A 57,671-nucleotide genomic window follows, 5' to 3' on the forward strand; every position below is an offset into this window, starting at 1 on the left:
GGCCGGGGTCTGACCCCGGCCCGGGCCTCCGGGGTCCGCCCTACGGCATGGCGTGCAGGTGCGAGCCGATGGTGCTCGCGACCGGGTTGCCCGCCTTGGCGTCCCAGTTGGTCGACCAGGTCATCGCGCCGCCGATGCCCGGCCAGGTGGTGTCCGGCTTGTAGCTTCCGCAGTTGGTGCCGGAGGCCAGGCAGTCCAGCGCGTTGTTGACGGTGCCGGCGGCGAGGTACCCGCCGCCCGCGGCGCTGGTGGAGGCCGGCACCCCGAGGCCGACCTGGTCGGGCCGCAGCCCGCCCTTGAGCTGGATGCAGGCCAGACCGGTGAGGAAGTTCTCGGTGCCCTGGGAGTAGACGTTCCCGTCGCAGCCGTTCATCGCACCGGAGTTGTAGTACTGCATGTTGACGATGGTGAGGATGTCCTTCACGTTCAGCGCCAGCTTGAAGTACTCCATGCCGGTCGACTGCATGTCGATCGTCTGCGGCGCCATGGTGAGGATGAATCCGCTCCCCGCCTTCGCGGCCAGGGCGTGCAGCGCCTGGCCCATGTAGGTGGAGCTGATGCCGTTCTCCAGGTCGATGTCGATCCCGTCGAAGCCGTAACTCTGCATCAGCGCCCAGGCGGTGCTGGTGAACGTCGCGGCGGAGGCGGAATCGCCCACCCAGACGGTGCCGTTCTGGCCGCCGATCGAGAGCACCACCCGTTTTCCGGCCGCCCGCTTGGCCGCGATGTCGGCCTTGAACTGGGCGTCGGTGTAGCCGCCGAGGCGGGTGGAGAGGGCGGGGTCGAGGGTGAAGCTCAGGCCGCCGCGGGTGGCCGTGGCGTCCGCGAAGGAGACCGCGATGATGTCGTAGGCGGCCGGGACGTCGCTGATCCGCTGGACGGTGGCGCCGTTGTCGAAGTTCTGCCAGTAGCCGGTGAGGATGTGCTTGGGCAGGTTCGGCGGCTTGCCGGTGGAGGTGGGGGTCGGGCTCCCGGTGCCGGGGTCGGTGGGGGAGGGGCTGCCGGGGTCCGTCGGGCTCGGTGAGGCGGTGACGGTGGCGGTCGGGCTCGGGGAGGGCTGCGGGCCGCCGGGTCCGAGCAGCGAGACGTCGTCGGCGAGGAAGGCCGGCTGTCCGTACCAGCCGTGCAGGTAGACGGTGACGCTGGTGGTGTTCGGGCCGGTGGTGAAGCTGGTGCTCAGCTGGCTCCAGCTGTTGCCGCCGGGGGTCCAGGTGCTCGGATCGGTGCCGCCGGTGCCGCGGGCGCCCAGGTAGACGTACGAGCCCTGCACCCAGGAGCTCAGGGTGTACGAGGAGGAGGGCTTCACCGAGACGGTCTGGGCGCACTCGCCGGTGTCGCTCCCGGCCGGGGTGGACTGCAGCGCGTACGAGCCGGAGTGCGCGGTGGTCTGGACGGTGCCGTTCGAACAGGTCCAGCCGGACAGGTTGCCGGTCTCGAAGCCGCCGTTGGTGATCAGGTCGGAATCCGCGGCGTGGGCGCCGGTGCCGTCGGCGAGTGCGAGCCCGCTCAGGCCCAGGGCGATGGCACTGGCGCCGGCGAGCAGCGGACGGAGGGCGCGTGGGCGCCGGTGTCGGGCAGGTGGCATGACTCCATCTCCAGTGGGGGAGGCCCGGCGGCGCCTCGTGGGGGAGGAACGCCGTCCGGGGTGTCGATGTGCGCGTGCGGGAGCTACCGACAACTCAAGTCCCGGTCGGGAACGGAGACTTGCCTCACAAGGTGGAGTAGACCAATCCGACTGTCAAGAGCGCCTAGGCGGCCTTTGGCACGTCTCGCGCTTCGGCGGGCTCGGCGGGCTCGGCGAGCGCGGCGGTCAGCGCGGCGATCCGGGCCGAGGCCAGGCCGTCGCCGTACGGGCTGGGGGTGGCCGCCAGCCGGGTGAGCCGTTCGGGGGTGTCGGAGAGCCATTCGCGGGCCAGGACGCCCAGGTCCCCGCCCGGCGGCACCAGCGCGGCGAAGCCGGCCGCCACGGCCTCCGGGCGTTCGGTGGAGCGGCGCACCACCAGCAGCGGGCGGCCGAGCACGGTGCACTCCTCCTGCACGCCGCCGGAGTCGGAGACCAGCAGGGCGGCGTGGCCGGCCAGGCCCAGGAAGTCGCCGTAGCCGACCGGACCGGTGACGGCGAGGCGCTCCAGCAGGCCGTCCAGGCCGAACCGCTCGACGGCGGCCCGGGTGCGCGGGTGCATCGGGAACAGCACCGGGGTGCCGGTCCGGGCGATCCGGTCCAGTTCGGCGAGCACCGCGCCGAGCGCCTCGGCGGTGTCGGTGTTCTCCGGGCGGTGCACGGTGGCCAGCACGTACCCGTCCGGGCGCAGCCCGTGGGCGGCGAGCAGCGCGGCGCGGGCGGCGCCGTCCGGCAGCTGACGGCGGACCACCTCGACGACGGTGTTGCCGGTGAGCGCGATCCGCTCCTCGGCCAGCGACTCGGCGCGCAGGTTGGCGACGTTCTCCCCGGTGGCGGCGCAGAGCAGGTCGGAGACGTGGTCGACCATCACCCGGTTGTGCTCCTCGGGCATCGCCCGGTCGAAGCTGCGCAGCCCGGCCTCGACGTGGACCAGCGGGATCCGCCGGGCGTTGGCGGCCAGCGCTCCGGCCAGGGTGGCGTTGGTGTCGCCCTGGACGACCACGGCGGCGGGGCGGTCCTCGGCGAAGGCGGCGTCCAACTGGCCCAGCGACCGGGCGATCTGGCCGGCCCGGGGGCGGCCGCCGACCCCGGTGAGCAGCTCGGGCCGGGGCAGGTCGAGGTCCCGCAGGAAGCGGCCGGACATCGCCTCGTCCCAGTGCTGGCCGGTGTGCACCAGCCGGGTGGCGGCGCCGAGTTCGTGGATCAGCGGGGCGAGCTTGACCAGTTCGGGGCGGGTGCCGAGGACGACGGCGACGCTGGACGGGGGCAGGCACATGCTCAAGCGGGGCTCCGGTGGGACGTTGTGCGGGGGGAGTCGGGGTGGGCTCAGGACTCGAGCGCGGTGGGGGCGCCGAGCGCGACCTTCTCGGCGTTGCGGCGGGTCTTGGCCCAGCCGTTGCGGCCGAGCAGCATCCGGACGGCGGCCCGGGCGGCGACCACGAACAGGTGGTAGGCGTAGAGCCAGACCAGGACGCCCCAGAGCAGCCCGGTGAGCCGGGAGCGGTCGGGGTGGACGAGCCGGCGGTAGGCGGAGCCCCAGAGCACCATCGGCAGCGTGGCGAGCGCGAGGACCAGCAGCATCCACGGGCCGAACCTGAGGTGGAACTCGGTGGTCTCCTCGGGGAAGAGCACCAGCCCGGCGCCGGTGATCCCGAGCGAGAGCGGGAGGAGCAGCACCAGCAGCACGCAGACCACGGGCTGGAGGAAGGTGTACAGCACCTCGGCCTTGCCGGCCGGGGTGTAGTGCGGCGAGCGCAGCACCCGGCCGGTGTAGCGCAGGCACTGCATGTTGCCCTGGGCCCAGCGGGTGCGCTGGGTGAGGAAGCGGCGCGGCGAGATCAGGGCCTCCTGGGAGACCTGGGCCTCGGTGACGTGGGTGAGCCGCCAGCCGGCCAGCCGCAGGTCGAGGCCGGACTCGTAGTCCTCCAGCAGGGCGCGCTCCGGCCAGGGGCGGCCGGCCCGGCCCTCCTCGGCGGTCAGCGAGTCGAGGGCGGTGAGCCGGACGAACTGGCCGTTGCCGCCGAGGCCGACGCTGCCGGTGCGCCGGCGCAGCAACTGCATGCCGGCGTTGTTGGCCTGGAACTCGATGTCCTGCATCCGCACCAGTGCGCGGGCCAGGGCGTTCGAGACCCGGCCTCGGCCGGGCAGCGGGAGCCCGTCGTCGGCGTCGCGCATCCGGACGCCGATCTGGACGGCGCCGGTGTCGGGGCGGCCGAGTGCCTTGGCGTTGCAGACCTGGGCGAGGGTGCCCGGGTCGAGCTGCCCGTCCGCGTCGACCACGCCGATCACCACCCGGGAGCGGTCGGTGCCCTCGGGCAGCCAGGCGGAGATCTCCCGGTAGGCGGCGTTGAGGGCGGCGCCCTTGCCGATCCGGGCGTGCGGGCGGCGGCGCTGGACCAGGTGGATCCGCGGGTCGCGGGCCGCGGCGGCGAGCACCAGCTCGCGGGTGGCGTCCTCGCTGTCGTCGTCGATCACCCACAGGTGGGCCTCGGGCGCGCTGGTCCGCAGGCCGTCCAGGGTCTGGGTGACCACGGCCTCCTCGTCGCGGCAGGGGATCACCAGGTGCCACCGGAGGGCGGAGGGGTCGCCGGGCTCGGCGGGGCGGTTGTGCCGGAAGGCGTGCCGGGAGCCCGCCCAGTACACGAGGAAGCGTCCGAAGACGACGGCCATGTAGCCGACGAGGGCCAGCGAGATCAGTCCGGCGACCCAGACGACGGCGTCCTCGCGAAGCACGATCCATTCGTGCAGGGCGTCGGGCATGGCGCAGTGCTCCTCGTGATCAAAGGCTAGCGGCTCCTATTGGTTGCGAATCGATGCTCCATTGCAGTGCAAATCGCCAAATCGATAGTAAGTGGAGGAAATTGGATGATCATGGGAAAGAACGGGCAAAGTGGTCGTTCTCACCCCGTGAGGACGACCCGCCGGCGCTCCGTAGACTGTGGTCGTGAGCGACAAGGCCGACCCGAACCCGTACACCCTCCGCCCCGCCGACGGCGACACCGGCGACGCCCTGCGCGACGTCGAGGTGGAGCTCTCCAAGCGCTGGCCGGAGAACAAGCTGGAGCCCTCGCTCGACCGGATCGAGGCGCTGATGGACATCCTGGGCCAGCCCCAGCGGTCCTTCCCCTCCATCCACATCACCGGCACCAACGGCAAGACCTCCACCGCCCGGATGATCGAGCAGCTGCTCAACACCTTCGAGCTGCGCACCGGCCGCTACACCAGCCCGCACGTGGAGTCCGTCACCGAGCGGATCAGCCTGGACGGCGCCCCGATCACCCCCGAGCGCTTCGTCGAGGTCTACCGCGACATCGAGCCCTACGTGCGGATGGTCGACGCGGGGCAGCCGGTGGCGATGTCCTTCTTCGAGGTGCTGACCGGCATGGCCTACGCGGCCTTCGCCGACGCCCCGGTGGACGTCGCCGTGGTCGAGGTCGGCATGGGCGGCTCCTGGGACGCCACCAACGTCATCGACGCCGCCGTCGCGGTGATCACCCCGATCGGACTGGACCACACCGACAAGCTCGGCGAGACCACCGGTGAGATCGCCGTCGAGAAGTCCGGGATCATCAAGTCCGGCTCCGTCGCGGTCGTCGCCCAGCAGCAGCTGGACGCCGCCCAGCAGATCCTGCGCCGCGCCGTCGAGGTGGACGCCACGGTCGCCCGCGAGGGCATGGAGTTCGGCGTGATCCGCCGTGAACTCGCCGTCGGCGGCCAGCTGGTGACACTGCGCGGACTCGGCGGCGAGGAGTACGAGGACGTCTTCATCCCGCTGCACGGCGAGTACCAGGCGCACAACGCCGCCCTCGCCCTGGCCGCGGTCGAGGCGTTCTTCGGCGTCGGCGGCGCGCGCGGCGGGCAGCTCGACGTGGACAAGATCCGCCAGGCCTTCTCCGGCGTCTCCTCGCCGGGCCGCCTGGAGATCGTCCGCCGCAGCCCCACGATCATCCTGGACGCCGCCCACAACCCGCACGGCGCCCGCGCCACGGTCGCCGCGATCACCGAGTCCTTCGGCTTCACCCGGCTCGTCGGCGTGATCGGCACCTCCGGGGACAAGGACGTGGCCGGCGTGCTGGAGGCCTTCGAGCCGGTCCTGGCCGAGGTCGTCATCACCCAGAACTCCACCCACCGCGCGATGGACGTCGACGCGCTCGCGGCCCTCGCAGTCGAGGTCTTCGGCGAGGACCGCGTCCAGGTCGAGCCCCGGCTCGACGACGCCATCTCCGCCGCCGTCGCCCTCGCCGAGGAGGAGGGCGACCTCGGCGGCGCCGGGGTGCTGGTCACCGGTTCGGTCATCACGGTGGGCGAGGCCCGCCTGCTGCTCGGGAGGAAGTGACATGAGGACGCTCTGCTCCTCGACGTTGATCGGCGAAGCGCTGCTGATCATGTTCGCGGCACTGGTCGCGATGCGGCTCTCCGACGTCTCCAACGGGGAGATCTGGGCGGTCAGCGGCATCGCGATGGCGCTGTGCGTCCTGCTCTGCGGCATGATCAGCCGCCCCGGCGCCGTGCAGATCGGCTGGGCGCTGCAGATCGGCCTGATCGCCAGCGGCTTCATCCTGCCGACCATGTTCGGCCTCGGCGTGGTCTTCGCCGGCCTGTGGTGGTGCTCGGTGCACTACGGCCGCAAGGTGGACGACTTCAAGGCCGCCCGGGCCGCCGCCGAGGCCGCCGCGGTACAGGCCTGAGGCCCGGACCGGCGAGCCGACACGCCGCTCACGCAAGGTAATCTCTGCCTTGTCGGCGCTCGTCGACCCGACTGTCTGTCTAACCGAATCCCCAGGAGACGCACCGTGTCCCAGCGCACTCTCGTCCTGCTCAAGCCCGACGCCGTCCGCCGCGGTCTGGCCGGCGAGATCATCAGCCGCATCGAGCGCAAGGCCGGCTGGCGCTTCGCCGCCATCGAGCTGCGCACCTTCGACCGGGCCACGCTGGAGGAGCACTACGCGGAGCACGTCGGCCGCCCGTTCTACGAGCCGCTGCTGGAGTTCATGACCTCCGGCCCCTCGATCGCGCTGATCGTCGAGGGCGAGGAGGTCGTGAAGGGCGTCCGGATGCTGGCCGGCGCCACCAACCCGCTGGAGGCCGGGGCCGGCACCATCCGCGGCGACTACGCGACGATCACCCGCGAGAACCTGATCCACGCCTCCGACTCCGTGGAGTCGGCCGAGCGCGAGATCAAGATCTTCTTCCCCGCGCACGTCTGATCCGGACCGGGCGACACGCCCGGCGGGACGGGGCGCGACACGCCCGGGGGACCTTCGTACCGCCCCGGTCGGGACCATTGGCCCGGCCGGGGCATTCTTATCGTGAAATAGGGAACTGGCGGCGCCGACACGGCGTCCCAATCCTCGGAGATGCGATCACGCCCCGGACAATGGACGGCATGCCCCACGTCGACGTCCGTACCGCGCCGCGTGACTACGATGGACGCGACTCAAGGGCCCGGTAAGGCAGCTCAGCTGGTCTCCGCCCAAGCGTGGGCGCGCGCATCCGTCCACCCCCCCCATGAACTCCGAGCCCGGGAAGGCACCCACACCCCATGGCGAGCAACCTGTCGTTCATCGGCCGCGACTTGGCGATCGACCTCGGAACAGCCAACACGCTGGTGTACGTCAGGGGCAAGGGCATCGTCCTGAACGAGCCGTCCGTCGTCGCGGTGAACACCAACACCGGCGGCATCCTCGCCGTCGGCGCCGAGGCCAAGAAGATGATCGGCCGCACCCCGGGCAACATCGTCGCCATCCGCCCGCTCAAGGACGGCGTGATCGCCGACTTCGAGATCACCGAGCGGATGCTGCGGTACTTCATCCTCAAGATCCACCGCCGCCGCTACCTCGCCCGCCCGCGCGTCGTCGTCTGCGTGCCCTCCGGCATCACCGGCGTCGAGCGCCGCGCCGTCATCGAGGCCTCCTCGCAGGCCGGCGCCCGCCAGGTGCACATCATCGAGGAACCGATGGCCGCCGCCATCGGCGCCGGCCTGCCCGTCCACGAGGCCACCGGCAACATGGTCGTCGACATCGGCGGCGGCACCACCGAGGTCGCCGTGATCTCCCTCGGCGGCATCGTCACCGCCCAGTCCATCCGGGTCGCCGGCGACGAGCTGGACAACGCGATCGTCCAGCACATCAAGAAGGAGTACTCGCTGCTCCTCGGCGAGCGCAGCGCCGAGCAGATCAAGATGAGCATCGGCAGCGCCTTCGGCCTGGAGGGCGAGAAGGACGAGCACGCCGAGATCCGCGGCCGCGACCTCGTCAGCGGCCTGCCCAAGACCGTCGTCATCTCCGCCGCCGAGGTCCGCGAGGCCATCGACGAGCCGGTCAACGCGATCATCGACGCGGTCAAGACCACCCTCGACCAGTGCCCGCCCGAGCTGGCCGGCGACGTCATGGACCGGGGCATCGTGCTCACCGGCGGCGGCGCCCTGCTGCGCGGCCTGGACGAGCGGCTGCGCCGCGAGACCGGCATGCCGATCCACATCGCGGAGAACCCGCTGGACTCCGTCGCACTCGGCTCCGGCAAGTGCGTCGAGGAGTTCGAGGCACTCCAGCAGGTGCTCGACGCGTCGCCGCGTCGTTGACAGGACGCCACACCACCGGCACCCCGCACCACATCCGACACTCGACTCAACAGGCCGCCGCCCGGGCACCACAGCCCCGGGCGGCGGCCAGGTACGAAGGGGCAGTACCAGCACCGTGAGGGACACCCGAGAGAGCCGGCTCCTGCTCATCCTGCTGGTGGCCGTCGCCTTCGCGCTGATCACCGTGGACATCAAGGGCGGTGAGGACTCCCCGCTCGGCCCGGCCCGACACGCGGCCGCCAGCGTCCTCGGCCCGGTCGAGCGCGGCGCCGCCACCGTCGTCGACCCGGTCGCCGACACCGTCCGCGCCTTCCGCGACGCCGCCACCGACAGCGGCCGCACCGACCAGCTCGCCCGCGAGAACACCGAACTGCGGCAGAAGCTCGCCTCCTCCGACATGGCCACCGGCCGCACCAAGCAGCTCGACGACCTGCTGCGCACCGCCGGCACCGGCGGCTACACCGTCAAGGCCGCCCAGGTCATCGCGATCGGCCCGGCCCAGGGCTTCTCCTGGACCATCACCATCGACGCCGGCAGCGACGACGGCCTCACCCGCGACATGACGGTGATCAACGGCCAGGGCCTGGTCGGCCGGATCACCACCGTCGCCCCGACCACCGCCACCGTGCTGCTCGCCTCCGACCCCGGCTTCTCGGCCGGCACCCGGCTGGAGGGCACCGGCGAGATCGGCTTCGCCTCCGGCGGCGGCGACAGCCCGATGAAGGTCTCCCTGCTCAACGGCAAGGCCCAGGTCAAGGCCGGCGACCGGCTGGTCACCTTCGGCTCGCAGAGCGGCCGGCCGTTCGTGCCCGGCGTCCCGGTCGGCAAGGTCACCGAGGTCCAGGCCAACGCCGGCCAGCTGACCAAGACCGTCCTGGTCGAGCCCTTCGTCCAGTTCACCCGGCTGGACCTGGTCGGCGTCGTGGTGGTGCCGCCCCGCACCGACCCGCGCGACGCCGTCCTGCCGCCGGCCCCCGCGCCGGGACAGCCCGCCGCCCCGGCCTCCGCGCCCGCCGCCCCGCCCGCCACGCCCACTGGGGGGAACTGAGCCATGCGCCTCGCCCGCATCCCCGTCTCCGCCGGCCTCATCCTGCTCGGCCTGATCCTCCAGGTCAGCGTGTTCGGCCGGCTCCAGCTCCCGGGAGCCACCCCGGACATACTGCTGCTCGTCGTGGTCGGCCTCGCCATGGTCTACGGGCCCACCGGCGGCTGCCTGGTCGGCTTCGCGGGCGGCCTGCTGGCCGACCTCGCACCGCCCTCCGACCACGCGATCGGCCGCTACGCGCTGGTGCTCTGCCTGATGGGCTACGCCGCCGGACTGCTGCGCCCCGACCACGGCCGCCAGCGCTCGGTCGCCGGCTCGCTGCTGGTCGTCGGCGCCGCGTCGGTCGCCTCCACCCTGCTGTACGCGATGGTCGGCGCCCTGGTCGGTGACACCGCGGCCCGGCACGTCGGCCTCGGCGGCCTGGTGATCAGCGCCCTGCTCTACGACCTGCTGCTGGCGCCCTTCGTGGTGCCGCTGGTGATGTACCTCGGCCGCCGCTTCGGACGCGACCCGGTGGCCGCCGCCGACGACGACCAGGGCGGCTCGGGCCTCGGCACGCTGGCCCGCTACCGCACCACCCGCGAGTCCTCGACCGGCCCGGGGTACAAGAAGCGGCGCGTGCCCGGCTTCGCCCGCCGCCCGTAACCGGCCCGGCCCCGACCTCCCGACTTCCCCGCATCCTGGAGCGCACGAGACGTGAGCAACATCCCCGAGACCGGCCGCACCCGGCGGGTGACGATCCGGCTGGTGGTGTTGCAGATCCTGGTGCTGTCGCTGCTCGCCACCCTCGGCGGGCGGCTGTGGTACCTGCAGATCCGCAACGCCAAGGAGTACACCGCGAAGGCGACCGGCAACCACATCCGCGAGGTGGTCGAGCCGGCCGTCCGCGGCGAGATCCTCGACGCCTCCGGGCGGGTGCTGGCCGGCAACGAGACCCGCCTGGTGGTCTCGGTCAGCCGCACCTCGCTGCTCCAGCAGAAGGACGGCGGCAAGGCGGTCCTGGCCCGGCTGGCCGAGGTGCTGGGCATGCCCGCCAAGGACGTGCAGGAGAAGGTCCGGCTCTGTGACGCCAAGACCCCCCAGCCCTGCTGGAACGGCTCGCCCTACCAGCCGATCCCGGTCACCAAGGAAGCCACCACCCAGCAGGCGATGCAGATAATGGAGCGCCGCGAGGACTTCCCCGGAGTCACCGCGCAGCCCACCGCGGTGCGCCGCTACACCGGCGTCGAGGGCGCCAACATGGCCCAGGTGCTCGGCTACCTCTCGCCGGTCACCGACGAGGAGGTCAGCAAGACCGCCGCCAAGACCGGCCTGGACCGCTACCTGCCGGCCGACCAGATCGGCCGGGCCGGCCTGGAATCGGTGTACGACCGCGACCTGCGCGGCACCGCGGGCATCACCAAGCTGGAGGTGGACAACCTCGGCCGGGTGATCGGCACCGCCGGCACCGTCGCCCCGCAGACCGGCGACAACCTGGTCACCAGCATCGACGCCCGGGTGCAGAAGGTCGTCGAGGACAACCTCGGGCAGGCCATGGCCGACGCCCGGAACACCTTCGACAAGGTCACCAACCGCAACTACGAGGCCGACTCCGGCGCCGCCGTCGTGATGGACGTGCACACCGGGCGGATCGTCGCGATGGCGAGCGCCCCGACCTACGACCCGAACCTCTGGGTGGGTGGCATCACCGGCAAGGACTACCAGTCGCTGACCAGCAAGGAGTCCAACTTCCCGCTGCTGAACCGGGCGATACAGGGTCAGTCCGCCCCCGGCTCCACCTTCAAGGTCATCTCCACCACCGCCGCGGTGCAGGCCGGCTACTCGCTGGACGGCCACTACGACTGCCCGAAGAGCATGACCATCGGCGGCCGCGAGTTCAAGAACTTCGAGAGCGAGAACTTCGGCCAGATCTCCCTGGAGAAGGCGCTGGAGGTCTCCTGCGACACCGTCTTCTACGGTCTGGCGTACGACCAGTGGATGAAGGACGGCGGCATCAAGCCGAAGAAGGACCCGGGCGACTGGTTCTTCAAGACCGCCCACGAGTTCGGCCTCGGCGCCAAGACCGGCATCGACCTGCCGGCCGAGGTCACCGGCCGGGTCCCGGACCGGCAGTGGAAGCAGTCCTTCTACGACAACAACAAGGACGCCTGGTGCGCCCAGGGGCAGAAGGGCGGCAACAGCTACTCCGACCAGATCGCCCGCGAGAACTGCGTCGACGGCTACCAGATGCGCGCCGGTGACGCCGTCAACTTCGCCATCGGCCAGGGCGACACCCTCGTCACCCCGGTCCAGATGGCCCGGATCTACTCGGCGCTGGCCAACGGCGGCACCTTCTACCGGCCGACCATCGCCAAGGCCGTGATGAGCCCCGGCGGGAACGTCGTCCGCGAGATCGCCCCGCAGGCCGACGCCAAGTTCCCCGGCGACGAGAAGCTGCTCGGCTACATCAACCAGGCCACCGAGAGCGTCATCAAGAGCGGTACCGCGGCCTGGAAGTTCAACGGCTGGCCGCAGGACAAGATCGCGCTGCACGCCAAGACCGGCACCGCCGAGGTCGAGGGCAAGCAGACCACCTCCTGGCTGACCACGTACAGCAAGGACTACGCCGTCGTCATGACGATCAGCCAGGGCGGCACCGGCTCCGGCGGTTCCGGCGACGCCATCCGCCGGATCTACCAGGCGCTGTACGGCGTCGACGACAAGGGCAACATCGACAACGGCAAGGCGCTGCTGCCCGCCCCGCAGGCCGAGCTGCCCAAGTTCAACCCGGACGGCACCGCGATCATCAAGCCGGTCTCCTACGGCACCGACCCGGCGGCCGGCACCCGGGCCCCGGCCCTCGTCCCGGCGCCGCTCGACCCGGCCGCGGCACAGGCGGCCCCGGCGGCGGCCTTCCTCGACCAGGCGCCGCCGGCCGACCGTCCGGCGTCGTACACCGCGGCCGACGCCGCGCTCGAACCCGTGCGCGGACCGGGAAGGGGACGGGCATGACCTCCTACGGCTCGTACCGTCAGCTGCGGCTCGCCCCGCAGCGCAGCGGGGTCTCCAAGGCCCTGGCCAAGGACTCCCCGCTCTGGCGGCTGGACTGGATACTGCTGCTGGCCGCGCTGGCCCTCTCGGCCGGCAGCTCGCTGCTGGTCTGGTCGGCCACCCGCGGGCGCGACTCGCTGACCCACGGCGACCCGCAGTACTTCCTGTACCGGCACCTGACCAACTTCGTGGTCGGGCTGGTGCTGTGCGCCGTGGTGATAGGGATAGGGAGCCGACGCTTCCGCACCATAGTGCCGTTCCTGTACGTCGGCGTGATCCTGCTGCTGCTGGCCACGCTCAGCCCGCTGGGCTCGACCATCAACGGCGCGCACTCGTGGATCCAGCTCGGCGGCGGCTTCTCCGTCCAGCCCGCCGAGTTCGCCAAGCTGGCGATCGTGCTGGCGATGGCGGTCGTGCTGTCGGACCAGGTCGACGCGGGGGAGCGGGAGTTCCCCTCGCACCGGGCGGTGTTCCGGGCCCTGCTCTGGGCCGGGCTGCCGGCGGGCATAGTGCTGCTGATGCCGGACGCCGGCTCGGTGATGGTGATGGCCGCGATCGTGCTGGGCATCCTGCTCGGCTCCGGCGCGGCCAACCGCTGGGTGCTCGGCCTGCTGGTCGCGGGCACCGCCGGATGCGTGGCGATCTGGAAGTTCGGGCTGCTGAGCCAGTACCAGATCGACCGCTTCGCCGCCTTCGCCAACCCGCAGCTGGACCCGAACGGCGTCGGCTACAACACCGCGCAGGCCCGGATCGCGATCGGCTCGGGCGGCCTGACGGGCAAGGGGCTGTTCCACGGCACCCAGACCGTCGGGCAGTTCGTGCCGGAGCAGCAGACCGACTTCGTGTTCACGGTGGCCGGCGAGGAACTCGGCTTCGTCGGGGCGCTGGCGATCATCGCGCTGGTCGGCGTGGTCCTCTGGCGGGCCTGCCGGATCGCCCGGCAGGCGACCGACCTGTACGGCACGATCGTGGCGGCCGGGGTCATCGCCTGGCTGTCCTTCCAGGCCTTCGAGAACATAGGGATGTGCCTGGGCATCATGCCCGTCGCGGGCATCCCGCTGCCGTTCGTCTCCTACGGCGGCTCCTCGATGTTCGCCAACTGGATCGCCATCGGACTGCTCCAGGCGGTGCGCAGCCAGCGGCCGATAGCGGCCTGAGCGCGCGGCGGTACACGGCGGCACGCGGCGGGGCCGGTCCGGGAACTCCCGGGCCGGCCCCGTCCTCCTTCTCCGGAGGTGGTCACAGCAGGCAGTCGGCGGTGGTCAGCACGGCGCGGGTCTGGTGCGCCAGCTGCTCCTGCACCGGGACCCAGCGGGCGCCGAAGCGGTGGCGCAGCCGCTCCAGGCTGTCGGTGACGACGGCCCGGGCGCGGTCGCGGGCGGCCTCCGCGCCGGGGCCGCGGGCGTCGGCGAGCAGCCGCAGCAGGATCGACGCCACCCGCAGCGGCACCCGCGCCGCGACCAGCCCGGCGGTGGTCACCCGGGACGCGGTGAGCGGCTGGGCGCCCCAGCGCTCCAGCCACTCCTCGGCCACCCGCGGGGCCACCGCCAGGCTGGACTCGACGGTGCGCAGCAGCGGGCCGTACGCCTCGTGGCCGCGCCCGGGGACGCTCGGGAGCAGGGCGGTGAGCTGCTCGGCGCGCCTGGTGAGGTCGCCGGCGGCGGCCGCGAGGGCCTGCGCCCCGGCCGGGTGCGGGCGGGCGTCGCCGACCGCGTCGACCGCCCACATCGGGACCTCCAGCACGGCGGTGACCGCGCCGTACCGGGCCGCGTAGGACCAGGTGGACAGCTCCGGCTCGTCCGGCAGCGCCCGGGGGCCCCCGTCGCCCGGAGCCGGCATCAGATAGGTGCCGGGGTCCGGGCTGGCCCAGCCGACCGCGTCGTAGGAGTCCACGTCGAGCGGCACGCCGGCCCGCTCCGCGGAGCGGGCGAAGCGCCCCGCCAGGCCCCGGACCGGACGGGTCAGCTGGACGAACGCGCCACCGAAGTCCACCCCGTGCAGCGAGCACTGGAGGAAGGGACGCAGCTCGTCGATCAGACCGGTCAGCGCCACGCTCTCCGGCATCGGCGGGCGGCCCGAACCGGGGGAGGGCAGCAGTTCGGGCTGCTCCTCGAAGGAGGGGCGGAAGAAGTGCTCGTAGTGGCGCCGCATGGTGAGCGGGCCGTCCAGCCAGCCGGTGTTGAGCGCGGCGCCGTCCGGGTCGAGGCAGAGCAGCAGGTGCCAGGAGAGCCCGGGGCGGGCGGGGCGGTCCAGCAGTACCTCGGCGAGCCGGACCGTCCCGGCGGTGCCGATCGGCTCGTTGGGATGCGGGCCGCCGACCACCAGCGCCGCGCGCGGCCCGCGGTCCACCGAGAGCAGCAGCAGGGGGCGCCCGGCCCGGGAGCGGCCCACCTCGCGCAGCCGGCAGCGGTCCGGGTGCCGCAGCGCGAGCCGCCGCGCGGCGGACTCGGCCTGGGCCGGCGTGGGGTAGCGGGCCGGCCGGGTGTCGAGGGGCCGGAGGGGGCGGATCCGCCGACCGGTGTCGGTCATGGTTCTCCTTGCGCCGGTCGTACGGCCGCCGGGGCGCGGGCGTGCGGGTGCGCCGCCGGGCACGGCGTGCGGGCGGTGGGACGGGGGCGGGCGCCGCGGGCCGGGGGCGGCGGCCGTACGGCGACGGGACAGGGCCCGGCGAGGGCGGACGGGCCGGGACGGAGCGGGAGGGTCACGCCGGCGGGAAATCCGACGAGGGCCGAGCGTACGACTCAACTCCCGTGTCCGGAAGGGGTGCAGGTTCCTTTGGCGGAGCCCTGTCAGTACCGCACGGCCCGTCCGGGCGTGTCAACGGCGGACGGCACCGGCCGGCGGGCGCGCGCCGCGCGTGCCGGGGCGGGCACCGGCCGGTGCGAGCGGCGCCGGAGCACGGACGTCCCGCGAACCGGGGCAGACGGCCCGTTCCCCGGATTGGGCTACCCTTGAGGGTCACCCCTCCCGTGCCGAATCGCGGCACCGAATCACGTCGTAAGGGTTCCTAGTACATGACTGTCGAATCGGTCTTCCCACGCCTGGAGGCCCTCCTCCCGCACGTCCAGAAGCCGATCCAGTACGTCGGCGGCGAGCTCAACTCGACCGTCAAGGACTGGGACGCGAGCGACGTCCGGTGGGCGCTGATGTACCCCGACGCCTACGAGGTCGGCCTGCCCAACCAGGGCGTCATGATCCTCTACGAGGTGCTCAACGAGCGCGAGGGCGTGCTCGCCGAGCGCACCTACAGCGTCTGGCCGGACCTCGAAGCGCTGATGCGCGAGCACGGCGTCCCGCAGTTCACGGTGGACGCCCACCGGCCGGTGAAGGCCTTCGACGTCTTCGGCCTGTCGTTCTCCACCGAGCTCGGCTACACCAACATGCTGACCGCGCTCGACCTGGCCGGCATCCCGCTGGAGGCCAAGGACCGCACCGACGAGGACCCGATCGTCCTGGCCGGCGGCCACGCGGCCTTCAACCCGGAGCCGATCGCGGACTTCCTGGACGCGGCGGTGGTCGGCGACGGCGAGCAGGCCGTGCTCGACATCACCGACATCGTCCGCGCCTGGAAGGCCGAGGGCCGCCCGGGCGGCCGCGACGAGCTGCTGCTGCGCCTGGCCCGCACCGGCGGGGTGTACGTCCCGAAGTTCTACGACGTGGAGTACCTGGCCGACGGCCGGATCGGCCGCGTCGTCCCGAACGCGCCGGGCGTGCCGTGGCGGGTGTCCAAGCACACCGTGATGGACCTGGACGAGTGGCCGTACCCCAAGCAGCCGCTGGTCCCGCTCGCGGAGACGGTGCACGAGCGGATGTCCGTGGAGATCTTCCGCGGCTGCACCCGCGGCTGCCGCTTCTGCCAGGCCGGCATGATCACGCGCCCCGTGCGGGAGCGAAGCATCACCGGCATCGGCGAGATGGTGGAGCGCGGGCTGAAGGCGACCGGCTTCGAGGAGGTCGGCCTGCTGTCGCTGTCCAGCGCCGACCACACCGAGATCGGCGACATCGCCAAGGGCCTGGCGGACCGCTACACCGAGGACAAGATCGGTCTGTCGCTGCCGTCCACCCGCGTCGACGCCTTCAACATCGACCTCGCCAACGAGCTGTCCCGCAACGGGCGCCGCTCGGGCCTCACCTTCGCCCCCGAGGGCGGCAGCGAGCGCATGCGCAAGGTGATCAACAAGATGGTGTCGGAGGAGGACCTGATCCGCACCGTCGCCACCGCGTACGGCAACGGCTGGCGCCAGGTGAAGCTGTACTTCATGTGCGGCCTGCCCACCGAGACCGACGAGGACGTGCTCCAGATCGGCGAGATGGCGAAGAACGTCATCCAGAAGGGCCGCGAGGTCACCGGGCAGAACGACATCCGCTGCACCGTCTCCATCGGCGGGTTCGTGCCCAAGCCGCACACCCCGTTCCAGTGGGCCCCGCAGCTGTCCGCCGAGGCCACCGACGCCCGCCTGGCCAAGCTGCGCGACTCGATCCGCGGCGACCGCAAGTACGGCAAGAACATCGGCTACCGCTACCACGACGGCAAGCCGGGCATCGTCGAGGGCCTGCTCTCTCGCGGTGACCGCCGGGTCGGCGCGGTCATCCGCGCGGTCTACGAGGACGGCGGCCGCTTCGACGGCTGGCGCGAGTACTTCTCGTACGACCGCTGGATGCTCTGCGCCGAGAAGGGCCTGGCCGGCACCGGCGTCGACGTCGACTGGTACACCACCCGCGAGCGCTCCTACGAGGAGGTGCTGCCCTGGGACCACCTGGACAGCGGCCTCGACAAGGACTGGCTCTGGGAGGACTGGCAGGACGCCCTGGAGGAGGTCGAGGTCGACGACTGCCGCTGGACGCCGTGCTTCGACTGCGGCGTGTGTCCGCAGCTCGGCCTCGACATCCAGATCGGCCCCACCGGCAAGAAGATGCTGCCGCTGACGGTCGTCAACAAGTAGCGCGTCGCACATCCGCGACCCCGGCCGGAATGATCCGGCCGGGGTCGCGGCGTGCCGTGGAGCGGTGTCTGACCAGGGGCGGAGCGAGGGGGGTGGCGGGGCGCGTACCCTTTGAGGTGACAGAGTCCGGACAGTGGCGGGAAGACGCCGCGCCGGACGGGGACAACTGACTAAGGACTGAGCGACCCTGGCACGCCGTACGCCCGACGGTCCGCCGCCCGCGCCGACGGTGCAGCGGATTCGTCTCCGCTACACCAAGCGCGGCCGGCTCCGCTTCACCAGCCACCGCGACTTCCAGCGCGCCTTCGAGCGCGCTCTGCGCCGGTCCGCCGTTCCGATGGCCTACTCGGCCGGCTTCACCCCGCACCCGAAGGTCTCCTACGCGAACGCGGCCCCGACCGGGGTGGCGAGCGAGGCGGAGTACCTGGAGATCGGCCTGGCCGCCGTCCGCGACCCCGAGCAGCTGCGGGCGCAGCTGGACGAGTCGCTGCCGGCGGGCCTGGACGTGATCGACGCGGTCGAGGTGCGGACGCCGAACTTCGTGGAGCGCCTGGAGGCCTCCGAGTGGCTGGTCCGGCTGGACGGCGTCGAGCCGGACGCCGCCGCCGAGGCGGCCGCGCGTTTCCTCGCCGCCGAGCGGGTCGAGGTCGAGCGCCGCACCAAGAACGGCCTGCGGGTCTTCGACGCGCGGGGTGCGGTGGCGGCGCTGGAAGCCGTCCCGGCGCAGGTCGAGGCCGGTGCGGACGCCGGGGCCGGAACGGACCGCGATGTTCGGACCGGCCGTCCCTGTGCGATACTGCGCCTGGTAGTACGACACGCCACACCCGCCGTACGACCCGACGACGTATTGTCCGGTCTCCGTGCGACGGCCGACCTGGCGCCGCCGGTCCCCGCAGAGGTGACCAGGCTGGCGCAGGGGCCGCTCGACGAGGAGACCGGCACGGTGACCGACCCGCTGGCGCTCGACCGCGCGGCGGCTCCGGTCGGCTCGGAGCCGATCGCGGAGCCGCACGCTACCGCGTCCGCCTAGCGGAGGGAGGCCGGGCCCAGTGCCTCACTGGGCCCGACGGTCCTCCGAGGTTCCCGCGGCTCCCCAGGGGAGCGAGCGTCGTCGCAGTACAGGCCTGCCACCCGGGGCCTGCCGACCTGGAAGGTCGGCCGGTCCGGGACCCCGTCCGGGAGCCACCCGGGGTTGGGGGACGGCGCAGCTTGGGAAAACCTCAGAAGACTGGTCAGACCAGAAGACTTTCGACACCCCGCCGAACGCGGGGCGCCGAGCGAGACTACGAGCCCCTGTGCGGCCTCGCGTCCGCGCGGCGGCACCGTCCAAAGGTGCGGTCCGGGCATCGTCGCGATGCCGGCCGCCATCGGTGCCGCGCCGTGCCCGGATGCGGAGCCCGGGGGCCTGACGGGAGATCCACCCGCATGCTCGATAACACCGATCCGCAGCAGACTGCGGCCACGGAACAGAACGAAACCGCCGTGACCGGTGGCGAGGGCGCGTCCGCCGCGCCTCCGCGTCGCCGTCGCCGCGCGGTGTCCCGCCCGGCCGGTGCCCCGCAGGGCGTCGCCGCCGAGGCGGCCGAGACGGTCCTGCCGGCCGAGGCGCCGACGGCTGCCGCCACCCCGGCTCCGGCCGCGGAGCCGGCGGCCGAGCCGGTCGCCGAGAAGCCCGTCCGGGCCCGCCGGACCCGCAAGCGCGCCGAGGCCCCCGCCGGGGCTCCGGAGGCCGCTCCGATCGTGGTCACCGCGCCGGAGGCCGAGCAGGCCCCGGTGGCCGAGAAGGCCGAGACCACCGCGAAGGCCGAGAAGGCCGAGACGTCGGACAAGGCGGAGAAGGCCGAGAAGCCCGCCCGGGCCCGCCGGACCCGCAAGCGCGCCGAGGCGCCCGCCGGTGCCCCCGCCGTCGAGGCCGAGGCCCCCGCCGCCGAGGTGCCGGCCGTCGAGGCCCCTGCCGTGGCGGCTCCCGCCGCCGAGCCGGCGGCCGAGGAGGCCCCCGCTGCTCCGGCCCGCCGTCCCCGCCGCCGTCGCGTGGTCGAGGCCGCGCCGGTCGTCGAGGCCCCGGTCGAGGAGCCGCAGGCCGAGGAGCCCGCCGTCGAGGAGCCCGAGGAGGAGGCCGTCGAGGCGGTCACCGAGGCCCCCGCCGCCCAGCCGGTGGCCGAGCCCGCCGCTGCCGCTCCGGCCGCCGAGGCCGAGCCGCACCACCGGGTGCGCCGCCGCGCCGTCCGTCCGGCCACCGCGGTCTTCCAGGCCCCGGTGTTCCAGGAGCCGGCCCCCTTCGTCGCGCCGTCCACGCCGGCCGCGCCGCAGCAGCCCGTCGCCGCCCCGGCGCCCACCGAGGCCCCGGCCGCGGTCGAGCGCGAGCAGGAGGACGAGTACGAGTACAGCGGCGTCGGCCGCCGTCGCCGGGTCCGCGCCCGGGTGGAGCCGACCCGCCGCAAGCCGGCCGCCAAGGCCAAGGCCCAGCCCCAGGTGCAGGCCCAGCCCCAGGTGCAGGCCCCGGTCGCGGCGCCCGCGCCCGTCGTCGCGGCGCCCGCGCCCGCCGTCGAGACGCCCGTCGTGGAGGCCCCCGCCGCCGGTCCGGAGACCGAGGGCGAGTGGGAGGAGGACGGCCGTCCGTCGCGCCGTCGCCGCCGGGGCGGCCGCCGCCGTCGCCGTGGTGAGGCCGAGGAGTTCGAGGCCGCCGAGGCCGAGCAGCCCACCGCCGAGGAGTCGGCCGAGGCCGTCGCCGACGAGGAGGGCGAGGACGACGACGACCTGGCCGCCGGCCTGTCCTCGTCGCGCCGCCGTCGCCGCCGTCGCCGCCGCAGCGGTGAGGCCGGCGCCGTCGAGACCGCCGAGACCACCGAGGACGGCGTCCGCACGGTCGTGAAGGTGCGCGAGCCGCGCCGCCGTTCCACCGAGCCGTCGTTCGACCCGGACGAGGTGCAGTCCATCAAGGGCTCCACCCGCCTGGAGGCCAAGAAGCAGCGCCGCCGCGAGGGCCGCGAGCTGGGCCGCCGCCGGGTGCCGATCATCACCGAGGCCGAGTTCCTGGCCCGCCGCGAGTCGGTCGAGCGCGTCATGGTGGTGCGCCAGAACGGCCAGCGCACCCAGATCGGCGTCCTCGAGGACGGCGTGCTGGTCGAGCACTACGTCAACAAGGAGCAGGCCACCTCGTACGTCGGCAACGTCTACCTGGGCAAGGTCCAGAACGTGCTGCCGTCGATGGAGGCCGCCTTCGTCGACATCGGCAAGGGCCGCAACGCGGTGCTGTACGCCGGTGAGGTCAACTTCGGCGCGCTGGGCGGCCACGGCGGCCCGCGCCGGATCGAGTCGGTGCTGAAGTCCGGCCAGTCCGTGCTGGTGCAGGTCTCCAAGGACCCGATCGGTCACAAGGGCGCCCGCCTGACCAGCCAGATCTCGCTGCCCGGCCGCTACCTGGTCTACGTGCCCGAGGGCTCGATGACCGGCATCTCGCGCAAGCTGCCCGAGAACGAGCGCGCCCGCCTGAAGCAGATCCTGAAGAAGATCGTTCCGGACGACGCGGGCGTCATCGTGCGCACCGCCGCCGAGGGCGCCTCCGAGGAGGAGCTGACCCGGGACGTCCAGCGCCTCCAGCAGCAGTGGGAGGACATCCAGAAGAAGGCCGCGACCGGCAACGCCCCGGCGCTGCTGTACGGCGAGCCGGACATGACCGTCCGGGTCGTCCGCGACATCTTCAACGAGGACTTCACCAAGGTCATCGTCTCCGGCGACGAGGCGTGGAAGACCATCCACGAGTACGTCTCCAACGTGGCCCCGGACCTCGCCGAGCGACTCCAGCGGTGGACCTCCGAGGTGGACGTGTTCGCCACCTACCGGATCGACGAGCAGCTGATGAAGGCGCTGGACCGCAAGGTCTGGCTGCCCAGCGGCGGTTCGCTGGTGATCGACCGCACCGAGGCGATGGTCGTCATCGACGTCAACACCGGGAAGTTCGTCGGCCAGGGCGGCAACCTGGAGGAGACGGTCACCCGGAACAACATCGAGGCGGCCGAGGAGATCGTGCGCCAGCTGCGGCTGCGCGACCTCGGCGGCATCATCGTGATCGACTTCATCGACATGGTGCTGGAGTCCAACCGCGATCTGGTGCTGCGCCGCCTGCTGGAGTGCCTGGGCCGGGACCGGACCAAGCACCAGGTGGCCGAGGTCACCTCGCTGGGCCTGGTCCAGATGACCCGCAAGCGGGTCGGCCAGGGCCTGCTGGAGTCCTTCTCCGAGCCGTGCGTGCACTGCAACGGCCGCGGTGTGATCGTCCACATGGAGCAGCCGAGCGCCCACGTCCACGCCCCCGTGGCGGCGGGCGAGGCCGGCTCGGGCGGCGGCAAGCGCCGCCGCCGGGGCAAGGGCGGCGTGGGCCACGAGGAGCCGCAGGCAGTCGAGGCCGCGGTGGCCGCCGTGGCGGAGCCGGTCGAGGCCTTCGTCGAGCCGGCCGAGCCGGTGCGCGAGGAGATCGAGGGCCAGCTGGCCCTGGAGGTCCCGGGCGTCGAGGCTCCGGCCGTGGAGGCCGTCGTCGTCGAGGCGCCGGCGGTCGAGGCGCCGGTGGCCGCTCCGGCGGGCCGTCCGCGCCGCCGGGCGGTGCGCAAGGCGACGGCTCCGGCCGGTTCGCCGAACAACGCCGAGATCGTGGTGCTCCAGGCCAAGGCCGAGGCGGCGCTGGAGGCGGCCCTGGAGGCCGCCGCCGTTCCGGCCGCCGCCGAAGCCGTCGCCGAGACGCCGGCCGAGCCGGTCGTGGTCGCGGAGGCCGAGGTCGTCGAGGCCCCGGCCACCGCCGAGACCGCCGCGGAAGCCCCGGAGGCCCCCGCGGCCGACGAGGCGCCGGTCGAGGAGGCTCCCGCCGAGGAGGCTCCGGCGCCGAAGAAGCGGGCCGCCCGCAAGACCGCCGCGAAGAAGACCGCCGCCAAGAAGGCCACCGCGGCGGCCAAGAAGACCACCGCCCGCAAGACCGCGACCAAGCGGACGAGCGCGGCGGCCAAGAAGGCCGCGGCCGCCGAGGGTGATACGGCAGCCGAGTAGTGCCCACGCCCCGGGGCGGGAGCGATCCCGCCCCGGGCCGTACGGTCCGGTTTGCCCCACGGGCGGCCGATCCGTATTCTTGACCATCGGCGTGTCTACGCCACACGCTCCCGAGCACATCACCTTCCCGAGGTCGCCGCGTTCGCGCGGAGGGCCGGGGAGAGGCTCCTGTGTCCGTACCCAGGTGGCTGGCGTCGGGGGTTCCGACCGAGCAAGGAAAGCAGGTACCGCATGTACGCGATCGTTCGCGCAGGCGGCCGCCAGCACAAGGTCGCCGTCGGCGACGTGCTGGAGATCGACCGTATCGAGGCCAAGCCGGGTGACTCGGTCGAGCTCTCGACCATCCTCGTCGTCGATGGTGACGCTGTCACCTCCGACCCGTGGGTCCTGGCCGGCGTGAAGGCTCACGCCGAGGTGGTCGACCAGACCAAGGGTGACAAGATCGTCATCCTGCGCTACAAGAACAAGACCGGCTACCGCCGCCGTCAGGGTCACCGTCAGCAGCACACCGCGGTGCGCATCACCAGCATCGACTCGGTCAGCAAGTAAGGGGATAGCGAAAGATGGCACACAAGAAGGGCGCAAGCTCTACTCGTAACGGCCGTGACTCGAACGCCCAGCGCCTCGGCGTCAAGCGCTTCGGCGGCCAGGTCGTCTCGGCCGGCGAGATCCTCGTCCGCCAGCGCGGCACCCACTTCCACCCGGGTGCCGGTGTCGGCCGCGGTGGCGACGACACCCTGTTCGCGCTGACCGCCGGTGCGGTGCAGTTCGGCAACCGTCGTGGCCGCAAGGTCGTCAACATCGTGGCCGTCGAGGCCTGAGTCCCCGCGGACTCCCGGGTCTGAGAGGACCCATCGGGTCTGAGAAGACTCACAGTGAAGGGTGGGCCGGAATTCTCCGGTCCACCCTTCACGCTTTACGCAGGTAGCAAGCAGACTCTCGCGCACTGGAGGCACACCCATGACCACCTTCGTGGACCGCGTCGAACTTCACGTCGCCGCGGGTAACGGGGGCCACGGCTGCGCCTCCGTGCACCGCGAGAAGTTCAAGCCGCTCGGCGGCCCGGACGGCGGCAACGGCGGTGAGGGCGGCAGCGTCATCCTCACCGTGGACTCCCAGGTCACCACCCTTCTCGAGTACCACCACTCGCCCAAGCGCAAGGCCACCAACGGCAAGCCGGGCGCGGGCGGCCACCGCACCGGCGCGGACGGCGAGAACCTCCTCCTGCTGGTGCCGGACGGCACCGTGGTGCTGGACCGCAAGGGCAACGTGCTGGCCGACCTGGTCGGGCACGGCACCAGCTTCGTCGCCGCCCAGGGCGGTCGCGGCGGCCTCGGCAACGCCGCGCTGGCCTCGGCCCGCCGCAAGGCGCCCGGCTTCGCGCTGCTCGGCGAGCCCGGCGAGGCCCGTGACATCGTCATGGAGCTCAAGTCCGTCGCCGACGTGGCCCTGGTGGGCTACCCGAGCGCCGGCAAGTCCTCGCTGATCTCGGTGCTCTCCGCCGCCAAGCCGAAGATCGCGGACTACCCGTTCACCACCCTGATCCCCAACCTCGGCGTGGTCACCGCGGGCGAGACCGTCTACACCATCGCCGACGTGCCCGGTCTGATCCCGGGCGCCAGCCAGGGCCGCGGCCTCGGCCTGGAGTTCCTGCGGCACGTCGAGCGCTGCTCGGTGCTGGTGCACGTGCTGGACTGCGCCACCCTGGAGCCCGGCCGCGACCCGCTGACGGACCTGGAGACCATCGAGGCCGAGCTCGCCGAGTACGGCGGCCTGGACGACCGCCCGCGCCTGGTCGCGCTCAACAAGGTGGACGTCCCGGACGGCCAGGACATCGCCGACCTGACCCGCGCCTCCCTGGAGGAGCGCGGCTTCCGGGTGTTCGAGGTCTCCGCCGCCTCCCGCAAGGGCCTGCGCGAGCTGAGCTTCGCGATGGCCGGGATCGTCTCCGAGGCCCGCGCCGCCACGCCGGCCGCGGAGTCCACCCGGATCGTGCTGCGGCCCAAGGCCGTCGACGACACCGGCTTCACCATCACCGAGGAGGACGGCGCGTACCGCATCCGCGGCGTCAAGCCGGAGCGCTGGGTCCGCCAGACCGACTTCAGCAACGACGAGGCCGTCGGCTACCTCGCCGACCGGCTGGCCCGCCTCGGCATCGAGCAGGAGCTGTGGAAGATCGGGGCGCACGAGGGCGACACCGTCATCATCGGCCCCGAGGAGAACGCCGTCGTCTTCGACTGGGAGCCGACCATGGCCGCCGGCGCGGAGATGCTCGGCCGCCGCGGTGAGGACCACCGCATGGAGACCCAGCGCCCGGCGGTCGACCGCCGCCGCGAGAAGCAGAAGGGCCGGGACGCGGCCGAGGCCGAGTTCCTCGCCTTCGAGGCGCTCTCCAGCGGCCGCCCGGCCGCCATCGAGGGCGACGACGACGAGGACCACTGAGCCCTCCGGGTCCTTCGAGCGCTGAACGGCCCCCGCCACCTGTCGAGGTGGCGGGGGCCGTCCGCGTGTTCAGCGGTGACCGGGCGTCACTTGGTCCAGGCGGCCTGGAGCTTCAGCAGGTCGGTCAGGTCGGTGTAGCCGACCGCGACCGGGGTGGTCCCGGTGGTGGCGATGATGGTGCAGCCCTTGACCTCGGCGCCCTTGGTCACGCCCTGGAACTTGGCGCCGGTGCACTTGGGCAGCGGGGTGGCGGCGGTCATGGCGTTGATGCCCTTCTTGCCGGTGTTGTCGAAGACGACGAACTTTGAGTCCGGAGCGGTGAAGGACAGGCTGGCGTCCCCGACGTTCTTGATCGTGTAGCTGACGTACATCGGGGTGCGGCCTTCCAGGCCGGCCGTGGTGACCTTGGCGGCGGTGAGCTCCTGGAGGGAGCCGACCTCGATGCCGGTGACGGTGACCTCCAGCTTGGTGGCGACCTTGGCGTTCTTGTCGGCGAAGTCCACGGTGGCGCTCTGGCCGATCTTCACACTGGTGGCGGCCGCCGGAACGCCCCCGCCGGCCCCGCCGCCCGCGGCACCGGCCGTACCGGCCCCGCCCGTGGTGCCGGCCGTGCCGCCGGTCGCCGCACCCGAGGGGGCCGCGGTCGAACCGCCGGCCGCGCCGCCGGCGGCGGCCCCCGGAGTCGCGCCGGCCTGCCCTGGGGCCGCACCGGTCTGGCCTGGGGCCGCACCGGTCTGGGCCGGAGCCGCGCCGGTGGCGCCGCCGGTACCGGCCGGAGTGTCCGCGTTGTCCGGCCCGCAGGCCGCGAGCGACAGGGCGGTGGCTGCCGCGAGCGCGGCGACGGTCAGCTTGGTGGTGTACGAACGCATGATGCGCTTTTCTCCTGGGCGCGCGGCCGCGACCGTTGCCGGCCTTTGCCCAGTGCGGCGCCGCCCGTCGTGAAACGAAGGGTCGAAGACATGGGTCCAGCGGGCAAGAAGCCGTCCCCCGATCTGGCTTGTGGTCAGGGACCATACCAGCCATCCGGATTGGCGGAACCGCTGTGGCGAGCCCGTGACCAGGCCGGGTCCAGCCGGTGAAACACCCCAGGGGTGACCTGCGTGGATCGCGTAGATTTCGGGGGTGACGACGGGCCCGGGCCCGCCGTACCGCACCACACCGGAAGGGCGTACAGCGAGATGAGCGAGGACTCTCTGCGTGAGGAAGTGCTGACCGCACGGCGGATCGTCGTCAAGGTCGGCTCCTCCTCCCTGACCACGGCGGGCGGCGGCCTGGACGCCGACCGGGTCGACGCCCTGGTGGACGCGCTGGCCAAACTGCGGACCCGCCCCGAGGCGCCAGAGGTCGTACTCGTCTCCTCCGGCGCCATCGCCGCCGGGCTCGCCCCGCTGGGCCTGGACCGCAGGCCCAAGGACCTGGCCCGCCAGCAGGCCGCCGCCAGCGTCGGCCAGGGCCTGCTGGTCGCCCGGTACACCGCCTCCTTCGCCCGGTACGGCATCCGGGTCGGCCAGGTGCTGCTCACCGCCGAGGACGCCAGCCGGCGCGCCCACTACCGCAACGCCTACCGCACCCTGGACCAGCTGCTGGCGATGGGCGCGATGCCGATCGTCAACGAGAACGACACCGTCGCCACCGCCGAAATCAAGTTCGGTGACAACGACCGGCTCGCCGCCCTGGTCGCCCACCTGGTCCGGGCCGACCTGCTGGTGCTGCTCTCCGACGTCGACGGCCTGTACGACGGCGACCCGTCCCGCCCCGGCACCAGCCGGCTCGCCGAGGTGCGCGGCCCGCAGGACCTCGACGGCATCGAGATCGGCAGCGCCGGCAAGGCCGGGGTCGGCACCGGCGGCATGGTCACCAAGGTCGAGGCGGCCCGGATCGCCACCGGCGCCGGCATCCCGGTGGTGCTCACCGCCGCCAGCCAGGCCGCCGACGCGCTGGCCGGGCGGCCCACCGGCACGCTCTTCCTGCGCACCGGCAGCCGCACCTCCGACCGGATGCTCTGGCTGGCCCACGCCAGCAGCCCGCGCGGTTCGCTGCACCTGGACGAGGGCGCCGTCCGCGCGGTCGTCTCCGGCGGAGCCTCACTGCTGCCGGCCGGGGTCACCAAGGTCGACGGGGAGTTCGCCGCGGGTGATCCGGTGGACCTTCTTGCCGAAAACGGCCACATCGTGGCTCGCGGACTGGTCAACTTTGATGCGAGGGAGTTGCCCCGCCTGCTCGGCCGGTCCACCCGCGACCTGGCCCAGGAGTTCGGCGCCGGGTACGAACGCGAGGTCGTCCACCGCGACGACCTGGTCGTTCTGCGCGGCTGACCGGCCCGGCGGGCCGGCACCGGCCGCCAGGCCGATCGGCGCAGTGCGGACGGCGGACCGCTCCGGGCCGGGAGCGGCCCGGCCACCGGCGAGGAGGGGCGCAGCCGTACCGGTCGGCCGAGGGCCGGCGGGGCCGGTGGGGACGACACGACATCGCCGAACAGGAGGCCGCCGGTGGAACGCAGGCGCGAGGCAGCGCTGACCGCAGGGACGGCGGGCCGGCGGCTGACCAGCATCGACGGCGGACGCGGGGACGGCCCCGCCGAGCCGGCCGGTCCGCCGCAGCGGCCCGGCGGGGTGCGCAGGCTGCGGCCCGAACGCGACCGGGCGGCCCAGCCGCCCACCGTCCCCGAGCAGGCCCGGCTGTGGCACGTGGTGCTGAGCGTGTCCGGGCAGGTCACCCCGCTGCCCTCGCTGCGCGCCTCACTGGAGCAGCTGGCGCACGACCACTCGTTCTTCCTGACCGCCCGCTACGCGGCCGACCACGCCGAGATCCGGTACTGGGAGCAGGCCCGGGACCTGCACGACGCGGCGGCCATCGCGCTGCGGCTGTGGGGTGAGCACAAGGTCACCGCGAACCTGCCGCCCTGGGAGATCGTCGGGCTGGAGGTGGTCGACCGGGCGACGTACCACAAACGGGTGGCGGAGGGCTTCGGCGATCCGCCGCCGCACCTGGGCGGGGTGCACCCGTACTGAGCACCCGTACTGAGCCGCCCCGGGGCGGGTTCGGACCGGCCGTCGCGGTCCTGGACACCCCGGCCGGAGGGGCCGTCACGGCGCCGTCTCACCCGGCGAAACGCGGCCGGCCGGGACGGACCCAGTCGCTACGCTTGGCGGCATGACCAGCGACCTCGCCACCGCCGACAGCCCCGTCCTCGCCGTAGCGCGCCGAGCCCGGGTGGCCGCCACCGCGCTCGCCCCGCTGCCGCGCAGGGCGAAGGACACCGCGCTGCTGGCGATCGCGGACGCCCTGGTGGCCCGCGCCGCGGAGATCGTCGAGGCCAACGCCGAGGACGTGGCCAGGGCCCGCGCGGCCGGCACGCCCGAGTCGGTGATCGACCGGCTGACCCTGACCGACGAGCGGATCGCCGCGATCGCCTCCGACGTGCGCGACGTGGCCGGCCTGCCCGACCCGGTCGGCGAGGTGGTGCGCGGCTACACCCTGCCCAACGGCCTGGACGTGCGGCAGGTCCGGGTGCCGCTCGGCGTGGTCGGCATCATCTACGAGGCCCGCCCGAACGTCACCGCGGACGCCGCCGCGCTCTGCCTCAAGTCCGGCAACGCGGTGCTGCTGCGCGGCTCCGCCTCCGCCTACCGCTCCAACACCGCGCTGGTCGCCGTGCTGCGCGACGCCGTCGCCGCGGCCGGGCTGCCCGCCGACGTGATCCAGCTGGTGCCGGGGGAGAGCCGCGACTCGGTGCGGGAGCTGATGCGCGCCCGCGGCTACGTCGACGTGCTGATCCCGCGCGGCGGCGCCTCGCTGATCCGCACCGTGGTCGAGGGCTCGACCGTCCCGGTGATCGAGACCGGCACCGGCAACTGCCACGTCTACGTGGACGCCGAGACGGACCTGGCGATGGCCGTCGGCATCCTGCTCAACTCCAAGGCGCAGCGGGTCAGCGTCTGCAACTCGGCCGAGACGCTGCTGGTCCACCAGGACGTCGCGGACGCCTTCCTGCCGCTCGCGCTGGCGGCGCTCGCCGAGGCCGGGGTGACGGTGCACGGCGACGAGGCGGTGCTGAAGGCCGCCGCGGGCGGCCCGGCCACCGTGGTCCCGGCCACCGACGAGGACTGGGGTGCCGAGTACCTCTCGCTGGACCTCGCCGCCGCGGTGGTGCCCTCGCTGGACGCCGCCGTCGCGCACATCCGCCGCTGGTCCTCCGGCCACACCGAGGCGATCGTCACCACGTCGCAGGCCGCCGCCCGCCGCTTCACCCAGGTGGTCGACTCCACCACGGTGGCCGTCAACGCCTCCACCCGCTTCACCGACGGCAGTGAGTTCGGCTTCGGCGCGGAGATCGGCATCTCCACCCAGAAGCTGCACGCCCGGGGCCCGATGGGCCTGCCCGAGCTGACCAGCACCAAGTACATCGTCACTGGTGACGGGCACGTGCGGGGCGAGCGGACGCAGACCGTGGGCGGGGTCGCGGACGGCCGCTGAACGCGGGCGCGAAGGCCGGCCGTCACACGGGTGACGGACCAACTGGCAGGAGCCACAGACAAATCGCCCGCCCGGTAATACGCTGAATCCCGTGGCTGAGGATGTGGGGGGCTTGCCGTACCCCGACGGCGCCGACCACGGTGGTGCGGACGACGAGTTCGCCACCGTGGTCTTCGATGAGGCTTTCGTCCGGTCCGCCGCCGTGCACGAGCCGACCGCCAAGGAGCGGCAACTCGCCGCCGCCGAGGCACGGTTCGAGCCGGATGCCGCGGGCCCGGGCTGGAGCTATGACGTCCCGGCGGGGGACGGGTTGCCGCTGGAGCTGCGCCCGTACCCGAGCGGACTCGACGCGGACCACCTCTACCCCGACCCGTGGTCGGGGCCGGACCGGGCGGCCGACCGCCGGGGCCGGCGCCCGTGGCGGCGCGGCGAGGATCCGGTGCGTACCCGCGGCCGGCACGTGGCGCAGCAGCGCTGGCACCGGCCGGTGGCCTGGGTGCTCGCCGTGATCATGGGCGTGAGCCTGGTGGCGGTCGCGGTCGCGGCGATCTACCAGGGCGTGGGCGGCTCCTCGGGCACGCCCCGGCGGCCCGAGTCCGGCAGCAGCAGCGCCGGGGCCGACCCGGGGCAGGCGCCGGCCGAGCCGCCGCTGGTGGTCACGGCACCCACGGGCTAGGTCCGGACAGGGCCTGGGGCGGCCGCTGTCAGGGGGCTTCGGTCGCGGAGCGCCCGGGCACGGAGCGTCCCCGGGAATGTGCGCCCCCGGCCCCTCGTGGCGGCGGTGGTGTCCGCCTACCCTGGTGGTGTGGGTGACCCGCGAGAGCCTCCTGAGGGTGCGCCCGAGGGCGGTTCCGGCAACGAGGACGAATTCCGGTCCGTCGTGTTCGACGAATCGTTCGTGCGGGCTGCCCGGATCCAGGAGCTGTCCGCCCGGGAGCGGCTGGCCGGCCCGCTCGGCAGGGCCACCCGGCCACGGGTGCGGCTCGGCCCGCTGGGCACCGTCCCGCGCCAGGCGCTCGCCCTGCTGCTGCTCATCCTGCTCGCCTTCGGGGCCGCGGTGTACTTCGGGGTGAGGTCGCCGATGAGCACCGCCGTGCGGCCCGAGGGCAGTCAGCTCACCGTCAGCCTGGTCGCGCTGACCCCGGCTTCGGCGGTCCACCCGGTCGCCGACCCGGCGGATCCGTTCGCCGCGCTGGCCGTCGGCTACGGGGAGGGCACGCTCGGGCTGAACGCCCCGACCGGGGCCGCCACGGGGAGCTTCAGCCGGATCGAGGCGGCCAAGGCGCTCGACACCGTCCAGCGCTACCTGGTCGCCTCCTCGCTGTCCCCGGCCACGCTGGTCCAGGGCGCCACCGCGGACGTACGGACCTTCGTCACGCCGGGTGAGCAGGCCGGGTTCGACACGAGCGTGGCGCGGCCGGTGGACGACCGGCACCACGCGGCGACCGGCTGGATGGTCCGCTTCGACCCGGCCCGGGTCGCGCTGGCCTCGAACACCGTGAAGGTGGCCGGCGTGATGCGGGTCGACGAGGCGGACGGCGGGACCCTGGAGGTCACCACCGACCACACCTTCGTCTACGCCCTGAAGCCGGCCGGGGCCCCGGCCGGAGCGCCCGTCACCCTGGAGACGGTGCGGCGGCAGCTGACCTTCGAGTTCGACCGGGTCGACCTGGCCTCGGGGCAGCTGCGGCTGGTGGACTCGGTGGTGGAGGCCGGGCCGGAGCCCTGCGGCACCTCGACGGCGGGCTTCCTGCAGCCGGTGCTGGCCACGGCGCAGGGCACGGTGGTCGCACCGCCGGCTCCGGTGGACCCGGGCAACCACGCGCTGGCGGGCTGGCAGGTGTGCGGGGTGCTGGCGGGCGGCTGAGGGGCCGGGGGAGCGGAGGGGCCGGGGCGGCGGAACCGGGGGCGCGGGGCCCCGAGACGGCGCGGCGGCCGGTGCCCGGGCGGGCACCGGCCGCCGTCGCGGTCCGCGCGGGTCAGCTGCCGTCGCGCTCCGCGGAGCCGCTGCCCGAGCCGCCGTTGCCCGAGGAGCTTCCGCGGCTGCCGCTGCCGGTGAAGGTGTCGCGGAGCTTGCCGCCGACGGTCGCGGCGCCGCCGGCGACGTCCCGGAGCAGGCCCATCAGCGGGTCCTTGCTCTCCTTGACCGAGGTCGTGTAGTGCTCGGCGGCGGCCTTCCACTGCTCGCCGACCGAGGTGTCCGGGTCGTCCGCGCGGCGCGGGTAGGCGCCGGCCAGGATCGAGCGGTACTCGTCGCTCTCCGCCCACTTCTTCAGCTGGGCGACCCGGACCACCGCGAAGGGGTGGGTCTGCGGCAGCAGCTGGAGCACCTTGAGCACGCCGTCGCGCAGGTCGCCGGCCTTCTCGTACTCCTCGGCCTGCTCCAGGAAGGCGTCGACGTTCATCTCGGCCAGGTTGTGGCCGCCGGCCAGCTTCATCAGGGCCCGCATGGACGCCTGGAGGTCCTGCCCGGCGAGCAGGCCGGCCCGGTCGCTGGACAGCTCCGCCTTGCGGAACCACTCCTTGAGCGCGGTGATGATCGCGGTGATCGCCAGGTTGCCGAGCGGCACCCAGGCGATCCGGGTGGCGATGTTGGTGAGGATCATCAGCATCGTCCGGTAGACGGCGTGGCCGGACATCGCGTGGCCGACCTCGTGGCCGATGACGGAGCGCAGCTCCTCCTCGTCGAGCAGCTCGACCAGGCCGCTGGTGATCACGATGACCGGGGTGTCGATGCCGATGCAGTACGCGTTGACCGCCGGGTCCTGGGTGACGTACAGGTCCGGGACCTGCTCCAGGTCGAGCACGTACGCGGCGTCGCGGACCATGTCGTGCAGCTCCGGGAACTGGCGCTCGGAGGTCTTCACGGCGGTGGCCAGGAACATCAGCCGGATCGCCCGTTCGGAGACCAGCCCGGCGAGCTTCTTCAGGATGTCGTCGAAGCCGGTCAGCTTGCGCAGCGCGACCAGGGCCGAGCGGTCCGCCGGGTGCTCCCAGGCCCGGGTGGAGATGCCGGCGAAGCGCTGGCGGCGGCGGCTCGGGCTCTTCGAGGTCGGGTCGGTCATGGTCTGAGTACCTCCTGGTCGACGGCGGCCGCGGCCCGCTGGCCCGCCCCCCGCTGGTCTTCGCCTGCAACGACTGTCTGTGCAACGTCCGTGGTTGCGTACTCGTCCCCGGGGTCAGCGTACGCGCGGGGGCCGGGCGGGGCGCCGCGCCGCCGGTCCGGGGCGGGGCGGGGGCGCCGCCGGTGTGAGGCGGGTCTACCCTGAGGCCTGGATGACCGAGACCGGACCCGGCCGCGGTACCGACCAGTTCCGAGGAGCCCCGCAGATGCCCACCGACGCGCTTGTCAGCCTGGCCGCGCCCATCTCCGACGAGTCCGGCCCGGGCCTGTTCCTGCGGATCATCGTGGTCGCGTCCTTCGTGGGCATCGGCCTGCTGATCTGGATCATGGCCCGCGCCTTCAAGCAGAACTAGTCCGGGCTCCGGCCGGTACCGCCCCGGGCCCCGCCGGTACGGGCCCCGAGGCCCTTCCCCGGCCCGTGCTCACGCCCGGTCAGCGGCGGTGGGCCGCCGAGCGGTTGCCGTGTAACCCCCCGTACGATGACGGGTGGGCCCTCACCGGCCCGGAAGAACCCCCAGGTCCGTCCTCCGAGCCGAGAAGGTCCCGCCGACCATGAGCACTGCTGCCGCACTCCCCGTTCTGAACCTTCTCGCCGAGGGCGAGGGGGGCAACCACGACAGTCTGAACCCGGCCCTGACCGGTGGCGCCGCGCTGGTCATCCTGCTGGTCCTGCTCTTCATCACCACCCGCTTCAACCGGGACCGCTGAGCCGGCTTCCGGGACCGCTCGGGGAGCGTCCGACCACCGGTCGGCCGCTCCCTCACGCATCTGCGGACAATCCCCACCGGCTCTGCGGGGGACCCCCACCCGGCCGTTCCCGCACCGTAACGGGCGTCGCGTAAGGTGTGGCGGCATGGGAGAGCAGGCCGGGAATCCCGGCGGACCGGAACCGGTGAAGAAGCGCCTCGGCGTGATGGGCGGCACCTTCGACCCGATCCACCACGGCCACCTCGTCGCCGCCAGTGAGGTCGCGAGCGCGTTCCACCTGGACGAGGTGATCTTCGTGCCGACCGGGCAGCCGTGGCAGAAGAGCGACCGCCACGTCACCGCGGCCGAGGACCGGTACCTGATGACGGTCATCGCCACCGCCGAGAACCCCCAGTTCTCGGTGAGCCGGATCGACATCGACCGCCAGGGCCCGACGTACACCGTCGACACCCTGCGCGACCTGCACGCCCAGCACCCGGACGCCGACCTCTTCTTCATCACCGGCGCCGACGCACTCGCCCAGATCCTGTCCTGGCACGACTCCGACGAGCTCTTCTCGCTGGCCCACTTCGTCGGGTGCACCCGCCCAGGACACACTCTGTCGGACGCCGGGCTCCCGGTGGGCGGGGTCTCGCTGGTGGAGGTCCCGGCGCTGGCCATCTCCTCCACGGACTGCCGCAACCGGGTCGCCAAGGGCGAACCGGTCTGGTACCTCGTCCCGGACGGCGTGGTCCGCTACATCGACAAGCGGGCGCTGTACGCGCCGCGCGGGGACTGATCCGGGAGCGGTGCATGACTGATCGCAGCGACGGCCGGCGGCCGGAGGACTGGTCCACCGGGCAGTACCAGCAGCCGTACCAGGAGTACCAGCCGCAGGAGCAGCAGCCGCAGCAGCCGCAGCAGCCGCAGCAGGCGCAGTCGTACGGGCAGCAGCAGTACGACCAGTACGGGCAGCCGGTGTACGGGCAGGACCCGTACGGCTACCAGCAGCAGGGCCACCAGGGGTACGACGGGTACCAGCAGGGCGGCCAGACCGGGCAGTTCCCGCAGTTCCCGCAGCAGGCGCAGCCGTACGGGCAGCAGCAGTACGACCAGTACGACCAGTACGGGCAGCCGGTGTACGGGCAGGACCCGTACGGCTACCAGCAGCAGGGCCACCAGGGCTACCAGCAGCAGCCGTACCAGGCCGCCGCCGCGCCGGTCGTCGCCGACCCGGTCGCCGTCGAGCCGCCGGTGCCCGCGCAGGCCGAGGCCGCCGCGCCCGCCCCCGCCGCTGCCGCGCCGCCGCGTCCGCGGGTGTCCGGGCCCGCCACCGAGGCGGTGCCGGCGAAGACCGAGCCGCCGTCCGAGAGGGTCGGCGGGGCGCGGGCCGGGAAGGCCGGGAAGGCCGGGAGCAAGGCGCCCGGGGACAGCTACACCACGGGCGAGTTCACCTTCGTCGACGAGGAGGCGGAGGAGACCGAGGACGTCATCGACTGGCTGAAGTTCGCCGAGTCGCGCAGCGAGGTGCGCGCCGAGCGCCGCCGCAAGCTGCGCAACCGGCTGATCGGCCTCGGTGTGGTGGTGGCGCTCGCGGCCGGCGGCGCCGGCGGCTACCTCCTGTTCACCGGCGACAAGCCGACCGCGGCCGCCGCGGCCGGCGGGCGCCAGGTCAACGTCGTCCACCTGCGCGACCTCCAGGGCAAGGTGTCCAGCGCGCTGCTGGTCAACGACGGCTCCGGGAAGAAGGGCACCGTGCTGCTGCTGCCCGACAGCCTGCGGCTGCCCGGCCCCGGCGACCCGCCGGTCACCACGGTCGGCCAGGCCATGGACGGCATCGGCGCCTCGGCGACCCGCGAAGGCCTGTCCACCGTGCTCGGCGCCCCGGTGGCCGGCACCTGGCGGCTGGACACCCCGTACCTGGAACTGCTGGTCTCCCAGCTCGGCGGCGTCCGGGTGGACACCAACGCCGAGACCCACGAGGGCGGCAAGCCGGACGGCAAGCTGCTGTCCGCGGCCGGGAAGAACACCCTGCTCAGCGGCAAGGCCGCGGTCGCGTACGCCACCTGGCAGGCGCCCGGCGAGAACCGGGACGCCCAGCTGGCCCGGTTCGGGCAGGTCATGGACGCGGTGGTGCGCACCATGCCGACCGAGTTCAAGGACGCCAAGGACGACGTGCACCGGATGAACGCGGTGCTCGACCCCTCGCTGCCCGAGGACGCCCTCGCCGGGGTGCTCGTCCAGCTCGCCCAGCAGGCGAAGGACGGCCACTTCGGCACCACCGCGCTGACCGTCAAGCCGGACGGCAGCCTGGACGAGGCGACGGCGGGCAAGCAGGTCAAGGACGTGCTGGGCGGCACCGTGAAGTCCGCGGCCACCGGCGACGCCCCGGCCCGGGTCGCGCTCCAGGACGCGAACGGCAACGACGCGGCGGCCGCCGCCGCGCAGGTCCAGATCGTCAACTCCGGCCTGACGTTCATCCCGGGCGGGGCCAAGGCCGCCCCGCAGGCCGCCAGTGAGATCCGCTACACCGACGACGCCCGGCAGGGCGCGGCGAAGTCGCTGGCGACCAGCCTCGGCCTGCCGGACTCGGCGGTGAAGAAGGTGACCGGCGACACCCAGAACGCGGACCTGCTGGTCGTGCTCGGCAAGGACTACCAGCCGCCGAAGAACCAGTAGGGCGGCGGCTCCGGTCCGGCGGATCGCGCGTCCGGGGGCTCCGTGCGCGGTCCGGTCGTGCGACCGCCGGGGCCGTGTGATCGGCGGCCGCGCGGGCCGTGCGGGCCGTGGGGCCGACGTCCGGCGGCGGTCCGGGCGGTCCGGCCGGCTCGCGGCGGCCCCGGGAGGGCGCGGAAAACGGTTCCGGGCCCGCCCGGGCGGCGTGAGATCCTGGAAGGCGACCCCGGCCGCGCGCCGGGGCGCCCCAAAGCCGCCGAGCCGGAAGAACACCGTGACCGTCACCGACCACAGCCAGCAGCTCATCACCGTCGCCGCGCAGGCGGCGGCCGACAAGCTCGCGCACAACATCATCGCCTTCGACGTCAGCGAGGTGCTGTCGATCACCGACGCCTTCCTGATCGCCTCCGCGAACAACGACCGCCAGGTCCGCTCGATCGCCGAGGAGATCGAGGACCAGCTGCGCGAGCAGCTGGACATCAAGCCGGTGCGCCGCGAGGGCGAGCGCGAGGGCCGCTGGATCCTGCTCGACTACCTCGACATCGTCGTGCACGTCCAGCACGCCGAGGAGCGCTCCTTCTACTCGCTGGACCGCCTCTGGAAGGACTGCCCCGAGCTGCCGCTGCCCGCCGACGCCCTGGAGTCCCGCAACCGCCCGGACGCCCACACCGACGAGGTCGGCAACGCCGTCGCCCCCGCCGACGACTTCGGCAAGCCCGAGGACCTGCACTGAGCCGGTCCGCGCGCGGTCCGCGCATCGTCTTCTGGCGCCACGGCCAGACCTCCTGGAACCTCGAATCGCGCTTCCAGGGCACCACGGACATCGAGCTGACCGGCCAGGGCGTCCTCCAGGCCCAGCGGGCGGCCCGGCTGCTCTCCGGGCTCCGTCCCGACCTGCTGATCTCCTCGGACCTCCAGCGCGCCCGGCGCACCGCCGCGGAGCTGGCCGAGGTCACCGGGCTCGACGTGCAGCACCACGAGGGCCTGCGGGAGACGTACGCGGGTTCCTGGCAGGGCCTGACCAACGCCGAGATCCGCGAGCGCTTCCCCGAGGAGCACGAGGCCTGGGCGGCCGGCGAGCCGGTGCGGCGCGGCGGTGGCGGCGAGCTGGCCACCGAGGTCGCCGACCGCTCGGTGCCGGTGGTGCTGGAGGCCGTCGCCAAGCTCCCGGAGGACGGCACGCTGGTGGTGGTCAGCCACGGCGGGACGATCCGAACCATGCTCGGGCGGCTGCTCGACCTGGAACCGTCCCGGTGGGAGCGCTTCGGCGGGCTGTCCAACTGCTGCTGGTCGGTGCTCGGCCACGGGGCGCGCGGCTGGCGCCTGCTGGAGCACAACGCGGGCACGCTCCCGCAGCCGGTCATCGGTGACGACACCTGAGCGGTACCGGCGCGGGCGGCGCCGGGCGCCGGGGGCCCTCAGGGGCCCTCGGCGGGGCCCCGGGGGAGCGGATTTCACAGTTCCGGCCCTGACCAGCTAAAGTCTTCCTTGTTCGCAGGGAGGAACGCGGCCCGGAAGGGAAGCGGGAAGCCCGGTGAGTGCGGGGCTATAGCTCAGTTGGTAGAGCGCTTGCATGGCATGCAAGAGGTCTGGGGTTCAATTCCCCATAGCTCCACTCCGCATCGGCGGTCGTGGTCAGCCAGGGTCGTCCGTGTCGCGGGGCTATAGCTCAGTTGGTAGAGCGCTTGCATGGCATGCAAGAGGTCTGGGGTTCAATTCCCCATAGCTCCACAGCAGTTCGGAAGGCCGTCACCCAAGGGGTGGTGGCCTTCCGGCATTTCGGGCCATGGTCTGCCGGTGTTTCGGACGGCGGTCCGACGACGGTCCGCCGACGTTCCAGCGGGCGGGGGTGCGGTGGTGGAGACGGACCTCGCGCGCCCGGAGCGGGGAGCGCGCGCCCGGGGCGCGCGCCGTGGGCCCGGGAGAGCCCCCGGGGAGCGGATTTCAGGAGCACGCTCCGGACCGTGTAAAGTAGTCGATGTCGCCGAGGGAAACGGCCGGAAACAACCGGGAACCACGGTGACATCGCAGGTCGAGGGGCTATAGCTCAGTTGGTAGAGCGCTTGCATGGCATGCAAGAGGTCTGGGGTTCAATTCCCCATAGCTCCACAGCAGTCGAGAGCCGCCTTCCGGAAACGGGAGGCGGCTCTTCGCCGTTCTGCCCGCGCCACCGGTCCAGGGCGCCGGAATCCCGCTACCGTCGTGCCATGGCCGATCTGGAGCGAAGGCGGAACGAGGAACTGGCCCGGATACTCCACCAGCTCGGCTGGAGCCCGGAACGGCTCGCCCGTGAGGTGAGCCTCGCCCTGCCCCCCGGCCTGGCCATCAGCTCCACCGCCCCGTACAAGTGGCGCGACCGCGGCATGGTGCCGCGCAGCCCGCACGACCAGGCGGTCTGCGAGGTGCTCAGCCGCACCCTCGGCATCGCCGTCACCTACGAACAGCTCTGGGGCCGGATGGGCGGCCACCGCGGCGCCAAGATCCTCTCGCCCCGGCTGCTCACCGACCCGTGGACCGCCGACACCGCCCAGACCTCGCTGCGCGAGGCCGCCACCGACGCCGGCCCCGTCCGCCTCACCGACCTGTTCCGCAGCTCCGACCTCGACCAGGCCGCCGCCCGCCTCGACTCCCCGCCACCGCCCGTCGGCGGCGGCGAGGGCGCGCTGCGCGTCGAACCCGGACTGGTCGGCGAACTCGGCCTGTCCTACCGCAGCAAGCAGAAGCTCGAACGCTCCTGCGGCGGCGGCCTCGTCCTCGGCCCCACCCGGGCCGAACTCGCCATGCTGGCCAAACTGCTGGAACTCGGCGCGTACGACGAACGGCTCGGCCGCGAGCTCTACGGCACCGCCAGCAGACTCGCCCGCCTGGCCGGCTGGGCCGCGTACGACCTCGGCCACGACGCGGCCGCCCAGCGCGCCTTCGTCGCCGCGCTGCGCGCCGCCCACGTCAGCGGCGACGCCCGGCTCGGCGTCGCGGTGCTCGGCGCGCTGGTCGTGCTCGCCACCCAGGGCGGCGGCGGGCGCGGACTGGACGCCGTCTCCGCGCTCGCCAAGGCCCTGGACACCCACGGCGCCGCGCTCAGCGCCACCGGCCGGGCCCGCCAGCTCGGCCGGCTCGCCCGCGCGTACGGCCGCCGGGGCGAGGCCGCGCAGGCCGAGGCCGCCGCCGCCCGGGCGTTCGCCGAACTGGACGGCCTGCCCGGCGCCGAGGAGGCCCGGGCCGACCTCGCCGGGATGGTGGGGGAAGGGCGGCTGGCGCTCGGCCAGCACCGGCTGGCCAAGGTGCTGCTCGCCGAGGCCGTAGCCGGGCTCGGGCCGGGACGGGCCCGTTCCAAGGCACTGCTGATGGTGCGCCTCGCCGAGGCCCACCGCCGGCTCGGTGACCAGCGGGAGGCGGCCCGCACCGCGGCGCTGGCGCGCTCGCTCGCGGCGGGGATGCAGTCCGAGCGGCTGGCGAAGGCGTTGCGGGAGTTCGACGCGGCGGGGCGGGCGGCGGCGCGGTAGGGACCCCGGCCGGTCCCTTGGGCGGTGCCTCGCCGGCGCTGCGCTGCGCAGTGAGGGGTGTCGAGAAGGGCGTCGAGAGGCTCCGTGAGGGGCGTCGGCTTGGCGTCGAGAGGCGTTGCGGGGCAGTGCGGGACCGTGCGGGGCCGCCGTGCGGCATTGCGGGCCCGGCCCGGCGGTACACCCCGCAGCCCGCCGACCCGCTTGCGGTACCCTGAGCCCATGCGAACCGTGCGCCTGCTCCTTAGCCGGCCGCGCTGACCAGGACCGGCCGCGCCCTCGGGCGGTGCCGGAGTCGGCGTGGCGTCCCCTCCTGCGAGGGGACTTTTTGTTTTCCGCGCCCGACCCCGTCCCGGGCCGGGTCCACGGGCCGGCCGCCTGCGCGGTTCGCCAACTGACATCGATGGAGCTTGAAGGACCATGAGCGAGACGACCCCTGCGTCCGGCGCGGCCGAGACCGCGACCGAGCCGTTCCGGTACAGCGCCGCGCTGGCGGCCGAGATCGAGTCCCGCTGGCAGGACATCTGGGAGAAGGAGGGCACCTTCCACGCCCCCAACCCCACCGGTGCGCTGGCCGACCCGGCGGCCGGCGACGTCACCGCGAAGCCGCACAGCTTCATCATGGACATGTTCCCGTACCCCTCGGGCGCGGGCCTGCACGTCGGCCACCCGCTGGGCTACATCGCCACCGACGTCTTCGCCCGCTACCAGCGGATGACCGGCCACAACGTGCTGCACACGCTGGGCTACGACGCCTTCGGCCTGCCCGCCGAGCAGTACGCGGTGCAGACCGGCACCCACCCGCGGGTCTCCACCGAGGCGAACATCGCCAACATGCGCCACCAGCTGCGCCGGCTGGGCCTGGGCCACGACCCGCGCCGCTCGATCTCCACGATCGACCCGGAGTACTACCGCTGGACCCAGTGGATCTTCCTGCAGATCTTCAACTCCTGGTACGACGAGGCCGCCCGCAAGGCCCGTCCGATCGCCGAGCTGGTCGCCCGGTTCGAGTCCGGCGCGCGCGAGGTGCCGGGCGGGCGCGCCTGGGCCGAGCTGTCGACCGCCGAGCGCGACGAGGTGCTGGGCGAGTACCGCCTCGCCTACGCCAAGGAGGTGCCGGTCAACTGGTGCCCGGGCCTGGGCACCGTACTGGCCAACGAGGAGGTCACCGCGGACGGCCGCTCCGAGCGCGGCAACTTCCCGGTGTTCAAGTCCAACCTGCGCCAGTGGATGATGCGCATCACCGCGTACTCGGACCGGCTGATCCAGGACCTGGACCTGCTGGACTGGCCCGAGGCCATCAAGCTGCAGCAGCGCAACTGGATCGGTCGCTCCGAGGGCGCCCGGGTCGACTTCGCGGCCCCCGGCGACCAGAAGATCACCGTCTTCACCACCCGGCCCGACACCCTGTTCGGCGCCACCTACATGGTGCTGGCCCCCGAGCACGGCCTGGTCGACTCGATCGTCCCCGCCGCCTGGCCCGAGGGCGTGCCCGCCGAGTGGACCGGCGGCGCCGCCACCCCCGCCGAGGCCGTCGCCGCCTACCGCGCCACGGCCGCCGCCAAGTCGGACGTCGAGCGGCAGGTCGAGGCCAAGGTCAAGACCGGCGTCTTCACCGGCGCCCACGCCGTCAACCCGGTCAGCGGCGAGCCCGTCCCGGTGTTCATCGCCGACTACGTGCTGATGGGCTACGGCACCGGCGCCATCATGGCCGTCCCCGCCCACGACCACCGCGACTTCGCCTTCGCCCGCGCCTTCGCGCTGCCCATGCGCTGCGTCGTCGAGCCCACCGACGGGCGCGGCTCCGACCCGGCCGAGTGGGACGACGCGTTCGACACCTACGACTCCGTCATCGTCAACTCCGCCCGCACCGAAGGCGACCTGACGCTGGACGGGCTGAGCGTCGTCGACGCCAAGGCCGCCGTCACCGCCTGGCTGGCCGAGCGCGGCATCGGCGAGGGCACCGTCAACTACCGCCTGCGCGACTGGCTGTTCAGCCGCCAGCGGTACTGGGGCGAGCCCTTCCCGATCGTCTACGACGAGGACGGCGTCATGCACGCGCTGCCCGAGTCGATGCTGCCGGTCGAGGTCCCCGAGGTCGACGACTACTCGCCGCGCACCTTCGACGCGTACGACTCCAACTCCTCGCCGGAGACCCCGCTGTCGCGCAACGAGGACTGGGTCAACGTCGAACTGGACCTGGGCGACGGTGTCAGGAAGTACCGCCGCGAGACCAACACCATGCCCAACTGGGCGGGCTCCTGCTGGTACGAGCTGCGCTACGTCGACCCGGCGAACTCCTCGGCGGTCGTCGACCCGGCCAACGAGAAGTACTGGCTGGGCCCGACGGAGAACAAGCCGGCAGGCGGCGCCGACCTGTACGTCGGCGGCGCCGAGCACGCCGTGCTGCACCTGCTGTACGCGCGCTTCTGGCACAAGGTGCTGCACGACCTGGGCCACGTCTCGTCCGTCGAGCCGTTCCACAAGCTGTTCAACCAGGGCATGATCACCGCCGACGTCTACCGCGACGAGCGCGGCTTCCCGGTGCCCGCCGCCGAGGTCGAGGAGCGCGACGGCCAGTACTTCTGGCAGGGCGAGCCGGTCAAGCGCGAGGCCGGGAAGATGGGCAAGTCCCTGAAGAACGCCGTCGCGCCGGACGACATCGCCGACGAGTACGGCGCCGACACGCTGCGCCTGTACGAGATGTCGATGGGCCCGCTGGACGTCTCCCGCCCGTGGGACACCCGCGCCGTCGTCGGCTCGTACCGCTTCCTGCAGCGCCTGTGGCGCAACGTCGTCTCGGAGACCACCGGCGAGCTGGTCGTCACCGAGGAGGAGCCGGACGAGGCGACGCTGCGCGTCCTGCACAAGGCGATCGACGGCATCCGCGGCGACATGGCCGGGCTGCGCTTCAACACGGCGGTCGCCAAGGCCATCGAGCTGAACAACCACCTGGTCAAGCGCGGTTCCACGCCGCGGGCGGTGGCCGAGCAGCTGGTGCTGATGGTCGCGCCGCTGGCCCCGCACATCGCCGAGGAGCTGTGGCGCCGCCTGGGCCACGGCGACTCGCTGGCGCACACCGACTACCCGGTCGCCGACCCGGCGTACGTGGTGGACGAGACGGTGACCTGCGTCGTGCAGATCAAGGGCAAGGTCAAGGCGCGGCTGGAGGTGGCGCCGGGCATCTCGGACGCCGAGCTGGAGGCGCTGGCGCTGGCGGAGCCGGCGGTCGTCGCGGCGATCGGCGGGGCCGAGGTGCGGAAGGTGATCGCGCGGGCGCCGAAGCTGGTGAACATCGTCACGGGCTGAGTGCGGCTCCTGCGGGAGTGGTCGGGCGGGCGTCCTCCGGGGCGCCCGCCCGGCGTTTCGGGGGTGTTCATGGGGCCCTCGTGGGGCGTTTCGTCGGGGGAATCCCGGGTTTCGCCGGGGTCCCGGGTCCCTCGGGGAGATCCCGGATCTGACCCTGATCTCCGCCCGCCGGGACCGCTCCGGCCTCCCCCGGGCGGGGTCCGGCGGCTACCGTGGAACTCTCGGTGATGCGGCCCGCGTTGGGCCCGGTGGGGCCGGAACGGCGGCGGAAGGTGGCGCGCGATGGACGTGTTCGGCGTGATGATCGGTCTGGCCCTGCTCTTCGGAGTCGCGGTGATGGTCCTGGCCGTCGTCGGCACGGTCAAGGCTGCCAAGGCCGTCGGCGCGAAGATCGAGAAGCACGAGGCCAACGCCCGGCGCGCCGTCGAGACCGCAACGCTCAAGGCGAAGAAGTACACCCAGGTCGGCCCGCCCGCGCAGATCGCCGCCGTCCGGCTGGGCCTGCGGACCTCCCTCGACGGCACCCGGCAGGTGCTGGAGGGCGGCCTGGCACAGGACGGCCAGCTCGGCGAGTCGCTCGCCCTGCTGAACCGGCTCGACGCGCACGCCGCCGAGCTCGACGGCGAGCTGCGGATGCTGGAGCGCGAGCCGGAAACCGCGCGGATCGCCGCCAAGCTGCCGGAGCTGCGCGAGCGGGCGGAGCGGATCACCCACTCGGCGGAGACCATGCGCTGGGCGGCGCAGGACCGGATGCACCGGTTCGCGGACGACGAGCTGAGCCGGCTGAGCCAGGAGTGCGAGAGCGAGGCCGGGGCGCTGCGGCACTGGGACGGTGCGGGGGGTGCGGCGGGGGCCGCAGGGGCCGCGGGCTCTGCGGGTCCTACCGGTGCTGCGGGTTTCACGGGGGCGGCCGGTCGGGCTTCCGCGGGTTCGCCGGCGGGTGGTGCTCCGGGTTCGGCCGGTGGTGCTCCGGGTTCGGCCGGTGCGACCGGGCGTGCGGCCCGGGCCGGGCTGACCGACGGGAAGGGGCATCCGAGCGCGGAGGAGCTGCTCGGGCTGGCCGATCCGCTGGCCAAGCTGGCGCAGCGGCTGCGCAAGCCGTCGGCCGGGCCCTCGGCGGGCTGAGTCCGGCGGCTTGCCGCGAGGCCATCGGGCCGGGGCGGGAGCAGGCGCTGTCCTCCCGGACCTACGGGGAGTAACCTCCGGCTCATGCCCTCCGACCTCGCACTTGTCACCGATTCCACGGCCTATCTGCCGCAGGATGCCCTCGACCGGCACGGGATCACGGTGGTCCCGCTGAGCGTCGCGGTCGGTGACTCGGTCCTGAGCGAGGGCGTGGAGATCACCCCGAAGGACGTCGCCGAGGCGCTGCGCGGCAAGCAGCGGGTGACCACCTCCCGGCCGAACCCGGAGACCTTCGCCGCCACCTACCGGTCGGCCGCCGAGGCCGGGGCGAAGGGGATCGTCTCGGTGCACATCTCCGGCGAACTGTCCGGCACCGTCGAGGCCGCCAGGCTGGCCGCCGCCGAGGCGCCCGTACCGGTGCGGGTGGTGGACAGCCGACTGGTCGGGATGGCGCTCGGGTACGGGGTGCTGGCGGCCGCCGAGGCGATCGCGGCCGGGCAGGGCCTGGCCGAGGCGGCCGAAGCGGCCGGCCGGCGGGCGTCCGGAACCAGCGGGTTCTTCTACGTCGACACCCTGGAGCACCTGCGGCGAGGGGGCCGGATCGGGGCGGCGCGGGCGCTGCTCGGATCGGCACTGGCGGTCAAGCCGCTGCTGCACCTGGACGGCGGGCGGATCGAGCCGCTGGAGAAGGTGCGGACGGCGTCGCGGGCGATCGCGCGGCTGGAGGAGATCGCGGTCGAGCGTTCGGGGGAGCGGGAGGTCGACATCACCGTGCACCACCTGGCGGCCGAAGAGCGGGCCGAGCCGCTCGCGGAGCGGCTGCGGGCGCGGGTGCCGGGGCTGCGGGAGCTGTACGTGGGCGAGGTGGGGGCGGTGATCGGCGCCCACGTCGGGCCGGGGCTGCTCGCGGTGGTGGTCGCGCCGCGGTGAGGGCGGGCGGGCGTTTTCCCGTCCGCTTGTCTGGTTGTCCGGCCACTCGGTCAACTTTTGACGGCCCTACTCGCTCTTGTGAGTGACGCTTTTTGTCCACAACCCCCAGGTTTTCCACAGGGTTTCGTTGATTTCCGCACGCTCGCCGGAGGACTCCTACCGTCCTCGGCATGACGACCATGAGCCTGGGCGCGGCGAAGCGCCACGTGATCGACGAGACGGTGCGGCTGCGGATGGCCGCGATGCTGCCGGGGGATGGCGAGCCGTCGGGTGGCCCGGCAGGGGTGGGCGGCTCGGACGCGGGTCCGTCGGGCGTGGGCCCGTCGGGCGTGGGTTCGCCGGGGGCGGCCTCGTCTCCGGCGGGGGAGCGGTCGGTGTCGGCCACCGGGCCGCCGTCGCCGTCGCCGTCGCTGGTGCTGGATGCGGGCGGCGCGGTCGATCCCGGCGAGGAATCCGTGTACCTGTCCGAGGCCGGGGCGCGTCCGCGGTTCTCCTCCTTCCCCTCGTCCGCTTCGGCACTGGCGCTCGACCGGCGCGCGGTGGCCGGGCTGGCCGTCCTGTTGCTGTTCGCGGTCGGCTACGCCGTCCAGCACTTCTGGCTGGCCCGGCCGGAGACGGTCGCCGTGCCCGCGCTGGCGGCGGCCGCGACACCGGCGGTGGCCGACCAGCCCGTCCCCACCGACGGCCCCGCCGCCGCTTCCAGAGCCGGGCCCGGCGCCGGCCCCGAGGCCGCCTCCGGTGCGGGGTCCGTCGTCGTGGTCGACATCGGCGGGCGGGTCCACCTCCCAGGCCTGCACACCCTGCCCGGCGGCTCCCGGGTGGCCGACGCCCTGCGCGCGGCAGGCGGTCCGCTCCCGGAGACGGACACCAGGAACCTCAACCTGGCCCGCGTCCTGACGGACGGCGAGCAGATCCTGGTCGGCGAACAGGGGCCCGCTCCGGCCGTCGGCAGCGGGAGCGGACCCCCAGGTCCGGCCGCGCCCCGAACACCCGTCAGCCTCAACCGGGCCACGCTCGAACAGCTCGACACCCTTCCGGGGGTCGGCCCCACCCTCGCCCAACGCATCCTCGCCTACCGCACCTCGCACGGTTCCTTCCGCTCCCTCGACCAGCTTCGGCAGGTCAGCGGTATCGGCGCCCGTACGTACGCGGAGCTCCGTCCGCTGCTCACTCTCTGACGTTCCCTCCTCCTTCGTCCTTCCCGTCCGCCCATCTGCCCGTCCGCCCGCCCTGCCCCGTCGCACCGGCCTTCGAAGGGAGGCGCCGCCATGTCCCCCACGGTGCCCGCCGCCACCACGTCGGCCGTTCCGGCTGCTTCGTCCCGCTCCCAGGGCGCGGACTTCCGCCTGCTGCTGCCCGCCGTCTCGGCCTGGGTGGTCTCGGCGGCGCTCCTGCGTCTGGAACCGGGATACGAGGCCCTCGTCCTCAGCGCGGCGGGTCTTGCGGCGCTCGGGGGCGTCCTGCTGCTCACCCGGCCCGGGGTGCTGCGCCGACGAGGGGCCGAGGCGACGCTCGCCGCCGTCCTGCTCACCGGCGCGGCGGCCGCGATCGCCACCCCGCTGCACACCGCCGACCTCCACCGGGGGCCGCTGCCGGAACTCGCCCACGCGTCCGCGGCCGCCGAACCGGGCGCGGCCGCCCCGGCGGTGGAGGTGGAGCTGACCGTCACGGGAGACCCGAAGATCCGCACCTCCCGGGGCGGCACGGTCGGCGGTCAGACGCTCCTCACCGTGGCCGCGGTGGTCGACCGCGTCACCCTGCTCCCGGACGGGCGGACCACGCGCACGCGTACGCCGGCGACCGTCATGGCCCGGGGAGCGGAGAGTGGGTCCTGGCAGCGGCTCCTCCCGTCCCAGCGGCTGGCCGCGGAGGCCGAGGTGCGGCCGCCGGGGGAGGGCCACGACACCGAGTCCGCCGCACTGCTGGTCGTCCACGGGCCACCCCGGCAGCTGGCTCCGCCGAGCCTTCCGCAGCGGATCGCCGGGCACCTGCGCGAAGGCCTGCGCACGGCCACCGACGGACTTCCGGCGGACGCACGGGGGCTTCTCCCGGGGCTGGTCGTCGGCGACACCTCGCGGTTGCCCGACGACCTCGACGACGCCTTCCGCGCCACCGACCTGGTCCACCTGGTGGCGGTCAGCGGAGCCAACCTGGCGATCGTCCTCGGCGCGCTGCTGGGCGCGCCCGGACAGGCCGGCACCCCGGAGCGGAGCGGACTGGCCGCGACGCTGGGGCTGTCGCTGCGCACCGGCGCCCTGCTCGGCACCGCGTTGACACTGGCCTTCGTCACCGTCTGCCGACCCGAACCCAGTGTGCTGCGGGCGGCAGGGACGGGGCTGATCGGCATGCTGGCCCTGGCCTCCGGCCGTCCCCGCCGGGCTGTGCCCGCGCTCGCCGGTGCCGTCTTGGTGCTGGTCCTGCTGGACCCGTTCCTGGCGCACTCGTTCGGCTTCCTGCTCTCGGTACTCGCCACCACCGGGCTGCTCGTCCTCGGGCCGCACTGGGCCGAGGCCCTGCGGGCCCGACGCTGGCCGCACCACCTGGCGGGTGCCTTCGCGGCGGCGGCCGCCGCCCAGGCGCTGTGCGCACCGGTGACGGTGGTGCTGTCCGGGCACGTCAGCCTGGTCGGCATCCCGTGCAACCTGCTGGCCGAGCTGGCGGTGGCGCCGGCGACGCTGCTCGGCTTCGGGGTGCTCGTCCTGCACCCGTTCCTCCCGGCCCTGGCCCGTCTGCTCGCGGAGCCTGCCGGGGTCCCGGTCGGCTGGCTCGCCCTGGTGGCGCGCCGCGGCGCCGAGCTGCCCGGTGGCCAACTGGCTTGGCCGGGAGGGTGGTTCGGGACGGCGACAGTGGCGCTGGCCGTTCTGGCGGCCTGCTGGGCGGCGCCGCTCCTCCTGCCCCGACGGGCCGCGCCGGGCAGCCCCGCACCGACGCGGCGACGCTGGGTGCGGGCACTGGTGACGGGGCTGCTGACGGCGGCCCTGCTGGCCGTGCTGCTGCGCCCGCCGCAGCTCGCCCGGATCGCCACCGGCTGGCCGCCGCCCGGGTGGCGGCTGGTGATGTGCGACGTCGGGCAGGGGGACATGCTGGCCCTCGCGGCGGGGGCGCCGGGCAGCGCGGTGGTGATCGACGCAGGGCCGGATCCGAACGCCGCCGACAGGTGTCTGCGCGACCTCGGCGTCACGTCGGTTCCCTTACTGCTGCTGACGCACTTCCACGCCGACCACGTCGAGGGCGTACCAGGGGTGTTGCGGAGCCGAAGGGTCGGCGCGATCGAGGGCACCACGCTGGACGACCCACCGGGGGAGGCGGCCCGGGTGGCGGGCTGGGCCGCAGGCGCCGGCGTCTCTCTGATGAGAGCCGGCCGGGGTGAACGGCGTTCGGTCGGTGCGGAGTTGGCCTGGGACGTGGTGTGGCCCGTGCCAGGTGCGGCGGTGGAGGCGCCCGGCCCCAACAACGCGAGCGTCGCATTGATGGTGTCACTGACAGGAGGACTACGGATGGCACTGCTCGGAGATCTCGAACCGCAGGCCCAGTCGGCGCTGCTGGGCCGGGTGGGGAAGGTGGACGTCCTGAAGGTGGCGCATCACGGCTCGGCCCACCAGGACTGGACCCTGGCCGGTGCGCTCCGGCCCCGGTTGGCGCTCGTCTCCTGCGGCGAGGGCAACACGTACGGTCACCCGTCCCCGAGGACGGTCGACCACCTGCGCGCGCTGGGCGCCACCGTGCTGCGCACCGACCGGGAGGGGGACATCGCGGTGACGGGCGATTCCCCGGCCACCCTCGGCGTGGCCGTCCACCCGCAGCCCGCCCACGCGGCCCGCCACCCGCGCGGCCACGGGCCCTCGGCCTCGGGTCCCCACCCCGAGCGGACCCAGGCCTCCCCGCGGGCTCCGCCGGTGTGACCTGCCCGGGCCCTCCTCCTCCCACCAACCATGTGGGGCAGGGAAAGGGGTAGGGGTTGTGGGAGGAGTGGAGAGGGGCGGGCGCAGGCCCAGCAGAAACGTTCCGGCGCGCTCCGGGCCAGCCCGGAGCGCGCCGGGGAAAACCCTGGACTTCATGACTCCACACGGCAGCCGCAGAGATCCCCGGCTACCAGGGCACCTGCCCGGAAAGACGGGGCAGGATGACCCGAAGGCCGTTCCGGCGCGCTCCGGCCCCGGCCGGGGTCCTCAGGCCTCCTCGCGCCAGCCGTCGTAGCCGGACGCGAGGGTGTCGAGGACGTGGAGCAGCGCAGGGGTCCAGCCGCTTTCCGGGGCCTCGGCCACGATCAGCCACTGGGCGTCCTCGGCGTCGTCCTCGCCCGCGAGCGCGTCGCGGACGACTTCGAGCTTGCCGAGGTCGGGTTGGGTGGCGCCGAGTTCCTCGGCGGTCTCCTCGGCGGCGTCGCGGTCGGGCAGGACGAGTAGCTGCCGGACGTACGGGTCGTCGACGTCCGGGAGGTCGGTGGTGTGGTTCTCGCTCACCGGGCCATTGTCCAGGCAGGGCCGTCCGCTCCGTCGGGCGGGAGTGTCCGTGACCCGTGGGATGCTGGTACGCGATGGCCAGGAAGAGTGCACCCGACGACCTGCTCGCCCCGCTGACCCTCGCGGTCGGCCAGGAGGAGCTGCTGCTGGACCGCGCGGTCGCCCAGGTGGTGGCGGCGGCGAAGGCGGCGGACCCGGACACCGACGTGCGGGACCTGCCGCCCGGTGGCCTGCAGCCCGGCAGCCTGGCCGAGCTGACCACGCCCTCGCTGTTCGCCGAGCGCAAGGTGATCGTGGTCCGGGCCGCGCAGGACCTCTCCGCCGACTCGGTGAAGGAGGTCAAGGCGTACATCGAGGCGCCGGCCGAGGAAGTGATCATGGTGCTGGTGCACGCCGGCGGCGCCAAGGGCAAGGGCCTGCTGGACGCCGGGCGCAAGGCCGGCGGGCGCGAGGTGGCCTGCGCCAAGCTGGCCAAGGCGAGCGAGCGGCTCGCCTTCGTCAAGGGGGAGTTCCGCACCCTGGGTCGTTCCGCGACGCCGGAGGCCTGCCAGGCGCTGCTGGACGCGCTCGGCAGCGACCTGCGTGAGCTGGCGGCCGCGTGCAGTCAGCTGACCTCGGACGTCGAGGGCGCGATCGACGAGACGGTGGTGGCCCGCTACTACAGCGGCCGGGCCGAGGCGACCGGCTTCGAGGTGGCCGACCTCGCGGTCACCGGACGGGCCGCGGAGGCGCTGGAGCGGCTGCGCTGGGCGCTGGCCGTCGGCCAGCCGCCGACCGGCATCACCTACGCGCTGGCCTCCGGCGTGCGCAGCATCGGACGGCTGGCGAGCGCCGGCCGGAACATGCGCCCGGGTGACCTGGCCCGGGAGCTGGGTATGCCGCCGTGGAAGGTCGACCGGGTCCGCCAGCAGATGCGGGGCTGGACGGGCGACGGGGTGGCCACCGCGCTGACCGCCATCGCCCAGGCCGACGCCGCCGTCAAGGGCGGCTCGGACGACCCGGCCTTCGCCCTGGAGCGCGCGGTGGTCGCCGTCGCGCGGGCCTCCCGGGCCGGCTCCCGCCCGGTGTACTGACGGCGGCGGGGCGGCGGGGCGACACACGTCGGCACGCATAGGCGGGGTCGGCGACGCCGGTCGGCGGGCCTACTTCTTCATGGATCGGACGGCGTCCTGCCCGTCGGACTGGAGGGTGCTGCGCAGGTCGTCCTTGGACGGCGGTTTGCCCTTCCCCGCGGTGTAGCTGGCCGTGTAGTTGATGTAGTAGGTCATCCCGCCGTCGAGGATGTCCAGTTCGGCGTAGACGCTGTGGTACTGGTCCGAGCCGTCGTCCTTGTACAGGAAGTACGCCTGCTCGCCGAGCCCCGGGATGTCGGTGACCTGGTAGCCGCGCGCCCGGTACAGCTCCTTGTTGGCCTGTAGCTCGGGCGCCGGGTTGACCGCCTTGTGCAGGTCGGCGCGCATGTAGACGTTGGCGTACTCGCTGTCGCTGTTGCCGCCGGTGCGCTTGAGCGACATCGAGCAGTTCATGCTGTCCAGCGCGGGGTGCCGGTCCGTGTGGTGGGTCGGCGCGGAGGTGTCCGAGACGGAGTACGTCTGGAGGAGCTTGTTGGGCTTCCCGGTGGTGCAGAAGTCGTCCGAGAGGTGGTAGCCGTTCAGGCCCCGCGGCGAGGAGTCGCTGGTGACCATGCCCGGGACGACCGTCACGGCGGCGGTCCAGCCGATCGAGACGACCACGGCGCCGACGAAGGCCCAGACGGCGTTGCGGCGCAGGTTGCCCCCGGCCCGCCCGGCAGGACCGGCGGCGGGCATCCCTGGTGCCCCGGGCATCCCCGCCACCCCCAACCGACCGGGCGGCGGCTGCGGTGGCTGCGGTGGCTGCGGCGGCCCGAACCCCGGCACCGCCGGCTGTTGCTGCTGCGGGTGGCCGTACCCCGGCCCGTTCGAAGCCGGTGGCGGCGGTGGCATCGTCATGGAAGGTCCCCCCTGGGCCTGGCGGAGCGGGGTGCTCCCCGCACCCCGTCGAACCCGGTCGACCATAGCGGCCGGACCGTGGAACGCGACAGGCGCCGCAGTCGCCTCCGGAAGGAGGCGGACTGCGACGCCTGTCGCACTGCTTCGTGCACCGCACCCGCGTGGCGAACGCAGGCCGCGTGCGGTGCGAGTCTCGCGCGCCTCGGGGGTCCGGGTAGAGGGCCGGGTCGTCCCGAAGCGGTGGGGCCGGTGGCCCCGGGGCGTCAGGCCTGGGCGGCCGCGTTGACGCGCTTGGTGATGGCCGACTTCTTGTTGGCGGCCTGGTTGGCGTGGATGACGCCCTTGCTCACGGCCTTGTCCAGCGCCTTGGAGGCGGCGCGGGCCAGCACGACGGCCTTCTCGGTCTCGCCGGCGGCAGCGGCCTCACGGGCCTTGCGCAGAGCGGTCTTCAGCGAGGACTTGACGGCCTTGTTGCGCAGGCGCGCCTTCTCGTTGGTCTTGTTGCGCTTGATCTGGGACTTGATGTTCGCCACGAAAGAGCCTCAGTCTGTCTAAAGAATCTGAACGGGTTCGCACCCGATGGCCATCGGTCCTGCTGAGAGGGCATGCCGATGCCAGGTGCAGCAGCCCACGGTACCAGGGGCCGCCCGCACGCCTCAAACCGGCCGTCTCAGTGGCGCGGTGGTACCGGGTCCGGGGTGACGTGGCCCGGGGCGGCGGGGGCGGGGACGGCGATGCCGGGGGAGGCGATGGTGCCGACCGCCGGTGTGGCCCGGGCGGGGACCGGGGTGGCGGCCCCCCGGGCGTCGGCCGGACCGCCGACACCGGGACCAGCGGCACCCTGACCGCCGGTACGGCGCTTGAGCCAGGCCAGGAACCGCCGTCCGAGCTTCTGGAACGGCACCTCGACCAGTCGGTACATCAGGTAGCCGGCCAGGAGCGTGGCCGCCAGGAACGTCAGGGTGAAGAGGACCGCGAACCTGGTCGATGTCGGCGGCGGGGTCCCGAGGAAGAGCCACGGCATGCCGTGGAGCCAGTCCATGCCGTCGATGACGAGCCAGTGCAGCAGGTACACCGAGTAGCTGACGGTGCCCAGCCAGGTGAGGGCCTTCGGGAACCGCCGCTTCTTGAGCGCCATCCCCAGGACGAACACGATCCAGGCCCCGGCGTAGGCGAAGGACCACGCCATCCAGCTGGTGGTCCAGGTCCGCCACAGGGCGTCCCCGTGGTTGTACATGCGCCCGCCGAGCACTCCGGCGAGGAAGACGAATCCGCAGTAGGCGATGGCCTGGATGCGGTCGATCTGGCCGTGCTCGGCGCGGTAGAGGACGGTTCCGGCGAACATGGTCGCGAAGATCATCAGGGTCTCGAACATGGCGGACCGGCTGCTGCCGAAGGCCAGCACGAACCCGAGCACGCCGAGCAGCAGGGCCCCGGTGCGGGTGAGCTGCGGGTTGCCGCTGAGGGCGCAGAACAGGCCCATGACCACCACGAGGCCGGTGGCCAGGATCAGGTTCTGGGTCGACAGGCCCTGGCCGGCCAGGTTCGCCGGGGTGAGCACGCCGCCCAGCAGGACGGCGCAGGTCGCGAAGCCCGCCGCGATCGGTCCGCTCTGCCGGTGCTTGCGGAGCACGAAGAGGGCGGACACGAAGTAGTAGAAGACCATCTCGTAGGTGAGGCTCCACATGATGCTGATGGCGTTGGGCACGCCCAGCAGGTCCTGGAGCAGCAGGCCGTTGGCCCCCAGCGACAGCAGCGGGTGGTCGAAGACCGCGCGGTCGATCATCTGGTTGTGTCCGGACGGCAGGATCACCAGGGCGGCGACGAAGGCCACGATGAGTGCCGGGTAGATCCGGAACACCCGGCCGACCCAGAACGCCTGCATGTCGCCCCGGCGTTCCAGCGAGGCGGGCACGATGTAGCCGCTGACCAGGAAGAACAGCATGACGCCGAACAGGCCGAGGTCGAAGCGGTGGGTCAGTGCCACGCCGTGCGGGACGAAGAACCGCAGTCCGAAGTGGTGCAGGGCCACCGCGAGGGCGGCGAGGCCGCGTAGCGCGTCGAGCCAGCCGAGCCGTGCCGGGGCCGCCTCGGCCTTGTCGTGCCGTCTTGTCCGCGCTCCGCGGGGTACGCGACTCAGTTGGATGCGTCTCACGGCTGGGCAGGTTAGCTTACGGATCGTATGACCCGGTTACCTGAGTGCAAGTTCCGGGGGCCGCCGGTGAGCCCACCGGGAGGAGGGCCTAGGCGTCGAGCAGCGGCTCGCCGTAGTGCTCGACCTCGGGGAACGGCCGGTAGAAGTGGTGCAGCAGCGCGCGCCAGCGCTGGTACTCGGGGGAGCGGCGGAAGCCCTCGGTGTGGTCGGCGAGGGTGTCCCACTCCACCTGGAGCAGGAAGCGGGAGTCGCGGCCGTCGTCGAGGCAGCGCCGCAGCCGCAGGGAGCGGAAGCCGCGCTGGGCCGCGATCAGCGGGCGGGCCTCGGCGAAGGCGGCGAGGAACTCCTCCTCCCGGCCGGGCAGGACGTCGAGCAGGGCGCTTTCGAGGATCATGGCAGCCCATCCTGCCGTCCGGGGCGCCGTCGGGGCAGCCCCACGGAACCGCCGTGCGGCGCAGAGGAAAGCGGGGGCGAGGGGCTGAGGAAAGCATGGACGGTGCCCGAACGGCAGCCCGGTCCGCAGTCGTGGGAAGATGGGAGGAACTATTTCGATCGGACGAGACTGTCCGGTCCCCGGGAAGCCGGTCAGCGATGACCCGGACACCCCCGGCCCCGGACCAACGGAGAATCGGACCAAGGTGCCCGCGACCCCCAGCAATGTGCCAGAGCCCAGCCGTACCGACCCGGCGCTGATCCGCAACTTCTGCATCATCGCCCACATCGACCACGGCAAGTCGACGCTCGCAGACCGGATGCTGCAGATCACCGGCGTGGTCGACCCCCGGCAGATGCGTGCCCAGTACCTCGACCGCATGGACATCGAGCGTGAGCGCGGCATCACCATCAAGTCGCAGGCGGTCCGCCTCCCGTGGGCGCCGAAGACCGGTCCGGACGCCGGGACGACGCACATCCTCAACATGATCGACACCCCCGGCCACGTGGACTTCACGTACGAGGTGTCCCGCTCCCTCGCCGCGTGCGAGGGCACCATCCTGGTGGTCGACGCGGCCCAGGGCATCGAGGCGCAGACCCTCGCCAACCTGTACCTGGCGCTGGAGAACGACCTCACGATCGTCCCGGTCCTCAACAAGATCGACCTCCCGGCCGCCCAGCCGGAGAAGTACGCGGCCGAGATCGCCCACATCATCGGCTGCGACCCGAGCGACGTGCTCCAGGTCAGCGCCAAGACCGGTCTGGGCGTCGAGGACCTGCTGGACCACATCGTCAATACCGTCCCGGCCCCGGTCGGCGTCAAGGACGCCCCGGCCCGCGCGATGATCTTCGACTCGGTGTACGACTCCTACCGCGGCGTGGTCACCTACGTCCGAGTGGTGGACGGCCAGCTCACCAAGCGCGAGCGCATCGCGATGATGTCCACCGGCGCCACCCACGAGCTGCTGGAGATCGGTGTCATCTCGCCCGAGCCGAAGGTCGCCGACGGCCTCGGCGTCGGCGAGGTGGGCTACATCATCACCGGTGTGAAGGACGTCCGGCAGTCCAAGGTCGGTGACACGATCACCTCGATGCACAAGGGCGCCACCGAGCCGCTCGGCGGCTACAAGGACCCGCGCCCGATGGTGTTCTCCGGCCTCTACCCGCTGGACGGCTCGGACTACCCGCTGCTGCGCGACGCCCTGGACAAGCTGCGGCTCAACGACGCCGCCCTGGTGTACGAGCCGGAGACCTCGGTCGCGCTCGGCTTCGGCTACCGCTGTGGCTTCCTCGGGCTGCTGCACCTGGAGATCATCCGGGAGCGGCTGGAGCGCGAGTTCAACCTCGACCTGATCTCCACCGCCCCCAACGTGGTCTACCGGGTGGTCATGGAGGACGGCACCGAGCACACCGTCACCAACCCGAGCGAGTTCCCCACCGGCAAGATCGCCGAGGTGTTCGAGCCGGTCGTGCGCGGCACCATCCTCGCGCCCAACGAGTTCGTCGGCGCGATCATGGAGCTCTGCCAGTCCCGCCGCGGCAACCTCCAGGGCATGGACTACCTGTCCGAGGACCGGGTCGAGCTGCGCTACACCCTGCCGCTCGCGGAGATCGTCTTCGACTTCTTCGACCAGCTGAAGTCCAAGACCCGTGGTTACGCCTCGCTGGACTACGAGCCCATCGGCGAGCAGTCCGCCAGCCTGGTCAAGGTCGACATCCTGCTGCACGGCGACGCGGTGGACGCCTTCTCCGCGATCGTCCACAAGGACAAGGCCTACGGCTACGGCGTGATGATGGCCGGCAAGCTCCAGAAGCTCATCCCGCGCCAGCAGTTCGAGGTGCCGATCCAGGCGGCCATCGGCTCCCGGGTGATCGCCCGTGAGACGGTCCGCGCGATCCGCAAGGACGTTCTCGCCAAGTGCTACGGCGGTGACATCTCGCGCAAGCGCAAGCTGCTGGAGAAGCAGAAGGAAGGCAAGAAGCGGATGAAGATGGTCGGCCGCGTGGAGGTCCCGCAGGAGGCCTTCATCGCCGCGCTGTCCACCGACGCCGAGCCGCCGAAGGACAGCAAGAAGTAGCGATCGTGGCGAAGGGCCCGGGCGACATCCGCCCGGGCCCTTCGCCGTTCCCGCCGGCGGTTCCCCCTCGGCCGGCGGGAAGCCCCTTGCGCGCCGAAACTAAGACTGTTAGCTTTCTGGATAATAGCCTTAGGGGGATGTCATGAACGACATGAAGGCCATGGACACTGGCGCCGCGGACACCATGGATGCCATGGGCGCCGCGGAGACCCGGTATCTCGACGTCCGGGACGGCCGCATCGCGTACCAGCTGAGCGGGCCGCAGGACGGACCGCTGGTGGTGCTGGTCCACGGGCTCGGGGACAACGGCTCGACCTACCGGCTGCTGGCCCCGGCACTGGCCGCGGCGGGCCACCGGGTCGCCAACACGGACGTGCGGGGCTACGGGAAGTCCAGCGCGCACTGGCCCTCGTACGGGAGTGACGCGGTCGGCGGCGACGTCCTGGCGCTGATCCGCGAGCTGGGCGGGCCCGCGACGGTGATCGGGCACTCGATCGGCTGCGCGGGGGCGGTGTGGGCGGCCGCGGAGGCGCCCGCCGAGGTGGCCGGCCTCGTCCTGATCGGCACGTTCGCCGGTGGGAGCAGGCCCAAGGCGTGGATGCGGGCGGCCTCCTGGCTGGTCACGCGTTCCCCCGCGCTGTGGGGCCTGTTCTACCGTTCGCTGTTCCCGGCCGCCAGGCCCGCCGACTTCGACCGGTCGGTCGAGGGCATCAAGGCGGACCTGGCCAGGCCGGGCCGGATGGTGGCGCTGCGCGCCCAGCTGCGGGAGATCCTCGGCGGACTGGCGCCGCGGTACGGCCAGGTCGGCTGCCCGGCCCTGATCGTCACCGGGGCCGAGGACCCCGACATGTCCGACCCGGCCGCCGAGGCCCGGCGGACGGCCGCCGACCTGGCCGCCGCACCCGCGGCCGTCGCGATGATCGAGGAGTCCGGCCACTACCCCCACCTGGACCGGCCCGGGGAGACCGCGAAGGCCGTCCTCGCCTTCCTCGCGGGTGTGTGAGACGGCAGGTGCGTGAGCCGTCGGGTGTGTGAGCCGGCAGGTGCATGAGACGGCGGGTGTGTGAGACGGCCTGGCGCACCGGAGGCGGGGGCCGGCGGTCATGCGTGAGAGGCCCGGCCGGGGAACCCCGGCCGGGCCTCTCACGTGGACGCCGCGCGGGTCAGTCCACCTCGACCGCGGCCTCGGCGAACTGCGCCTGGTAGAGCCTGGCGTAGGCGCCGTCGGCGGCGATCAGGGCGTCGTGCGAGCCCTGTTCGACGATCGAGCCGTTCTCCATCACCAGGATCACGTCGGCGTCCCGGATGGTGGAGAGCCGGTGGGCGATCACGAAGCTGGTGCGGCCGGTGCGCAGCCGGGCCATGGCGCGCTGGATCAGCACCTCGGTGCGGGTGTCGACGGAGCTGGTCGCCTCGTCCAGGACGAGGATGGACGGCTGGGCGAGGAAGGCCCGGGCGATGGTGATCAGCTGCTTCTCGCCGGCGCTGACGCCGGCGCCCTCGTCGTCGATGACGGTGTCGTAGCCGTCCGGCAGGGTGCGCACGAAGCGGTCGACGTGGGCGGCCTTGGCGGCCTCGACGACCTGTTCGTGGGTGGCCGACTCGGCGCCGTAGGCGATGTTGTCGGCGATGCTGCCGCCGAACAGCCAGGTGTCCTGGAGCACCATGCCGATGCCGGAGCGCAGTTCCTCGCGGGACATCGCGGCGATGTCGACGCCGTCGAGGGTGATCCGTCCGGAGCTGACCTCGTAGAACCGCATCAGCAGGTTGACCATGGTGGTCTTGCCGGCGCCGGTGGGGCCGACGATGGCGACGGTCTGGCCGGGTTCGACCTTGAGGGAGAGGTCCTCGATGAGGGGCTTGTCGGGGTCGTAGCGGAAGGACACGTCCTGGAAGGCGACCCGGCCGCGCACCACGTCGGGCCGTTCGGGCATGGCGGGTTCGGGGCTCTGCTCGGGGGCGTCGAGCAGTTCGAAGACGCGCTCGGCGGAGGCGACGCCGGACTGCAGCAGGTTGGCCATGCTGGCGACCTGGGTGAGGGGCTGGCT

Annotated in this window: 46 protein-coding genes and 3 tRNA genes (1 of these 49 running past the window's edge); 37 read left to right on the forward strand and 12 right to left on the reverse strand. The window is 73.2% G+C overall.

Going from position 1 to position 57,671, the window contains the following annotated elements; genetic code table 11:
• Positions 1-40 precede the first annotated feature (40 nt).
• From ACFRAR_RS11740 to ACFRAR_RS11750, 3 genes are all read right to left on the reverse strand, one after another.
• Complete coding sequence (locus tag ACFRAR_RS11740; protein WP_380697399.1) at positions 41-1,585, reverse strand: chitinase; 1,545 nt, start codon at positions 1,583-1,585, stop codon at positions 41-43.
• A 163-nt stretch (positions 1,586-1,748) separates the two neighbouring features.
• Complete coding sequence (wecB, locus tag ACFRAR_RS11745) at positions 1,749-2,897, reverse strand: non-hydrolyzing UDP-N-acetylglucosamine 2-epimerase (RefSeq protein ID WP_380697488.1); 1,149 nt, start codon at positions 2,895-2,897, stop codon at positions 1,749-1,751.
• 50 nt (positions 2,898-2,947) lie between these two features.
• Positions 2,948-4,381, reverse strand: coding sequence for a glycosyltransferase family 2 protein (locus ACFRAR_RS11750; protein WP_380697401.1), 1,434 nt, complete (start codon positions 4,379-4,381; stop codon positions 2,948-2,950).
• Between the two features lie 184 nt (positions 4,382-4,565).
• Here ACFRAR_RS11750 and ACFRAR_RS11755 point away from each other — a divergent pair, with 184 nt between their 5' ends.
• The 8 genes from ACFRAR_RS11755 to rodA all read left to right on the forward strand — a co-directional run bounded on the left by ACFRAR_RS11755 (position 4,566) and on the right by rodA (position 13,433).
• The gene (locus ACFRAR_RS11755) at positions 4,566-5,957 is read left to right on the forward strand and encodes a bifunctional folylpolyglutamate synthase/dihydrofolate synthase (RefSeq protein ID WP_380697403.1); all 1,392 of its coding nucleotides are present in this window, start codon (positions 4,566-4,568) and stop codon (positions 5,955-5,957) included.
• A gap of 1 nt (position 5,958) precedes the next feature.
• Positions 5,959-6,309: a DUF4233 domain-containing protein gene (locus tag ACFRAR_RS11760; RefSeq protein WP_380697405.1), complete on the forward strand. Its 351-nt coding sequence runs from the start codon at positions 5,959-5,961 to the stop codon at positions 6,307-6,309.
• A 105-nt stretch (positions 6,310-6,414) separates the two neighbouring features.
• Positions 6,415-6,828, forward strand: coding sequence for a nucleoside-diphosphate kinase (ndk, locus tag ACFRAR_RS11765; protein ID WP_380697407.1), 414 nt, complete (start codon positions 6,415-6,417; stop codon positions 6,826-6,828).
• Positions 6,829-7,175: 347 nt separating this feature from the next.
• Positions 7,176-8,201, forward strand: coding sequence for a rod shape-determining protein (locus tag ACFRAR_RS11770; RefSeq protein ID WP_049648984.1), 1,026 nt, complete (start codon positions 7,176-7,178; stop codon positions 8,199-8,201).
• Between the two features lie 115 nt (positions 8,202-8,316).
• On the forward strand, positions 8,317-9,249 hold the full coding sequence (gene mreC, locus ACFRAR_RS11775; RefSeq protein WP_380697409.1) for a rod shape-determining protein MreC: 933 nt from the start codon (positions 8,317-8,319) through the stop codon (positions 9,247-9,249).
• Positions 9,250-9,252: 3 nt separating this feature from the next.
• On the forward strand, positions 9,253-9,891 hold the full coding sequence (gene mreD / locus ACFRAR_RS11780; RefSeq protein WP_380697411.1) for a rod shape-determining protein MreD: 639 nt from the start codon (positions 9,253-9,255) through the stop codon (positions 9,889-9,891).
• A gap of 51 nt (positions 9,892-9,942) precedes the next feature.
• Entirely contained in the window at positions 9,943-12,237 is a 2,295-nt protein-coding gene (mrdA, locus tag ACFRAR_RS11785; protein WP_380697412.1) for a penicillin-binding protein 2, read from the forward strand.
• On the forward strand, positions 12,234-13,433 hold the full coding sequence (gene rodA / locus ACFRAR_RS11790) for a rod shape-determining protein RodA (protein WP_380697414.1): 1,200 nt from the start codon (positions 12,234-12,236) through the stop codon (positions 13,431-13,433). The genes mrdA and rodA overlap by 4 nt, the downstream gene beginning before the upstream one ends.
• Positions 13,434-13,515: 82 nt before the next feature.
• Here the strand turns inward: rodA and ACFRAR_RS11795 are convergent, their stop codons facing one another.
• On the reverse strand, positions 13,516-14,805 hold the full coding sequence (locus ACFRAR_RS11795) for a M14 family zinc carboxypeptidase (protein ID WP_380697415.1): 1,290 nt from the start codon (positions 14,803-14,805) through the stop codon (positions 13,516-13,518).
• 485 nt (positions 14,806-15,290) lie between these two features.
• Between ACFRAR_RS11795 and ACFRAR_RS11800 the strand changes: the two genes are divergently transcribed.
• The 6 genes from ACFRAR_RS11800 to obgE all read left to right on the forward strand — a co-directional run bounded on the left by ACFRAR_RS11800 (position 15,291) and on the right by obgE (position 24,698).
• Complete coding sequence (locus ACFRAR_RS11800) at positions 15,291-17,219, forward strand: TIGR03960 family B12-binding radical SAM protein (RefSeq protein WP_380697417.1); 1,929 nt, start codon at positions 15,291-15,293, stop codon at positions 17,217-17,219.
• Positions 17,220-17,448: 229 nt separating this feature from the next.
• Positions 17,449-18,249: a TIGR03936 family radical SAM-associated protein gene (locus ACFRAR_RS11805; RefSeq protein WP_380697418.1), complete on the forward strand. Its 801-nt coding sequence runs from the start codon at positions 17,449-17,451 to the stop codon at positions 18,247-18,249.
• Between the two features lie 395 nt (positions 18,250-18,644).
• Positions 18,645-22,256: a ribonuclease E/G gene (locus tag ACFRAR_RS11810; RefSeq protein WP_380697420.1), complete on the forward strand. Its 3,612-nt coding sequence runs from the start codon at positions 18,645-18,647 to the stop codon at positions 22,254-22,256.
• A gap of 231 nt (positions 22,257-22,487) precedes the next feature.
• The gene (gene rplU, locus ACFRAR_RS11815; protein WP_045696828.1) at positions 22,488-22,805 is read left to right on the forward strand and encodes a 50S ribosomal protein L21; all 318 of its coding nucleotides are present in this window, start codon (positions 22,488-22,490) and stop codon (positions 22,803-22,805) included.
• A 14-nt stretch (positions 22,806-22,819) separates the two neighbouring features.
• Positions 22,820-23,077 carry a 50S ribosomal protein L27 gene (gene rpmA, locus ACFRAR_RS11820; protein ID WP_030058248.1) on the forward strand — a complete coding sequence of 86 codons (258 nt, stop codon included), beginning with the start codon at positions 22,820-22,822 and terminating at the stop codon, positions 23,075-23,077.
• A gap of 139 nt (positions 23,078-23,216) precedes the next feature.
• Complete coding sequence (gene obgE, locus ACFRAR_RS11825; protein WP_380697421.1) at positions 23,217-24,698, forward strand: GTPase ObgE; 1,482 nt, start codon at positions 23,217-23,219, stop codon at positions 24,696-24,698.
• An 86-nt stretch (positions 24,699-24,784) separates the two neighbouring features.
• Here obgE and ACFRAR_RS11830 read toward each other — a convergent pair whose 3' ends face one another.
• Positions 24,785-25,567, reverse strand: coding sequence for a hypothetical protein (locus tag ACFRAR_RS11830; RefSeq protein WP_380697423.1), 783 nt, complete (start codon positions 25,565-25,567; stop codon positions 24,785-24,787).
• Between the two features lie 309 nt (positions 25,568-25,876).
• On the opposite strand from ACFRAR_RS11830, the gene proB reads away from it, so the two are divergent.
• The 5 genes from proB (at position 25,877) to ACFRAR_RS11855 (ending at position 31,041) form a co-directional block, all read left to right on the forward strand.
• The gene (gene proB / locus ACFRAR_RS11835) at positions 25,877-27,013 is read left to right on the forward strand and encodes a glutamate 5-kinase (protein WP_380697424.1); all 1,137 of its coding nucleotides are present in this window, start codon (positions 25,877-25,879) and stop codon (positions 27,011-27,013) included.
• Positions 27,014-27,187: 174 nt separating this feature from the next.
• Complete coding sequence (locus ACFRAR_RS11840) at positions 27,188-27,709, forward strand: hypothetical protein (protein WP_380697426.1); 522 nt, start codon at positions 27,188-27,190, stop codon at positions 27,707-27,709.
• A 142-nt stretch (positions 27,710-27,851) separates the two neighbouring features.
• Entirely contained in the window at positions 27,852-29,174 is a 1,323-nt protein-coding gene (locus ACFRAR_RS11845; RefSeq protein ID WP_380697427.1) for a glutamate-5-semialdehyde dehydrogenase, read from the forward strand.
• 91 nt (positions 29,175-29,265) lie between these two features.
• On the forward strand, positions 29,266-29,850 hold the full coding sequence (locus ACFRAR_RS11850; RefSeq protein ID WP_380697429.1) for a hypothetical protein: 585 nt from the start codon (positions 29,266-29,268) through the stop codon (positions 29,848-29,850).
• A gap of 129 nt (positions 29,851-29,979) precedes the next feature.
• Positions 29,980-31,041 carry a hypothetical protein gene (locus tag ACFRAR_RS11855; protein ID WP_380697430.1) on the forward strand — a complete coding sequence of 354 codons (1,062 nt, stop codon included), beginning with the start codon at positions 29,980-29,982 and terminating at the stop codon, positions 31,039-31,041.
• 112 nt (positions 31,042-31,153) lie between these two features.
• On the opposite strand, the gene ACFRAR_RS11860 is transcribed toward ACFRAR_RS11855, so the two are convergent.
• Positions 31,154-32,239: a M48 family metallopeptidase gene (locus ACFRAR_RS11860; protein WP_380697432.1), complete on the reverse strand. Its 1,086-nt coding sequence runs from the start codon at positions 32,237-32,239 to the stop codon at positions 31,154-31,156.
• Positions 32,240-32,504: 265 nt separating this feature from the next.
• On the opposite strand from ACFRAR_RS11860, the gene ACFRAR_RS11865 reads away from it, so the two are divergent.
• The 15 genes from ACFRAR_RS11865 (at position 32,505) to ACFRAR_RS11935 (ending at position 48,427) form a co-directional block, all read left to right on the forward strand.
• The gene (locus ACFRAR_RS11865; RefSeq protein ID WP_380697433.1) at positions 32,505-32,651 is read left to right on the forward strand and encodes a hypothetical protein; all 147 of its coding nucleotides are present in this window, start codon (positions 32,505-32,507) and stop codon (positions 32,649-32,651) included.
• 199 nt (positions 32,652-32,850) lie between these two features.
• Entirely contained in the window at positions 32,851-33,006 is a 156-nt protein-coding gene (locus ACFRAR_RS11870) for a hypothetical protein (RefSeq protein WP_181970583.1), read from the forward strand.
• A 145-nt stretch (positions 33,007-33,151) separates the two neighbouring features.
• On the forward strand, positions 33,152-33,784 hold the full coding sequence (nadD, locus tag ACFRAR_RS11875; RefSeq protein WP_380697435.1) for a nicotinate-nucleotide adenylyltransferase: 633 nt from the start codon (positions 33,152-33,154) through the stop codon (positions 33,782-33,784).
• A 14-nt stretch (positions 33,785-33,798) separates the two neighbouring features.
• Positions 33,799-35,664 carry an LCP family protein gene (locus ACFRAR_RS11880; protein WP_380697436.1) on the forward strand — a complete coding sequence of 622 codons (1,866 nt, stop codon included), beginning with the start codon at positions 33,799-33,801 and terminating at the stop codon, positions 35,662-35,664.
• A gap of 271 nt (positions 35,665-35,935) precedes the next feature.
• Positions 35,936-36,394, forward strand: coding sequence for a ribosome silencing factor (gene rsfS / locus ACFRAR_RS11885; protein WP_380697438.1), 459 nt, complete (start codon positions 35,936-35,938; stop codon positions 36,392-36,394).
• On the forward strand, positions 36,391-37,041 hold the full coding sequence (locus ACFRAR_RS11890) for a histidine phosphatase family protein (protein ID WP_380697489.1): 651 nt from the start codon (positions 36,391-36,393) through the stop codon (positions 37,039-37,041). The genes rsfS and ACFRAR_RS11890 overlap by 4 nt, the downstream gene beginning before the upstream one ends.
• 162 nt (positions 37,042-37,203) lie before the next feature.
• A tRNA-Ala gene (locus ACFRAR_RS11895) sits at positions 37,204-37,276 on the forward strand.
• A 43-nt stretch (positions 37,277-37,319) separates the two neighbouring features.
• A tRNA-Ala gene (locus tag ACFRAR_RS11900) sits at positions 37,320-37,392 on the forward strand.
• 305 nt (positions 37,393-37,697) lie between these two features.
• Positions 37,698-37,770, forward strand: a tRNA-Ala gene (locus ACFRAR_RS11905).
• Between the two features lie 98 nt (positions 37,771-37,868).
• Positions 37,869-39,164, forward strand: coding sequence for a hypothetical protein (locus ACFRAR_RS11910; RefSeq protein WP_380697439.1), 1,296 nt, complete (start codon positions 37,869-37,871; stop codon positions 39,162-39,164).
• Between the two features lie 417 nt (positions 39,165-39,581).
• Positions 39,582-42,470: a leucine--tRNA ligase gene (leuS, locus tag ACFRAR_RS11915; RefSeq protein WP_380697441.1), complete on the forward strand. Its 2,889-nt coding sequence runs from the start codon at positions 39,582-39,584 to the stop codon at positions 42,468-42,470.
• A gap of 282 nt (positions 42,471-42,752) precedes the next feature.
• Positions 42,753-43,595, forward strand: a complete 843-nt coding sequence (locus ACFRAR_RS11920; RefSeq protein ID WP_380697442.1) for a hypothetical protein — start codon at positions 42,753-42,755, stop codon at positions 43,593-43,595.
• 84 nt (positions 43,596-43,679) lie between these two features.
• Entirely contained in the window at positions 43,680-44,525 is an 846-nt protein-coding gene (locus ACFRAR_RS11925; protein ID WP_380697444.1) for a DegV family protein, read from the forward strand.
• Positions 44,526-44,695: 170 nt separating this feature from the next.
• Positions 44,696-45,703, forward strand: coding sequence for a helix-hairpin-helix domain-containing protein (locus ACFRAR_RS11930; protein WP_380697445.1), 1,008 nt, complete (start codon positions 44,696-44,698; stop codon positions 45,701-45,703).
• 90 nt (positions 45,704-45,793) lie between these two features.
• Complete coding sequence (locus ACFRAR_RS11935; RefSeq protein WP_380697447.1) at positions 45,794-48,427, forward strand: ComEC/Rec2 family competence protein; 2,634 nt, start codon at positions 45,794-45,796, stop codon at positions 48,425-48,427.
• 267 nt (positions 48,428-48,694) lie between these two features.
• On the opposite strand, the gene ACFRAR_RS11940 is transcribed toward ACFRAR_RS11935, so the two are convergent.
• Positions 48,695-48,988 (reverse strand): hypothetical protein, encoded by a 294-nt coding sequence (locus ACFRAR_RS11940; protein ID WP_380697448.1) that lies wholly within the window; start codon positions 48,986-48,988, stop codon positions 48,695-48,697.
• Between the two features lie 74 nt (positions 48,989-49,062).
• On the opposite strand from ACFRAR_RS11940, the gene holA reads away from it, so the two are divergent.
• Positions 49,063-50,061 carry a DNA polymerase III subunit delta gene (gene holA / locus ACFRAR_RS11945; protein ID WP_380697450.1) on the forward strand — a complete coding sequence of 333 codons (999 nt, stop codon included), beginning with the start codon at positions 49,063-49,065 and terminating at the stop codon, positions 50,059-50,061.
• Between the two features lie 69 nt (positions 50,062-50,130).
• Here the strand turns inward: holA and ACFRAR_RS11950 are convergent, their stop codons facing one another.
• The 4 genes from ACFRAR_RS11950 to ACFRAR_RS11965 all read right to left on the reverse strand — a co-directional run bounded on the left by ACFRAR_RS11950 (position 50,131) and on the right by ACFRAR_RS11965 (position 53,507).
• Positions 50,131-50,814: a hypothetical protein gene (locus ACFRAR_RS11950; RefSeq protein WP_380697451.1), complete on the reverse strand. Its 684-nt coding sequence runs from the start codon at positions 50,812-50,814 to the stop codon at positions 50,131-50,133.
• Positions 50,815-51,221: 407 nt separating this feature from the next.
• A complete protein-coding gene (gene rpsT / locus ACFRAR_RS11955) occupies positions 51,222-51,491 on the reverse strand; it encodes a 30S ribosomal protein S20 (protein ID WP_196951699.1) in 270 nt (89 codons plus the stop codon).
• 137 nt (positions 51,492-51,628) lie between these two features.
• Positions 51,629-53,113 carry an acyltransferase family protein gene (locus ACFRAR_RS11960; protein ID WP_380697453.1) on the reverse strand — a complete coding sequence of 495 codons (1,485 nt, stop codon included), beginning with the start codon at positions 53,111-53,113 and terminating at the stop codon, positions 51,629-51,631.
• Positions 53,114-53,201: 88 nt separating this feature from the next.
• Positions 53,202-53,507 (reverse strand): antibiotic biosynthesis monooxygenase family protein, encoded by a 306-nt coding sequence (locus ACFRAR_RS11965; protein ID WP_380697454.1) that lies wholly within the window; start codon positions 53,505-53,507, stop codon positions 53,202-53,204.
• A 244-nt stretch (positions 53,508-53,751) separates the two neighbouring features.
• Between ACFRAR_RS11965 and lepA the strand changes: the two genes are divergently transcribed.
• Both lepA and ACFRAR_RS11975 read left to right on the forward strand, forming a co-directional pair.
• Positions 53,752-55,623 (forward strand): translation elongation factor 4, encoded by a 1,872-nt coding sequence (lepA, locus tag ACFRAR_RS11970; protein ID WP_380697456.1) that lies wholly within the window; start codon positions 53,752-53,754, stop codon positions 55,621-55,623.
• A 142-nt stretch (positions 55,624-55,765) separates the two neighbouring features.
• Positions 55,766-56,626, forward strand: coding sequence for an alpha/beta fold hydrolase (locus tag ACFRAR_RS11975; RefSeq protein WP_380697457.1), 861 nt, complete (start codon positions 55,766-55,768; stop codon positions 56,624-56,626).
• Positions 56,627-56,786: 160 nt separating this feature from the next.
• Here ACFRAR_RS11975 and ACFRAR_RS11980 read toward each other — a convergent pair whose 3' ends face one another.
• Positions 56,787-57,671, reverse strand: partial view of an ABC transporter ATP-binding protein gene (locus ACFRAR_RS11980; protein ID WP_380697491.1) — the 3' end only. 1,014 nt of this gene lie beyond the right edge of the window; 885 of the gene's 1,899 nt are visible here — the last part of the coding sequence; its start codon lies off the right edge, out of view — the gene reads right to left on this strand; the stop codon is at positions 56,787-56,789.

The organism is Kitasatospora sp. NPDC056651 (genome assembly GCF_042792155.1).
Classification (GTDB): domain Bacteria; phylum Actinomycetota; class Actinomycetes; order Streptomycetales; family Streptomycetaceae; genus Kitasatospora.

Bases quoted from the DNA above. Each gene is read 5' to 3' on its own strand.
- ACFRAR_RS11860 (WP_380697432.1), bottom strand. From the start codon at position 32,239: ATGACCGACCCGACCTCGAAGAGCCCGAGCCGCCGCCGCCAGCGCTTC.
- leuS (WP_380697441.1), top strand. From the start codon at position 39,582: ATGAGCGAGACGACCCCTGCGTCCGGCGCGGCCGAGACCGCGACCGAG.
- ACFRAR_RS11925 (WP_380697444.1), top strand. From the start codon at position 43,680: ATGCCCTCCGACCTCGCACTTGTCACCGATTCCACGGCCTATCTGCCG.
- ACFRAR_RS11975 (WP_380697457.1), top strand. From the start codon at position 55,766: ATGAACGACATGAAGGCCATGGACACTGGCGCCGCGGACACCATGGAT.
- holA (WP_380697450.1), top strand. From the start codon at position 49,063: ATGGCCAGGAAGAGTGCACCCGACGACCTGCTCGCCCCGCTGACCCTC.
- ACFRAR_RS11740 (WP_380697399.1), bottom strand. From the start codon at position 1,585: ATGCCACCTGCCCGACACCGGCGCCCACGCGCCCTCCGTCCGCTGCTC.
- nadD (WP_380697435.1), top strand. From the start codon at position 33,152: ATGGGAGAGCAGGCCGGGAATCCCGGCGGACCGGAACCGGTGAAGAAG.
- rodA (WP_380697414.1), top strand. From the start codon at position 12,234: ATGACCTCCTACGGCTCGTACCGTCAGCTGCGGCTCGCCCCGCAGCGC.
- ACFRAR_RS11845 (WP_380697427.1), top strand. From the start codon at position 27,852: ATGACCAGCGACCTCGCCACCGCCGACAGCCCCGTCCTCGCCGTAGCG.
- rplU (WP_045696828.1), top strand. From the start codon at position 22,488: ATGTACGCGATCGTTCGCGCAGGCGGCCGCCAGCACAAGGTCGCCGTC.
- ACFRAR_RS11950 (WP_380697451.1), bottom strand. From the start codon at position 50,814: ATGCCCGGGGCACCAGGGATGCCCGCCGCCGGTCCTGCCGGGCGGGCC.
- proB (WP_380697424.1), top strand. From the start codon at position 25,877: ATGAGCGAGGACTCTCTGCGTGAGGAAGTGCTGACCGCACGGCGGATC.
- ACFRAR_RS11920 (WP_380697442.1), top strand. From the start codon at position 42,753: ATGGACGTGTTCGGCGTGATGATCGGTCTGGCCCTGCTCTTCGGAGTC.
- obgE (WP_380697421.1), top strand. From the start codon at position 23,217: ATGACCACCTTCGTGGACCGCGTCGAACTTCACGTCGCCGCGGGTAAC.
- ACFRAR_RS11760 (WP_380697405.1), top strand. From the start codon at position 5,959: ATGAGGACGCTCTGCTCCTCGACGTTGATCGGCGAAGCGCTGCTGATC.
- ACFRAR_RS11810 (WP_380697420.1), top strand. From the start codon at position 18,645: ATGCTCGATAACACCGATCCGCAGCAGACTGCGGCCACGGAACAGAAC.
- mreD (WP_380697411.1), top strand. From the start codon at position 9,253: ATGCGCCTCGCCCGCATCCCCGTCTCCGCCGGCCTCATCCTGCTCGGC.
- ACFRAR_RS11870 (WP_181970583.1), top strand. From the start codon at position 32,851: ATGAGCACTGCTGCCGCACTCCCCGTTCTGAACCTTCTCGCCGAGGGC.
- rpmA (WP_030058248.1), top strand. From the start codon at position 22,820: ATGGCACACAAGAAGGGCGCAAGCTCTACTCGTAACGGCCGTGACTCG.
- ACFRAR_RS11795 (WP_380697415.1), bottom strand. From the start codon at position 14,805: ATGACCGACACCGGTCGGCGGATCCGCCCCCTCCGGCCCCTCGACACC.
- wecB (WP_380697488.1), bottom strand. From the start codon at position 2,897: ATGTGCCTGCCCCCGTCCAGCGTCGCCGTCGTCCTCGGCACCCGCCCC.
- ACFRAR_RS11750 (WP_380697401.1), bottom strand. From the start codon at position 4,381: ATGCCCGACGCCCTGCACGAATGGATCGTGCTTCGCGAGGACGCCGTC.
- ACFRAR_RS11865 (WP_380697433.1), top strand. From the start codon at position 32,505: ATGCCCACCGACGCGCTTGTCAGCCTGGCCGCGCCCATCTCCGACGAG.
- ACFRAR_RS11935 (WP_380697447.1), top strand. From the start codon at position 45,794: ATGTCCCCCACGGTGCCCGCCGCCACCACGTCGGCCGTTCCGGCTGCT.
- ACFRAR_RS11965 (WP_380697454.1), bottom strand. From the start codon at position 53,507: ATGATCCTCGAAAGCGCCCTGCTCGACGTCCTGCCCGGCCGGGAGGAG.
- ACFRAR_RS11930 (WP_380697445.1), top strand. From the start codon at position 44,696: ATGACGACCATGAGCCTGGGCGCGGCGAAGCGCCACGTGATCGACGAG.
- ACFRAR_RS11830 (WP_380697423.1), bottom strand. From the start codon at position 25,567: ATGCGTTCGTACACCACCAAGCTGACCGTCGCCGCGCTCGCGGCAGCC.
- ACFRAR_RS11880 (WP_380697436.1), top strand. From the start codon at position 33,799: ATGACTGATCGCAGCGACGGCCGGCGGCCGGAGGACTGGTCCACCGGG.
- ACFRAR_RS11910 (WP_380697439.1), top strand. From the start codon at position 37,869: ATGGCCGATCTGGAGCGAAGGCGGAACGAGGAACTGGCCCGGATACTC.
- ACFRAR_RS11800 (WP_380697417.1), top strand. From the start codon at position 15,291: ATGACTGTCGAATCGGTCTTCCCACGCCTGGAGGCCCTCCTCCCGCAC.